A 54,766-nucleotide genomic window follows, 5' to 3' on the forward strand; every position below is an offset into this window, starting at 1 on the left:
CAGCGTTCGTCCTGAGCCAGGATCAAACTCTCCATGAATGTTTTCCCGTAATCGGGATGAACACCACAAGAGCGGAACAGTCGATCGGAATAAGACCGACTGTTCACAGCGTCCTCGCTGTGTCATTGCCTACCACCCCACAAAGGGGCCGGCAGGACTTTCAAAGGAACCTCGCCATCCGAAGATGGACGGGGTATCAACATATCTGGCGTTGACTTTTGGCACGCTGTTGAGTTCTCAAGGAACGGACGCTTCCTTTGTTCCCGTTTCCGGGCCCTCCGGGCGCTTCCCTTCGTTTCCAACCTTACCAGACTCTTTTTCCGTTCCGTTTCCGGTGTGGAATTCGATCCAGTGGCCGTTGGAAGGCCTTTTGCCTTTCGGCGCATTCACTACTTTAGCCGATTCCCTTGGCTACTCATAATCGAGTCACCGAGGCAAGAATTCCGGCATGCCGAAATCGAACCCGTTCTGGGCTGGTTGTCTGTAGTGGGTGGCCGCTTCAGGTTGCTGAACAGCAGGGCCTGTCTCAAGCGGCTCGGGCTACGTTAGGCGTCTCGGGAGGCCGAGTCAAGTTGCCCTGCGGCGCGGCGCGTGTGCCCGGTAGGGGCTCACCGTGGGGTCGCCGTCGATCCAGAAGCGCCACGGGTGGTGGGCTCCGTCGCCGCCGACTCCCGTGCGCGGACCGTTGCGGACCTGGTGAGGGGCGGGCGCAGTGCCGGGGTGCAGGGTCAGGGGTGAGTGGCCGTCGGCGCAGAAGTCCACACCATTGAGGGTGCGGTCGACGTCGAGCGCCGTGGCCAGACGGGCCGGGCCCTTGGCCAGTTCTCTGTCATGACGGGCTGAGATTCGACGTTTGCGGGCGTGCTCCGCGCCTACCAGTACCTCACCGGCTCGCAGCAGGACACCGCCTGCGCGGCCGACCGGGCCGCACACCACGTTCAAGCAGTGCCACATGCCGTAGGTGAAGTAGACGTACGCGTGACCGGGCGGTCCGAACATGACGTCGTTGCGGGCGGTGCGTCCGCGGAAGGCGTGGGAACCGGGGTCGAGCTCCCCCGCGTACGCCTCCACTTCGGTGATGCGCAGTTCGATGGAACCGTCGTCGTGGTGGCGTGCGAGGGTGCAGCCGAGGAGTTCGGGTGCGACCTCCAGTACAGGGCGGTCGAAGAACTCCCGCGACAACGGCGTACGGTCGGGGCTCTCGATCATGGCGTCCGAGGGTACCCGGGGAACCGGCTACGGTCGTGGCGCGTATGTAGGGGTCAGGACCTAGAAGGAGTGGACATGGGCTTCAAGAAGCTGCTCGCGAGCATGGGCGCCGGGGGCGCCTCCGTCGAGACAGTGCTCACCGAGGAGAACGTCGTACCGGGCGGGGTCGTCCAGGGCGAGGTGCGCATCCAGGGCGGTTCGGTGGACCAGCAGATCGAGGGACTGTCCGTCGGACTCCAGGCACGCGTCGAGGTCGAGGGCGGTGACCAGGAGGTCAAGCAGGACATCGAGTTCACCAAGCAGCGTCTCGGCGGTGCCTTCGAGGTGAAGGCCGGCGCGGTGCACGTGGTGCCGTTCGGGCTGGAGATTCCGTGGGAGACGCCGGTGACGAGCGTCGCCGGCCAGCAGCTGCGCGGGATGAACATCGGTGTGACCACGGAGCTGGAGATCGCGCGAGCCGTGGACTCGGGCGATCTGGACCCGATCAATGTGCACCCGCTGCCGGCGCAGCAGGCGATCCTGGACGCGTTCATCCAGCTCGGCTTCCGCTTCAAGAGCGCGGACATGGAGCGCGGGCACATCCGGGGCACGCGTCAGCGGCTGCCGTTCTACCAGGAGATCGAGTTCTTCCCGCCGCAGCAGTACCGCGGGCTGCACCAGGTCGAGCTCACCTTCGTCGCCGACGACCGCGAGATGGACGTCATCCTGGAGATGGACAAGAAGCCCGGCCTGTTCAGCGAGAGCAGTGACTCGTACAAGGCTTTCAAGGTGGGGCACCACGACTTCCAGTCGACCGACTGGAGTGCCTACCTCAACCAGTGGCTCGCCGATGTCGGTGGCCGGCGCAACTGGCTCTAGGGGTGCCGCCGGCCTGATCCGGACGGCCGGCCCTAGGGTCGGACCGGAAGAGCTTCAAACAGGACAGCCGCATCGGAGGTTCAGACGTGACCGAGCTCAAGAGGGCGCCCCTTCCGCACGACTTTCATCCCGAGGTGGCGTCGTTCACGGTGGTGAGCGACGACATCGAGCCGGGGTCGGTGCTGCGGGATGCCCAGGTCCAAGCGGCGGGCAACACCTCGCCGCATCTGCGGTGGGAGGGCTTCCCGGCCGAGACCAAGAGCTTCGCCGTGACGTGTTTCGATCCGGACGCGCCCACGGGCAGTGGTTTCTGGCACTGGGTGGTCTTCGACATTCCGGCTTCGGTCACGGAATTGCCGGCGGGTGCGGGCAGCGGGAAGTTCGAGGGGCTGCCCGACGACGCCGTTCAAGTCCGCAACGACTACGGGTCGCGGGACTTCGGCGGCGCGGCTCCGCCGGCCGGGGAGAACCACCGCTATGTGTTCACCGTGTACGCCGTGGACAGCGAGAAGCTCGGACCGGACGCGGATGTCTCGCCCGCGGTCGTGGGATTCAATCTGCGGTTCCACACGATTGCCCGTGCACAGTTGATCGGTGAGTACCAGGCTCCCGCGGAGCACTGACCGTTCGCTTGTTGTTTGCCCTGCCCTGGTCTTGGAGAGATCAGGGCAGGGCATCTTTTATTGCGTTGTCCATCTCGGCGCGCCCGGCCAGAGTTGATCCAAGCCCAGAGCCCGCCGAACAGGGCCGGGCCGGTGAACGGGAGGTGGGCGGGATGCGGGACACGCTGGTACTGAATGCGAGCTTCGAGCCGCTGTCGACGGTGACACTCAACCGTGCGGTCGTGCTGGTGCTCCAGGACAAGGCCGTCGTCGAGCAGGCCCACCCCGGACTCCGTGTGCGTGCGGCCGCGGTCGATCTGCCCGTGCCCCGGGTGATCAGGCTCTGCAGATACGTACGGGTGCCCTTTCGAAGACAGGCACCGTGGTCGAGACGGGGTGTGCTGATACGGGACCAGCACCGGTGCGCGTACTGCGGGAGGCGGGCGACGACCGTGGACCACGTGGTGCCGAGGTCGCACGGTGGTGCGGACAGCTGGCTCAACACGGTGGCCTCGTGCTCCGAGGACAACCACCGCAAGGCGGACCGTACGCCGGAGCAGGCGGGGATGCCGCTGCTGCACCAGCCGTTCGTACCGTCGCCGGCCGACGCGATGCTGCTGGGCATGAGGGCCGGTGAGCGCGCCGAGCTGCCGCAGTGGCTGGCGGCTCAGCCTGCCGCGTAGCCGGATCGAGAATGTGGGAGCCCGTCCCGGACGACCGGGGCGGGCTCCGGTGTGTCAGCGCAGCACCAGCTGGACGATGGCGGCGCTGCCGACGACGACGATGAGGGCACGGACGGCGGCCGGGGGCAGCCGTCGGCCGATCTTGGCGCCGAGCTGGCCACCGATGGCGGAGCCGACGGCGATCAGCAACACGGCTTGCCAGTCGAAGTGGGCGACGAAGAGGAAGAAGATCGCCGCGACGCTGTTGACGACGGCGGCGAGGATGTTCTTGACGGCGTTGAGGCGCTGGAGGCTGTCGTCGAGCAGCATGCCCATCAGGGACAGGTAGATGATCCCCTGGGCCGCGGTGAAGTAGCCGCCGTAGACGCTGGCGAGCAGCAGTCCGGTGAGCAGGAGCGGGCCGCCGTCGGGGCGGGCGTGGGTGCCGTGGCGGTCGCGGTGGCGCTGGACGGCCTTGGTGATCCAGGGCTGGAGAACGACCAGGACGAGGGCGATCCCCACGAGGACCGGCACGATCGTCTCGAACGCCGTGGACGGCAGCGTCAGCAGGAGTACGGCTCCGCTGACGCCGCCGATCGCGGCCACGACGCTCAGCCGCAGGACGCGTTTGCGCTGGCCGGTCAGTTCGGCGCGGTAGCCGATGGCCCCGCTGACCGAGCCGGGGATCAGGCCGAGGGCGTTGGAGACGGTCGCGGTGACCGGGGGCAGACCGGTGGCGAGGAGCACCGGGAAGGTGATCAGCGTGCCCGAGCCGACGATGGTGTTGATGGTGCCGGCGCCGATGCCCGCGGCGAAGACGGCGAGCATCTCCCAGATGGTCACGCTGTGCCCTTCGCTGATCGGTGCCTGCTGCACCGATCATGCCCGATGTCCTGCCCGTGTCCGAGCGGGGGTGCGTCAGCTCACGGGGGGCTCTTCGCGCCGCTCCTTGCCGGTGTTGAATCCGGGGCCTCCGCCGCTGCCCAGGTTGCCGAACGCTCCGGACAGGCCCTTGAGGGCGTCGCCGATCTCGCTGGGCACGATCCAGAGCTTGTTGGCATCGCCCTCGGCGATCTTCGGCAGCATCTGGAGGTACTGGTAGGAGAGCAGCTTCTGGTCCGGGTCTCCCGCGTGGATGGACTCGAAGACGGTACGGATGGCCTGGGCCTCACCCTCGGCGCGCAGGGCGGCCGCCTTCGCCTCACCCTCGGCGCGCAGGATCGCGGACTGCTTCTCACCCTCGGCCGTGAGGATCTGCGACTGGCGGATACCTTCGGCGGTGAGGATCGCCGCACGCTTGTCACGGTCGGCGCGCATCTGCTTCTCCATCGAGTCCTGGATGGAGGTCGGCGGCTCGATGGCCTTCAGCTCGACGCGGTTGACGCGGATGCCCCACTTGCCGGTGGCCTCGTCGAGGACACCGCGCAGCGCCGCGTTGATCTCCTCGCGGGAGGTCAGGGTCCGCTCCAGGTCCATGCCACCGATGATGTTGCGCAGGGTGGTGACGGTGAGCTGCTCGATGGCCTGGATGTAGCTGGCGACCTCGTAGGTCGCGGCCCGGGCGTCGGTGACCTGGTAGTAGATGACCGTGTCGATGTTGACCACCAGGTTGTCCTGGGTGATCACCGGCTGGGGCGGGAACGGCACGACCTGTTCGCGGAGGTCGATGCGGTTGCGGATGGAGTCGATGAACGGGACGACGATGTTGAGTCCCGCGTTGAGGGTGCGGGTGTAGCGCCCGAAGCGTTCGACGATGGCTGCGCTGGCCTGCGGGATGACCTGGATCGTCTTGATCAGGGCGATGAAGACCAGCACCACCAGAATGATCAGGACGATGATGATCGGTTGCATCGTGTTCCCTGTGCCCTTCGCTGCCGGATGGTGGAGATGATCGAGTTTCCCAGAAGTGGGCCTGGGGTGTTGGGCGTTCGGCTTCGTTCCGTCACATCACGACCGCGGTCGCGCCGTCGATCTCGACGACGTCGACCTGTTGGCCGGCCTCGAAACTCATGTCGGCGTCGAGGGCGCGTGCCGACCAGACCTCGCCGGCGAGCTTGATGCGGCCACCATTGCCGTCAACTCGCTCCAGGACAACCGCCTGACGGCCTTTCAGCGCGTCGACTCCGCTGGCGAACTGGGGGCGTTGAGCCCGGTGCCGGCTCGCGATCGGCCGTACCACCGCGATGAGGGCCACGGACACCACGGCGAACACGAGGACTTGGGCGACCGTGCCGCCGCCGAGTGCCGCGACGACGGCCGCGGCGACCGCTCCGGCGGACAGCATCCCGAACTCGGGCATCGCCGTCAGCACCAGCGGAATGCCCAGTCCGACCGCACCGATCAGCCACCACACCCACGCGTCGATTTCCACATGGTCATGGTAGATCGGCAGGTCGTGCTGGGGACAGGGGGCGAGGCGGGTCGGCGGCGGACAGACAGGCGCCGCCGGGGTGTTGGCGGGCCGCGATGGGGCGTGGGTCACCGGATGGTGCCGCCGGACCCGGGGCCACGGGGATGGTGAGCGTCGGCTGCGCGCCGGAGGCCGCGCCGAACAGAGGCCGGGAGTGCCGTCAGCCCAGCGGGAGGCCCTGGGCCGTCCAGCGTTCGCCGTTGCGCTCGACGAGCAGCGGGAGGCCGAAGCAGAGAGAGAGGTTGCGGGAGGTGAGCTCGGTCTCCATGGGGCCTGCGGCCAGCACCTTGCCCTGACGGATCATCAGGACATGGGTGAAGCCAGGGGCGATCTCCTCGACGTGGTGGGTGACCATGATCATGGAGGGGGCGTACGGGTCGCGGGCGAGACGCCCGAGACGGCGCACCAGGTCCTCGCGCCCGCCGAGGTCGAGTCCCGCGGCGGGCTCGTCCAGGAGCAGCATCTCGGGGTCGGTCATCATCGCGCGGGCGATCATCGTGCGCTTGCGCTCGCCCTCGGAGAGCGTGCCGAACCTGCGGTCGAGGTAGTCGGTCATCCCGAGCCGGTCGAGAAAGGCGCGGGCGCGCTCCTCGTCGACGGCGTCGTAGTTCTCGTGCCAGGTGGCGGTCATGCCGTACGCGGCCGTGAGGACCGTCTGGAGCACGGTCTGCCGCTTGGGCAGCTTCTCGGCCATGGCGATGCCGGCCATGCCGATGCGGGGACGGAGTTCGAAGACGTCCACGCCGCCGAGGCGCTCGTCGAGGATCTTGACCGTGCCGGTGGTCGGGAAGAGGTAGCTGGACGCGATGTTCAGGAGGGTCGTCTTGCCGGCGCCGTTGGGACCGAGGATGACCCAGCGCTCCCCCTCCTTGACCGACCAGGAGACGTCGTCCACCAGAGCGCGTCCGTCGCGGACCACGGATACGTCCACCAGCTCCAGTACATCGCTCATGAGCGCGTTGTCTCCCCATGCAATCGTCTTGAGGCCATAGGAGGCTTTTATGCGCCTGTGGGCACAGCTCCCAGGGAAAACCTACGCCACCGGCCGGGTACCCCCTCCCCCCGGCCCGGTCCCTAGGCTGGGTCCATGCTTTCGGAACCACGCTCAGGACGACTGGCGGCATGGGGAAACGCCCTGTTGGCCGGACTTGTATCACCGGACGACGCGGTTCTCGCGATCGTCGGCGAGGACGCGGTGCACCGCGTGGAGGGGCTTCCGGGCGAGGCGGGACCCGTCGGGCTCACGCTGGCGCTCGGGCGGCTGCGCGGGCTCGGGGTGACCGGCTTCCGGGTCGCGCTGCCCGCGCCGGGGCATCCGCTGGGGCTCAGCGGACCTCCGGCCTTCAACGCGCGAGCGCTCGACGCGGAGGAGGCCGTCGTCGGTTACGGCGCGGCGTACGGGCTCGTGCCGGAGGTGTCCGAGGCGGGGCCGGCCGGCGATGTGCACGTCGAGGTGGTCTGGCGCTGCCTGGAGGTACGGGAGGCGCCGCCTGCGGACGTGCCGTCGCTCGGCGAGGCCGAGCGGGAGCTGGCGGAGGCGCTGCGGGAGGCGACGGAGGTGCTGTCGCGGCTCGACGTGGCGGCGTCCGGGCCGGTGGCCGAGGCGGCGATCGACGCGTACCGGGCCCGGGCGGACCGGGGTGGGGAGACGCTCGCGCCCGGGTATCCGCCGCGGGCGGCACGGGTGTTGGAGCTTGCTCAGCGGATCGCGCTGCTGGTCTCGGTGGCGTACGAGAAGGGGCACGGGGGTGCGGTGAGCGCGTCCGAGATGGCGGCGCGGGGGGAGGCGCTGCGGCCGGTGGAGCGGGTGGCGCGGCGGGCGCAGGTGGCGGCGTACAACGCGTATGTGGAGGAGCGGGAGCGGTAGGGGCCTTTGCCGGGGCGTGTGGCCCGGGCCCCTGGTGTGCGGGGGGCCGTGGGGGTCCTGGTCGGGCGGGTGGTTGCGCGCGGGCCCTTCGCGGGGCGGGTGGTTGCGCGCGGGCCCTTCGCGGGGCGGGTGGTTGCGCCCGGGCCCTTCGCGGGGCGGGTGGTTGCGCCCGGGCCCTTCGCGGGGCGGGTGGTTGCGCCCGGGCCCTTCGCGGGGCTCCGCCCGGACCCCGCGCCTCAAACGCCGGCGAGGCTGAATTCCGGTACCCCAGCAACCCAGCAATAGAGAAGCCGCTTCCTGCGCCGGCGGGCAGCACCCCCCCAGGCCCATCACGGCCCCGCGCCTTAACGCCGGCGAGGCTGATTTCAGTGCCCCCGCAACCCAACGATGAAGGAGCCCCATCATGTGCGGCGGGCAGCACCGCCTCAACGCCGGCGAGGCTGGATATGGCTGCCGCGCCGGTACGCGAATCTCGGCACGGACGGGTGCCGAGACCGCCCATCAGACGCAGCGAGGCTGGACCTGGCTGCGGGCGCGCCCTCGCCGGCGGGCAGCAGGGCCCGCCGGCGACGGCGAAGGGGTGTCAGCCGTTCAGGCCCAGGTTGCCGAAGGCCGGGTTCAGGACGCCGATCACGTTGACGCTGTTGCCGACCGCGTTCACCGGGACGTGGATCGGGGCCTGGATCAGGTTGCCCGAGGCGACGCCCGGGGAGCCCACGGCCTTGCCGTCGGCGTACGCGCCGCCGTCGGACGCCGACGCGGCCCCCGCGCCCGCGGCGACGATGCCACCGGCGACGATGGTCAGGACTGCGGCCTTCTTCAGGTTCATCACTTCGAAAATCCTCCTGGACATTCGCTGCGGCCGGCCGCCGCAGCACGCCATGGAGAACGGCCCAGGGACGATCAGGATGCGCCGTACGGGTGACATACACCCGACAGTATGAATCTCGGACCGGAGCGCGACGATCCGATTAGCTGGTCAGTCCGTGTCGTACGGCCCACAGCGCCGCCTGTGTGCGGTCCGCGAGGTCCAGCTTCATCAGGATGTTCGAGACGTGCGTCTTGACGGTCTTCTCGGACAGGACGAGCGCGCGGGCGATCTCGCGGTTGGACCGGCCGTCCGCGATCAGGCCGAGCACCTCCCGCTCGCGCTCGGTGAGCGAACCGCCGCGGCCCGTGCCGTTGCCCGGCTCGTCCTGGGACAGCAGCGCGCCCGCGACCTCCGGCTGGAGCAGTACATGGCCCGCGTGGACGGAGCGGATGGCGCGCGCGAGGGCCTCCGGGTCGACGTCCTTGTAGACGTAGCCCGAGGCGCCGGCGCGCAGGGCGGGGACCACGGTGCGCTGCTCGGTGAAGCTGGTGACGATCAGCACCCGGGCCGGGTTGGAGAGGTCGCGGAGCTTGCGCAGGGCCTCGATGCCGTCGGTGCCGGGCATCTTCACGTCCATCAGGACGACGTCCGGTTTCAGTTCCTCCGCGCGCGCCACGCCCTCGTCCCCGTCACCCGCCTCACCGACCACCTCGATGTCGTCCTGGACCTCGAGGAAGGTGCGCAACCCGCGGCGGACCACCTGGTGGTCGTCGACCAGCAGCACGCGAATAGTCCTGTCAGCCACCGGGGACCTCCATCTCGATCGTCGTGCCCTTCCCGGGCGCGGACTGCACCGTGAGCTTTCCCCCGACCCCGCCCGCCCTGTCGCGCATCGAGACGAGGCCCAGGTGGCGGCCGGCCCGGCGGACCGTGCGGGGCTCGAAGCCCGTGCCGTTGTCCGTGACGCTGAGGACCGCGCCCTGGCCGCGGCGGGCCAGGACCACGTCGACCCTGTCGCCCCCGGAGTGCCGCAGCGCGTTGTGCAGGGCCTCCTGGGTGACCCGCAGCAGGGCCTCCTCCTGGGCCGCGGGCAGAGCCCGGACCCCGCAGGTGTCGAACGTGACCCGGGCGCTGTGGGCCCGGTCGAGGACCTGTATCTGCGTACGGAGGGTGTTGACGAGCCCGTCCTCGTCCAGCGCCGCCGGGCGCAACTCCACGACGGCCGCGCGCAGTTCGTCCGCGGCCTCGGCGGCCAGCGAGGCGACCTGGTGGAGTTCGCCCTTGGCGCGCGCCGGATCGCGGTCGACCAGGGCGGCGGCGGCCTGGGCCGTGAGCCGCAGGGAGAAGAGCTTCTGGCTCACGGCGTCGTGCAGTTCGTGGGCGAGGCGTGAGCGCTCCTCGGCGATGGTGAGTTCACGGCTTCGTTCGTAGAGCCGGGCGTTGGTCAGGGCGATGGCCGCGTGCTGGGCGAGGATCGCCAGCAGTTCCTCGTCCTCCTCGGTGAATCCGCAGCCGCCCTCGGGCTTCGGGCAGCGCTTGTTGGCGAGGAAGAGCGCGCCGATGGTCTCCTCGCCGTCCTTCACGGGCAGGCCGAGGAAGTCGGACATGTCGGGGTGGGCGGAGGGCCAGCCCTCGAAGCGGGGGTCCTCGCGCACGTCCCCGAGCCGCTCGGTCTTGGCGTCGCGGAGCATGGCGGCGAGGATGCCGTGCTGCCGGGGCAGCGGTCCGATCGCCTTCCACTGTTCGTCACTGACCCCGTCGACCACGAACTGCGCGAAGCCGCCGTGGTCGTCCGGGACGCCCAGTGCCGCGTACTCCGCGTCGAGGAGCTCTCGCGCCGAGGCGACGATCGTCTTCAGCACGTCGCGGACCTCGAGATGCCTGCTCATGGCGAGCAGCGCGGTGCTCACGGCCGCGAGACCGGAGCGTGGTCGGTGGCTCATGAACTCACCGTACCCGCGGGGTGTGACGGTCCGTATCGGCCCGCGGACGCAGTCGCCCGGGTCCGGAGGCCTAGGTCCTCCCCCGCTCGTCCGAGTCCCCTCCCGCGGCAAGTGGCGATGGAGACCTAGGTCGAAGAACCGGGCAGGAAGGGGTCCCGCGCACGAGGTGGCGGGGCAGGTCGCGTTCCTACGGTGAGGGCATCGACGCGGACAAGGGGATGGACGCCATGCCGGTAGCAGTGATCACGGGTGCTTCGAAGGGGCTGGGGCACGCCCTGGCCGCGGCTCTCGCGGAGCGGGGCTGGGACCTCGTGCTGGGGGCGAGGACCGAGGGCGTACTGAGGGAGAGCGCGCGGCGGGTGGCCGCGCACGGGACGCGGGTCGTGGCGGTCGCCGGTGATGTGACCGATCCGGCGCACCGCGGGGAGCTGGTGGCCGCGGCCCGCGGGCTGGGCGGGCTCGATCTGCTGGTGAGCAATGCCAGTGCGCTGGGGGCGGAGCCGCTGGTGCGGCTGGAGGCACTGCCGCTGGAGGGGCTGCGGGCGGCTCTGGAGACCAACGTGGTGGCCGCGATGGGGCTGGTCCAAGAGGCGCTGCCGCTGCTGCGGGTGTCGGACGCGGGGACGGTGATCGCGGTGAGTTCGGACGCGGCGGCCGAGGCGTACGAGACGTGGGGCGGTTACGGAGCGTCGAAGGCCGCGCTGGACCACCTCACGGCGGTGCTCGCGGTCGAGGAGCCGGGGCTGCGGGTGTGGGCGGTGGACCCGGGCGACATGCAGACGGATCTCTACGCGGCGGCGGTGCCGGACGACGACGATCCGCGCCCGGACCCGGCCTCGGTGGTCCCCGGCTTCCTGCGGCTGCTGGACGAGCGTCCGGTCAGCGGCCGGTACGGGGCGCCGGCGCTGCTGGGGTCCGTGTGAGGGGCGGTCGCGGGGCCGCAGAAGGGGAAGGGGTTGTCGTGCTGGACACGCTGCGGGTGCCGGAGGAACTGTCGGCGAGGGTGCCCGCCGAGGTGCGCGGCTCGGGCCGGGACGACGTACGTCTGATGGTCTCGGAGGGGACGCGGGTGACCCATCACGCATTCCGGGATCTGCCCAATCTGCTGCGGGCCGGTGACGTGCTGGTGGTCAACACCTCCGCCACGCTGCCGGCCGCCGTCAACGGCCGTCTCGGTGGCGAAGCGGTCGTCGTCCACTTCTCGACGCGTGGGGACGACGGCCGGTGGGCGGTGGAGCTGCGGGCACCCGACGGCGGGGGCAGCACTCTTCCGCGCGCGGGCGGGCCCGCGGGCGCGCGCGTGAGGCTGCCCGGGGGCGAGCATCTGGTGCTGGAGGAACCGCTGGCTCCCGGGGGCGTGCGGCTGTGGTGGGCGTCGGTGTCCGTGGCCGTGCCGGGGCTGCTGCGCCGCCACGGGCGGCCGATCCGCTACGGGTACACGGCCGGGGACCAGCCGCTGTCCGCGTACCGGACGGTGTTCGCGCTCCCCTCCCCCGACGGCAGCGGCTCGGCGGAGATGCCGAGCGCCGCCCGGCCCTTCACGCCTCGGCTGGTGGCGGAGCTGGTGAGCCGGGGGGTGCAGTTCGCTCCCCTCACCCTGCACACGGGGGTGGCCTCCGTCGAGGCGCACGAGCCGCCGTACCCGGAGCGCTTCGAGGTGCCCGCGGCGACGGCGTGGCTGGTGAACGCGGCACGGGCGGGCGGCGGACGGATCCTCGCGGTCGGCACGACCGCCGTACGGGCGCTGGAGTCGGCGACGGGCCCCGGCGGGGTGGTGCGGGCGGCGTCGGGGTGGACCGATCTGGTGGTCACGCCCGAACGGGGGGTGCGTGTCGTGGACGGGCTGCTGACCGGGCTGCACGAGCCCGAGGCCTCGCATCTGCTGATGCTGGAGGCGATCGCCGGGCGTGCGGCTCTGGGGCGGGCGTACGGGGAGGCGCTCGAACGCCGCTACCTGTGGCACGAGTTCGGCGACATCCATCTTCTTCTACCCGCAGAAAGCACTCACTCTTCGCATTGCTGAAGCAACGGATGGTGAAATGGCTTGCTCTCCCGTGTGAGCCCGCGCATAGGACGCAGATCACTTACGAAGCAGACTAGTGGATACAAAAAGGGCACTTGAGCATGGGATGAATGGGCATACGGGCGATTTGCCCGACCCCTGATCCACTATCGCGGATCGTACGTCACACCTTTGCCAGGGGATTTTGCTGGCGCTAAGAATTGCAGCCGTCGCCCGCCGTTAGAGCGCAGCGCCGCTCCGGCCTGATGCGACTTCCGCTACTCGAAGAGGTACGACGATATGTCCGCGTTCAGCACCCGTATGACCAAGACCCGCAAGGTCTCGATCGCCGGTATCGCCGCCGCCGGTGTCGCAGCTCTGACCCTTTCCCTCGCTCCGGCCGGCGAGAGCGACGCCGCCGTCGCCGTCGCCGAGCCGCAGGCCGCGCAGAGGATCGCCCCGGTGGCGATGACCCTCGACGCGCCGAAGACCCTGTCGCTCAACGCCGCCGACCAGTCGGCTTCCGCGGCCAAGGTGAAGGCCGCGGCCGTCGCCGCGGCGAAGAAGGCGTCCGCCGAGGCCGCCGCCACGAAGAAGGCAGCTGCCGACGCTGCCGCCAAGAAGAAGGCCGCCGCCGAGGCTGCCGCCAAGAAGCGGATGGCCGACCAGGCCGCCAGCCGTGCCGCCGCTCGCAAGCCCGTCTACACGAACAACCTGGACGGCTGGATCCGCGAGTCGCTCGACATCATGAAGAAGCACAAGATCCCGGGCAGCTACCAGGGTCTGCACAAGAACATCATCCGCGAGTCCAGCGGTAACCCGAACGCCATCAACAACTGGGACATCAACGCGATCAACGGCGTCCCCTCGATAGGCCTGCTCCAGGTCATCAAGCCGACCTTCGACGCGTACCACGTCCCCGGCACCAAGCACAGCCAGTACGACCCGGTCGCCAACATCGTCGCCGCGGCCAACTACGCCGCCGACCGCTACGGTTCGATCGACAACGTCAACAGCGCCTACTGAGGCTGACGACCCACACGCCGGAGGGCGGCACCCCATGCGGGGTGCCGCCCTCCGGCGCGTCTCAGGTGCTGCCTACTTGCGCATGACCTCGGGCTCGTGGCGGCGCAGGAAGCGCGCGACGAGGAAGCCGCAGAAGGCTCCGAGGGCGAGCAGGGCGGCCATGTCCATGCCCCAGGCCGCGGCCTCGTGGTCCCACAGCGGGTCGGTGCTGGTCGGGTCGTCCGGGTTCGGGCTGATCTTGTTGAAGTCCAGCGTGGCCCCGGCGGCGGCGACCGCCCACCGCGACGGCATCAGATACGAGAACTCGTTGACGCCGACGGTGCCGTGCAGGATGAACAGACACCCGGTGAAGACGACCTGGATGATCGCGAACATCACCAGCAGCGGCATCGTCTTCTCGGCGGTCTTCACGAGCGCCGAGATGATCAGGCCGAACATCATCGAGGTGAAGCCGAGCGCCATGATCGGCACGGACAGTTCGAGCATCACCGCGCCGCCCATGACCAGACCCTCGGAGGGCAGCTCACGGGTGGAGAAGCCGATCGCGCCGACCAGGGCACCCTGGAGCACTGTGATCATGCCCAGGACGATCACCTTGGACATCAGATACGCGGAGCGCGACAGACCCGTCGCGCGCTCGCGCTCGTAGATCACCCGCTCCTTGATCAGCTCACGGACCGAGTTCGCGGCGCCCGCGAAGCACGCGCCGACCGCGAGGATCAACAGGACCGTGGTCGCCGTGCCGTTCGGGATGATCCGGCCGGTCTGCGCGTTCACGTTCGGCAGCAGACCCTTGTCCGGGTCGATGAGCAGGCTGACCGCGCCGAGCACCGCCGGCAGGATCAGCATGAGCGCCATGAAGCCCTTGTCGGACGCGATCACCGACACATAGCGGCGGACCAGCGTGATCAGCTGGGAGCCCCAGCTCTGCGGCTTCGGCGGCTTGCTCTGCTGCGTCACCAGGTTCACCGGCTGCGCGGCGACGGCGTCGATGTCGGCCGCGTACATCTGGTAGTGCTGCGAGCCGCGCCAGCGGCCCGCCCAGTCGTAGTCGCGGTAGTTCTCGAACGCCGAGAAGACGTCGGCCCACGTGCTGTAGCCGAAGAAGTTGAGCGCTTCCTCCGGCGGACCGAAGTACGCGACGGAGCCGCCCGGAGCCATGACGAGCAGCTTGTCGCACAGCTGGAGCTCGGCCACGGAGTGGGTGACCACGAGGACGGTGCGGCCGTCGTCGGCGAGGCCGCGCAGCAGCTGCATCACATCGCGGTCCATGCCCGGGTCGAGACCGGAGGTCGGCTCGTCCAGGAAGATCAGCGACGGCTTCGTCAACAGCTCCAGAGCGACCGAGACGCGCTTGCGCTGGCCGCCGGAGAGCGAGGTGATCTTCTTGTCCTTGTGGATGTCGAGCTTGAGCTCGCGCAGCACCTCGTCGATACGGGCTTCGCGCTCCGCGTTCGCGGTGTCGCCCGGGAAGCGGAGCTTGGCCGCGTACCTGAGCGCCTTACGGACCGTGAGCTCCTTGTGCAGGATGTCGTCCTGCGGGACCAGGCCGATGCGCTGGCGCAGCTCGGCGAACTGCTTGTAGAGGCTCCGGTTGTCGTAGAGCACATCGCCCTGGTTGGCGGGCCGGTAGCCGGTGAGCGCCTTCAGCAGGGTGGACTTGCCCGAGCCCGAGGGGCCGATGACACCGATGAGCGACTTCTCCGGCACACCGAAGGACACGTCGCGCAGGATCTGCTTGCCGCCGTCGACCGTCACCGTGAGGTGGCGGGCGGAGAAGGAGACCTCGCCGGTGTCGACGAACTCCTCCAGCTGGCCGCCGACGATACGGAACGTCGAGTGGCCGACGCCGACGATGTCGTTCGGGCCGATGAGGGCCGTACCGGACTTGGCGATCGGCTGACCGTTGACGTACGTACCGTTGTGGGATCCGAGGTCACGGATCTCGAAGCGGCCGTCCGGGTGCGAGCTGAACTCGGCGTGGTGGCGCGAGACCTGGAGGTCGGAGACCACCAGTTCGTTCTCCAGCGCACGGCCGATACGCATCACGCGGCCGAGCGAGAGCTGGTGGAACGTGGTCGGGCTGCGGTCCCCGTAGACCGGTGGCGCCCCCGCCGCGCCGCCGGAACCGCCCGGACCGCCCTGGTGCGGAACCTGCGCCTGCTGCGGCTCGGGCCAGTTCTGCTCCGGAGCCTGCTGCCACTGCTGCTGCGGCGGCTGTTGGGCCGGAGCCTGCTGAGCTGCCGCCTGCTGAGGAGCCGCCGCCTGTGCGCTGTAGGCGCCCGCCGCCGCACCGGACAGACTCAGCCGCGGTCCGTCGGTGGCGTTGCCCAGATGCACGGCCGAGCCGGGACCGATCTCCAACTGATGGATCCGCTGGCCCTGTACATACGTGCCGTTGGTGCTGCCGTGATCCTCGATGACCCAACTGCGGCCGCCCCAGCTGATGCTGGCGTGCCGCCACGAGACCCTGGCGTCGTCGATCACCAGATCACCCTGCGGATCACGTCCGAGGGTGTACGACCTGGACGGATCGAGCGTCCAGGTCCTTCCATTCAATTCCAGTACGAGTTCCGGCACTCCATGCCCCACTAGTTGTCCCCCGAGTTCCCCCCGTCAAAGGGAGTCTAGGGATGGCGAACATCGTGGGGAACTATTTCAGGCGCGGTCCCGTATCCGAAAGTCGGGCCTTGTGAAGACCGCGTCCCGGTTGCCCGTTGACGGAGTCGAAACACCCCCGGAGAGTGGTAAGCACCCATCAGTCGGCACGGATCATGCTGGACTGGGGACAACTGGGTCAAACCCAGCAGGGATCGGGGGGTCCGGGATGAGCGCGACCGGCAGCGACGCCAAGGTGCCCTGGGTCGACGTGGCGCTGTCGTCGATCGCCGCGGTGAGCTGGGCCCTGATGGGTATGGCGGGCGCGGCGGCGCTCGGCCTGCATCTGCTGGGCGCCGACGCATCGGCCTCGCCGGGCCCGATGACGGCGGCCGTGGTGGTGCTCGCCGTGAACGGTTCGGTGACGCCGAGCGGTGATGTGTCCGCCTTCGGACTCGACGGCGCGACGGCCGAAACGGCTGTCGACTTCACGCCACTCGGAGTGGGCCTGTACGGTGCGCTGCCCCTTGCGTACGTCTTTCTACGCTCTCTGCGGCGGGCCGGTCCGCACATACCGGGAGGTGAACTCGCCGCTCGCGCGGGCGGTGTGGTCGTCCTGTTCGTCGCGACCGTCGGCGGGCTCGCGTGGGCGGGCCATGACGTCATCACCATCGACGGCGCGGAGCTGGGGCTCAGCGGCGCGATCCCGGGAACGGGTGGGGACGGCGGGATCGAGGCCCCGGGTCTCGGCGACATCGGTGACATCGGGGGGCTGCTGCCGGACCGCATCGGGGACCTGGTCGACGCGGACGCGGCCGTCGGGTTCAGCGTGAACACCGCGGACTCACTGCTCGGGGCGCTGCTGTGGGTGAGCGGCGTGCTGGTCGTCGCGCTGCTCGCCGGCCGGCGCGCGCCGCTGCCGAGGGGTGCGCTGTGGGAGGCGGTACGGCACCACGTCCGTCCCGCGGCCTCGGCGATGGTCGCGGTGATGCTGGTCGCCGTGCTCGCGGGATACGCGGCGGCGGCCTACGCGGCCGTCGGCGACGACCACCCGAGGCGGATCGCGGGTGCGGCGCTGCTCGGGGCGCCCAACGGGGCGTGGCTCGGGGTCCCACTGGGGCTGTTCGTGCCGTGGGACGGCAGGGCCACGGGTGAACTGGCGAGGGTGCTGCCGGACCCGCTGGACGAGTTCCTGCGGATCTCGGCGGCCGAGCCGGCCACCGTAAGCAGGCTGGCCGAACTGGACGGCAGGGTGTGGCTGCTCACGGCGGCGACGGCCGTGATGATGTTGTACGCCGGGGTGTTGGCGGCCTCCCGGACTCCGGTCGACCGCCGGGGAGCGGCGGGTTTCGCGGGCCGGTGCGCGGTGCGGCTGGCTTCGGTGGGCGCCCTGACGTTGCCGCTGCTGGTGTGGCTGACGGACGTGTCCGCCGACGCGTCGCTGTCGGTCCTCGGCTTCGACGCGTTCGGTGCGGGCATCGAGCTGCACGGCCGGGCGGACATGGCGCTGGTGCTGGGTGCGGCGTGGGGAGCCGTGGCGGGCGGGGCGGGGGCGCTGCTGGTGTACGTGACCCGGGGCGGCCCGCGGGACGAGGACGCGTTCCCCGTCGGGGTGAGCGAGCGACCGGGGCCGTACCGGCCGGCATCGCCGCACCGGCCGCCGAACCCCGACACGAACCCCTATCTGCGCCTGCCGCCCGAGGTCCGCGACGCGCCTGCGGAGGGGGGTGCTGCGCAGGACCGGACTGGGCGAGACGGGACTGTGCGGGACCGGACTGTGCGGGACCGGACTGTGCAGGACCGGACTGCGCGGGGCGGGGCGGCGTGGGGCGGGGCGGCGTGGGGCCGGGGGGCGGCTTCGCGGGAGGGCGACGTCCCTTTGCCCGGCCGGGGCACTTCTGTGCAGAGGGATCGCGGGGCTCCTGCGGACCGGGACCGTGGCGGCCCGCCGGAGATCCACGGCGCGCCGACCGTCGCGGGGTCCATGCCTCCCCCGCCGCGCCGCCGGCCCCCGCCCGAGCGGGAGGACGGCCCGCCGCCGCCCGGGCCGCCGAAGTCCGGCAGGTAGCCGGTCACCGGATCGGACGCGTGTCCGCTCCTCGGGACGCGACGTCTCGCGGTCGTCCGGGCCCGATACGGTGGAACCACCATGAGCGCTTCGCAGACTTCCGACGTACCCACCCTTCTCGTCAAGATCTTCGGGAAGGACCGTCCCGGGATCACGGCCGGTCTCTTCGACACCCTCGCCGCCTTCTCCGTCGACGTCGTCGACATTGAGCAGGTCGTCTCCCGTGGCCGCCTCGTGCTGTGCGCGCTGGTGACCGCTCCGACCGCGGGCGGCACCTCGGAGGGCGAGCTGCGGTCCACCGTCCACAGCTGGGCCGATTCGCTGAAACTCCAGGCCGAGATCATCTCGGGCACCGGAGACAACCGGCCGCGCGGCAGCGGCCGTTCCCATGTCACGGTGCTCGGGCACCCCCTGACGGCCGAGTCGACGGCGGCCATAGCGACCAGGATCGCGTCCACCGGCGGAAACATCGACCGTATCTTCCGGCTCGCGAAGTACCCGGTCACCGCCGTGGAGTTCGCCGTCTCCGGTGTGGAGACCGAGGCCCTGCGTACGGTCCTGGCGACGGAGGCCGCGGACATCGGCGTCGACGTCGCGGTGGTGTCGGCGGGTCTGCACCGCCGCGCCCAGCGCCTCGTCGTGATGGATGTCGACTCCACGCTCATCCAGGACGAGGTCATCGAGCTGTTCGCGGCGCACGCGGGCTGCGAGGACAAGGTCACCGAGGTCACGGCCGCGGCGATGCGGGGCGAGCTGGACTTCGAGCAGTCGCTGCACGCGAGGGTGGCGCTGCTGGCCGGGCTCGACGCCTCGGTCGTGGACAAGGTGCGCGCGGAGGTACGGCTGACGCCGGGCGCCCGCACCCTGATCCGTACGCTCAAGCGGCTCGGCTTCCAAGTGGGCGTGGTCTCCGGCGGGTTCACCCAGGTCACGGACGATCTGAAGGAACGCCTGGGGCTGGATTTCGCCTCGGCGAACACGCTGGAGATCGTCGACGGGAAGCTGACCGGCAAGGTGCTCGGCGAGATCGTGGACCGGGCGGGCAAGGCGCGGCTGCTGCGCAGGTTCGCGGCGGAGGCCGGCGTACCGCTGGCGCAGACGGTGGCGATCGGCGACGGTGCCAACGACCTGGACATGCTCAACGCGGCCGGGCTCGGGGTCGCGTTCAACGCCAAGCCGGTGGTCCGCGAGGCCGCCCACACCGCCGTGAACGTGCCGTTCCTGGACACGGTCCTCTATCTGCTGGGGATCACCAGGGAAGAGGTCGAGGCGGCGGACGAGCCGAACGCCGAGCACTGAGCACTGAGCCGCGGGCGTCGACGGCACCTGCTGCGGCGCGGGTGACCGGCCGGAGACGGCCGAGGCCCCGGCACGGGCGTGCCGGGGCCTGTCGTTATCCGCTTCGGTCGTCTCCTGCTCCGGCCGCGGCGGGTCTGCTCCCCCGGGCCGCCGGGAGGGGCCGGGCACGGGAGGGTCGACCGCCCCCGTCCACCGGCCGGGCTCAGCCCACTGCTTGCTTCACCAGCGCGCCGCGATCCGCGCCTCCACGTCCGGTGTGACCTCGGTGAGGGCGAATCCGGCCGCCCACATCGTGCCCTCGTCCAGCTTCCCTTGGTCGCTGAACCCGAGCGTCGCGTAGCGCGCCTTGAACTTCTCCGCGCTCTGGAAGAAGCAGACGATCTTGCCGTCCAGCGCCTAGGCGGGCATGCCGTACCAGAGCTCCGGCGCGAGGTCCGGGACACTGTCGGTGATGACGGCATGGACGCGCTCGGCCATGACCCGGTCCGATTCCTGCATCTCCGCGATCTTCGCGACCACGTCCCGCGCCGCCTCCGCCGCCTTGTCCGCGCGCGAACTGCGGCGGGCCGCCTTCTTCAGCTCCTGGGCGTGATCCTTCATCGCGGCCCCTTCGTCGGCCGAGAATCCCTCGTGCGTTCTGCTGCTGCTTCGAGCCCTCCCCTTGGGTCACCGGCAACACATCACCGAGAAGGCCGGAACGATTCCCGGCGGCCTCGGCACGCCGTGCACAGTTCCTCGGCACCGTGTTCGCGCGGGCAGCCCGAACTACAGCCCCGGCACAGCCCGATGGGCCGCCGGGCCGAGGTCCGGCCTCCGCCGGTACCGGCTGGGCAGCCGGCGGCCCCCGCACGGCTCAGTCGTGCGGCGCCCAGTACTCGAGCAGGGTGCCGACCCCGTGCTCCAGGGATTTCCAGGAGCCGGTGAAGCCGACGACGGCGAACGACGACGTCGGAAAACCGCTCTGCGTCATACGGGCGAGCGCATCCGCCTCCGCCTTGCCGGCGAGGGCGTCCGCGAGCGCGTGCATGCCGGGGTTGTGGCCGATGACGAGCAGGTCGTTGACCGTGTCGTCGGTCTCGTTCAGCAGCGCGAGCAGGTCGCCGAGCGAGGCGTCGTACAGACGCTCCTCGTACACCGTCTTCGGGCGGTGCGGCAGCTCGTGCACCGCCAGCTTCCACGTCTCACGGGTTCTGGCCGCCGTCGAGCACAGAGCCAGGTCGAAGGCGATTCCGGTTTCGCCGAGCCGGCGGCCTGCCACCGGGGCATCCATGCGGCCGCGGTCGGCGAGCGGGCGCTCATGGTCGGCCACTTCAGGCCAGTCGGCCTTCGCATGCCGGAGGAGCACGAGCCTGCGGGATTCGGGGGGTCCGGGGGGTGTGCCACCGGACGACGTGGCGACGCTCATGCACTCCAGCTTCGCATGAAATGCGCCAACGGGCGCAGGGTGTTGACCGGCTGCCCCGCCACGAGTGATTCCGTCAGCGGGCGAGTATGTGCAGGATGTGTTCGAGGATGCGGCCCATCGCGGGGTCGCCGTTCGCGGCCTGTGCCTGCGCGGGATCGGCGATCACCACGAGCAGGACGACGAAGGCGAGCATCGGGAGCGCCACGCCCCACCACGGAAGCCGGATGTCGACGCTGCCCTTGGTCCGGGACGGGGACTGCGTGTGGGCCGGCATGGCCGCCTCCGTGGGGTCTGTGGCTGATGACCTCAAACCTACGGATCATGCGTGCGGCGGCCCATCCGGTGACCCACCCACTTCACCCTGACCCTGGCCCCCTAGGGGATGGTGGTGCCAGCACCACCATCGCCGAGCGGCAGGCCAACGGCCGTGTCAGGGAGAGGCGATGGAGGCGATGATGCCGATCACCACGGTCACGGCGAGCATCGCGCCGAAGACGAGGAGAAGCTTCTTCTGGCCGTTCGGGGGGTTCGGATCGAGCACAGGCATGCGTTCAGTTTCGCACGGCCGCTTCGTCCTCGATCGTCCGGTCCCGGCCGGCCAGCACTCCGACCGCGATCTGCGGCACGAGCAGCCCCGCCATCAGCGCGATCGGCAGCCCCCAGCCGCCGCTGTGCTGGTAGAGCACCCCGACGAGCAGGGGGCCGGGGATCGAGATCAGGTAGCCGGTGGACTGGGCGAAGGCGGAGAGCCGTACGACGCCGGCGCCGGTCCGGGACCGCATGCCGATCATGGTGAGGGCGAGCGGGAAGGCGCAGTTGGATATCCCGAGCAGCAGCGCCCAGACCCAGGAACCGGCGGCCGGGGCGAAGAACAGGCCCGAGTAGCCGGTCAGTCCGCACAGGCCCAGGGCGATCACGATCGGGCCCTGGTTCTTCATACGGGTGGCGAGCCGCGGGATGACGAACGCCAGCGGCACGCCCATCACCATGGTCACGGCGAGCAGCACTCCGGCGGTCGAGGCCGGGACCCCCGCGTCGCGGAAGATCTGCGGCATCCAGCCCATGGTGATGTACGCACCGGTGGCCTGGAGCCCGAAGAAGCAGGCGAGCGCCCAGGCGGTGGGGCTGCGGGTGATCCGCGGAGGGGGGGCCTGCCGGGAGCCGGCCGCGGCATCCGCCCGCTCGCTCTCGGCTGCGGGGCTGCGGTCGCGGATCAGGGCGACCCAGGGCAGTACGGCGAGGACGGCGACCACGGCCCAGACGGCGAGGCCGGTACGCCAACTGCCGCCGAGCGCCTCGGTCATGGGAACGGTCGCGGCCGCCGCCAGGGCGGTGCCCAGCGCCAGGGCCATGGAGTAGAGGCCGGTCATGGAGCCGACACGGTCGGGGAAGTACCGCTTGACGATCACCGGCATCAGGACGTTGCTGACGGCGATGCCCATCAGGGCGAGCGCGCTGGCGGCCAGGAAGCCGGGCGTACCGCCGGCGAACGGGCGGATCAGCAGTCCGGCGGCGATGGCGACCATGCCGGCGCAGACGACGGCGCCGGGTCCGAAACGGCGGGCGAGACGGGGCGCCGCGATCCCGAAGACGGCGAAGCAGAGCGGCGGTACGGAGGTGAGGACGCCGGCGAGGCTGCCGCTCATGTGCAGGCCCTCGCGCGTCTCCTCCAGGAGCGCGCCGAGGCTGGTGATGGCGGGACGGAGGTTGAGAGCCGCGAGGACGATGGCGGCCATGACGAGCCGGGTGATCCAGACGGTGTGGGGCCGGGTTCCGGGGAGAGCGGCGGTACGGTCCGTGGCTGCGTGCCTCGGAGGCCGGCGCCGGGCCTGTGGGTCGCTCGGGGTCTGGGTCCTGGTGTCGTCCGGCATGAGGCCATCATAGAATCATGGGATGATTGGTTGTCCAATCCCGGACAACCGGTTCCGAGCAAGGAGCACGATGTCGCTGACCTCTCCACGGCGCTCAGGACTCACCGACCAGGTAATCGCGCAGCTGCGGAATCAGATCACCTCGGGCGAGTGGCCGGTCGGTTCACGGATTCCCACGGAACCGGCTCTCGTGGAGCAACTGGGCGTCGCCCGCAACACCGTCCGCGAGGCGGTCCGCGCGCTCGCCCACAACGGTCTGCTGGACATCCGGCAGGGCTCGGGCACCTACGTGCTCGCGACGAGCGAACTGGCGGGCGTGATGCACCGGCGCTTCGCCGACGCCAGCCCGCGGCACATCGCGGAAGTGCGCTCGACGCTGGAGTCCTCGGCGGCCCGGATGGCCGCGGAACGCCGTACGGAACGCGATCTGAAGCAGCTGGACGCGCTGCTGGCCCGGCGCGAGGAGGCGTGGGCGACCGGCGACGCGGAGCGGTTCGTCGCGGCCGACACGACGTTTCACCTGGCGGTGGTGGCCGCCTCGCACAACGACGTGCTCAGCGAGCTGTACGCCGACCTCGGCGACCTGCTGAGGGACTGGCTGCGCGACGACGTGGGCGGTGAGCTGCGCCCGGAGAACCACATGGACCACGCCCGCCTGGTCGAGGCGATCCGCGCGGGCGACGGCGACACGGCGGCCGCGGAGGCGGCGGGCTACCCGTTCCTGTGCCTCAGGGGTCGGGCTGCGGCTGGTGGCTGACCCAGGCGGAACGGACTTCCTTCCAGCAGCGGTCGGTGATCTCGACGTAGCCCGCGGGGGCGATGTCGGCGGGAGAACCGTCGACGTCGATGTCCCACCAGCGCTCGCACTCGATGTGCAGCCGGACGCGGTCGACGGCGGGGTAGGGGTTGTGGCAGAAGGCGGTGGCATGCGAGCCCTCGACGACGGTGCGGCAGTCGGCGGCGTAGACGGGCGCGGGAGCGGGTTTGACCGTCGGGCGGTGGGGCTGGGAGAAGGCGTCCGGAGTCACCCACAGGAGGAGTGTCACCGCTGCAAGCACGGGCGCCGAGCGCCAGTTCGTACGCATGAGCAGGACCTCCTCGGCCGTACGGCGGCGCAATCGCCGCGGCTGCACCACAAGGGGGATTGCTTCTCCAGAGTCCCTGCGATGCGCCGAAACCGCGCGTCGTCGGGTCCGAACGGGCGAAACGGACGGGTGACGACGGGTGATGGGGTGCTCTTGACCACGGTCTGTGATCGCGCCGGGGCGCGGCGGTGGGCCGCGGGACCGGCAGGTGACAGCCGGCCTGACGCATGGCCGGGGGCCGGGGCGGCTTCGGCGGGTCGGCGGACCCGGGGCGACAGACGGGCCTGTCACGGGGCCGACGCCGGAACAGGAGGACCTGGACGGCGCAAGCCGGGACCCAATGGGGTCGACCCGGGCGCGGCAGATCGCGGCAGCCCGGCGTGGCATGGCGCATCATCGCGAAGGTGCCCGGGCGGCTCGGCGCCGAGCCGAGACCGAGGACTCGTCGTGGTCGCCCGGTAACGGGGACCGGGGTGTCATCGGCGCCGTGGACAGCCGGTCATGGCCAGCGGGCCCGTGCCCGGAACCGGGTCGGCAGAGGCGCGGGCCGGTATCCGGGTAGAAGCAGCAGGGCCCCGGCGAGGCCCACCCGGAACCGCTGTCAGCGGCCGCCGAAGGCAACCGGGGACGGGGACAGCCGCCCCCGGACATCCCCGGCCGGCGCTCGCCGCCGCCGACGCACGACGAACGCCGGGCAACCCGCACCCGCGGCCTGCCCGGCGTTTCACAGCGCCCGGCCCGCGGGACCGGCCCGCACGCCCGACGCCATAGGCGTCCTACGCGCCCATCATGTGGACGCCGCCGTCCACATGCACCACCTCGCCCGTCGTCCGCGGGAAGAAGTCCGACAGCAGGCCCACCACACCGCGGCCCGCCGGGTCCGGGTCCGAGAGGTCCCAGCCGATCGGGGCGCGGTGGTTCCAGACGTCCGCGAGCTCCTCGAAGCCCGGGATCGACTTCGCCGCCATCGACTTGATGGGACCCGCCGAGACCAGGTTGCAGCGGATGTTCCGCGCGCCGAGGTCACGGGCCAGGTAGCGGTTCGTGGACTCCAGCGCCGCCTTCGCCACGCCCATCCAGTCGTACTTCGGCCAGGCGATCGTCGCGTCGAAGGTGAGGCCGACGATCGAGCCGCCGCGCTGCATCAGCGGCAGGCAGGCCGTGGCCAGGGACTTGTACGAGTACGCCGAGACCTGGACGGCGGTCGAGACGTCGTCCCAGCTCGCCTCGAGGAAGTTGAACGCGCCCTGCGGGCCGAAGGCGATCGAGTGCACGATGCCGTCGAGGCCCGACTCGTCGCTGGAGTGCTCACGGATCTTGTCGGCGAGACCGTCCAGGTGCTCCTGGTTGGTGACGTCCAGCTCGATGACCGGGGCGGGCTTGGGCAGCCGCTTCGCGATGCGCTCGACGAGGGTCAGGCGGCCGAATCCGGTGAGGATGACCTCCGCGCCCTCCTCCTGGGCCACCTTGGCCGCGTGGAAGGCGATGGAACCGTCCGTGAGGACGCCCGTGACGAGAATGCGCTTGCCGGCGAGGATTCCACTCATGTGATCAGTGACCCATGCCCAATCCGCCGTCAACGGGGATGACGGCTCCAGTGATGTACGAGGCGTCGTCGGAGGCGAGGAAGCGCACCGTGGCGGCGACCTCTTCCGGCTTCGCGTAACGGCCGAGTGGCACCTGCGAGACGATGCCGGCGCGCTGGTCGTCCGTGAGCGCCTGCGTCATGTCGGTGTCGACGAAGCCGGGCGCGACGACGTTGAACGTGATGTTGCGCGAGCCGAGCTCGCGGGCCAGGGACCGGGCGAAGCCGACCAGGCCGGCCTTGGAGGCGGCGTAGTTGGCCTGTCCCGCGGAGCCGAGCAGGCCGACCACCGACGAGATCAGGACGACGCGGCCCTTCCGGGCGCGCAGCATGGCCCGGTTGGCGCGCTTGACGACGCGGAAGGTGCCGGTGAGGTTGGTGTCGAGGACGGCGGTGAAGTCGTCCTCGGACATGCGCATCAGCAACTGGTCCCTGGTGACACCGGCGTTGGCCACCAGCACCTCCACCGGACCGTGCTTCTCCTCGATCTCCTTGTAGGCCTGATCCACCTGCTCGGTGTCGGTGATGTCGCACTTGACGGCCAGGAAGCCGTCCTTCTCCAGGGCGGCGGGATCGCCGGAGCGGTACGTGATCGCGACCTTGTCGCCGGCATCGGCGAACGCGCGGGCGATGGCGAGGCCGATGCCCCGGTTTCCTCCGGTGACGAGAACCGAGCGGCTCAACGGATCACCCTTTCGATAGCGGTCTGGTACTGCGAAAACCTATCGGTCCCACCCCCTGCGCGGAGAATCGGGCCCTGACAGCGCCTCGTTCGAGTCACTGTCGGGTCCCTACAGAAAGGCGCTGGGCAACGGCCACCCCGGCGCGACATGATCGGGGCGACCCGTCTCGACGACAGGAGACATTTCGTGCCTCATACCATCGACGAAGCCTTCACGGCACTGCCGCTGAGGGCGCTCGCCGACGCGGCGCTCGCCAGGGCGCGGGCGCTCGGCGCCGACCACGCCGACTTCCGCTTCGAGCGCGTACGCAGCGCGGCGTGGCGGCTGCGCGACGCCAAGCCGGCCGGCTCATCGGACACCACGGACCTCGGGTACGCGGTGCGGGTGGTGCACGGCGGTGCCTGGGGCTTCGCCTCGGGCGTCGACATGACCATGGACGGGGCCGCCCGGGTCGCGGGCCAGGCGGTCGCGATGGCGAAGCTGTCGGCGCGGGTGATCGCGGCGGCCGGCTCCGACGAGCGTGTGGAGCTGGCGGACGAGCCGGTGCACGCGGAGAAGACGTGGATCTCGGCGTACGAGATCAACCCCTTCGAGGTCCCGGACGAGGAGAAGACGGCGCTGCTCGCCGAGTGGAGCGGGCGCCTCCTGCGGGCGGACGGCGTGGCGCATGTGGACGCGTCGCTGCTGACCGTGCACGAGAACAAGTTCTACGCCGACACCGCGGGGACGGTCACCACGCAGCAGCGGGTGCGGCTGCATCCGCAGCTCACCGCGGTCGCCGTGGACGAGACGACCGGTGAGTTCGACTCGATGCGGACCATCGCGCCGCCGGTGGGGCGCGGCTGGGAGTATCTGACCGGCACGGGCTGGGACTGGGACTCCGAGCTGGAGCAGATCCCGGAACTGCTCGCGGAGAAGATGCGCGCGCCCAGCGTGCAGGGCGGCCGCTACGACCTCGTGGTGGACCCGTCCAACCTCTGGCTCACCATCCACGAGTCGATCGGCCACGCCACCGAGCTGGACCGGGCGCTCGGCTACGAGGCGGCGTACGCGGGGACCTCGTTCGCCACCTTCGACAAGCTGGGCAAGCTGGCGTACGGCTCCTCGGTGATGAACGTGACCGGCGACCGCACCGCCGAGCACGGACTCGCCACGATCGGGTACGACGACGAGGGTGTGCAGGCGCAGTCGTGGGACCTGGTCAAGGACGGCACCCTGGTGGGCTACCAACTGGACCGCCGGATCGCGAAGTTGACGGACCTCGGCCGCTCCAACGGCTGTGCCTACGCGGACTCCCCCGCGCATGTGCCGGTCCAGCGGATGGCGAACGTCTCGCTCCAGCCGGCGGCGGGCGGGCTGTCGACGGAGGATCTGATCGGCGGGGTGGAGCGCGGGATCTATGTCGTGGGCGACCGCTCGTGGTCCATCGACATGCAGCGCTACAACTTCCAGTTCACGGGTCAGCGCTTCTTCCGCATCGAGAACGGCCGGCTGGCCGGTCAGCTGCGCGATGTCGCCTACCAGGCGACGACGACGGAGTTCTGGGGCTCGATGGAGCAGGTCGGCGGCCCGCAGACGTATGTGCTGGGCGGCGCCTTCAACTGCGGCAAGGCCCAGCCGGGCCAGGTCGCCGCGGTCTCCCACGGCTGCCCCTCCGCCCTGTTCCGCGGCGTGAACATCCTCAACACCACGCAGGAGGCGGGGCGATGAACGGGCGCGGCACGACCCGCCGGGGGCCCGGGGATCGTCCCCCGGGCAGGCACAGTCTCAACACCACGCAGGAGGCCGGACGCTGATGTCGACGAATCGCCACACCAAGCCCCACGAGATCGTCGAGCGCGCTCTCGAGCTGTCCACCGCCGACGGCTGCGTCGTCATCGCCGACGAGCAGTCCTCCGCCAATCTGCGGTGGGCGGGCAACGCCCTGACCACCAACGGCGTCACCCGCGGCCGCACCCTCACGGTGATCGCCACCGTCGACGGCAAGGAAGGCACCGCCTCCGGTGTCGTCTCCCGCTCCGCCGTCACCGCCGGGGATCTGGAACCCCTCGTCCGCGCCGCCGAGGAGGCCGCCCGAACGTCCGGTCCGGCCGAGGACGCCCAGCCGCTGGTCTCCGGGGTCGAGGCGTCCCCCGACTTCACCGATGCCCCGGTGGAGACCTCGTCGGCCGTCTTCGGGGACTTCGCGCCCGCGCTCGGCGAGGCGTTCGCCCGCGCCCGGGCCGGCGGGCGGGAGCTGTACGGCTTCGCGAACCACGAGCTGACCAGCACCTATCTCGGCACCTCCAGCGGTCTGCGGCTGCGGCACGACCAGCCGAACGGCACGCTGGAGGTCAACGCCAAGTCGCCGGACCGCTCGCGCTCCGCATGGGCCGGCCGTTCCACGCGCGACTTCAAGGACGTGGACCCGGCGGCCATGGACGAGGAGCTGGCACAGCGCCTCGTCTGGGCCGAGCGCCGGATCGAGCTGCCCGCGGGACGGTACGAGACCCTGTTGCCGCCCACCGCGGTGGCCGACCTGCTGATCTACCAGCTGTGGTCGTCGACGGCCCGGGACGCGGCCGAGGGCCGTACGGTCTTCTCCAAGCCCGGCGGCGGTACCCGCGTCGGCGAGACGCTCTCCCCCCTGCCGCTGACACTGCGCAGCGACCCGAACGCGGCGGGCCTGGAGTCGGCGCCGTTCGTGATCGCGCACGCCTCGGGCGACGATGCCTCGGTCTTCGACAACGGACTGCCGCTGCCGGCGACGGAGTGGGTGCGGGAGGGCAAGCTGGAGCATCTGGTGACCACGCGGCACAGTGCCGCCCTGACGGGTCTGCCGGTGGCGCCCGGCGCCGGGAACCTGATCCTGGACGGCGGCGGCGAGCGGTCGCTGGACGAGATGGTCGCGGCGACCGCCCGCGGGCTGCTGCTGACGTGTCTGTGGTACATCCGGGAGGTCGACCCGGCGACGCTGCTGCTCACCGGGCTGACCAGGGACGGCGTCTATCTCGTCGAGAACGGCGAGGTGGTCGGCGAGGTGAACAACTTCCGTTTCAACGAGTCGCCGGTCGATCTGCTCTCGCGGACGACGGAGGCGGGCCGCACGGAGAAGACGCTGCCCCGCGAGTGGGGCGACTGGTTCACCCGGGCTGCGATGCCCGCGCTCCGGGTCCCGGATTTCAATATGAGTTCGGTCAGCCAGGGCGTATAACCTCGGAGGCGTCTGTAGGGACAGACGCACTCACCGAAGGAGACGCGAGAGAAGTGACGGACATCGTCGACGAGCTGCAGTGGCGCGGGCTGATCGCCCTCTCCACTGACGAGGACGCATTGCGCAAGGCGTTCGCGGACGGTCCCGTCACGTTCTATTGCGGCTTCGACCCGACCGCGCCCAGTCTGCATCTGGGCAATCTGGTCCAGATCCTCACGATGCGCCGGATCCAGCTGGCGGGGAACCGCCCGCTGGGCCTGGTCGGCGGGGCGACGGGCCTGATCGGTGACCCCAAGCCGAACTCGGAGCGCACGCTGAACTCGCCGGAGGTCGTCGCGGGCTGGGTGGACCGGCTGCGGGCGCAGATCGAGCGCTTCCTCGACTTCGACGGTCCGTACGCCGCGACCATGGTCAACAACCTGGACTGGACGTCGGGTCTGTCGGCGATCGACTTCCTGCGGGACGTCGGCAAGTACTTCCGGGTCAACAAGATGATCGCGAAGGAGGCGGTCGCCCGGCGGCTGAACTCGGACGCGGGCATCAGCTACACCGAGTTCAGCTACCAGATCCTCCAGGGCATGGACTTCCTGGAGCTGAACCGGCGGTACGGCTGCACGCTGCAGACCGGCGGCAGCGACCAGTGGGGCAACCTCACCGCGGGCACGGATCTGATCCACCGGGTGGAGCCGGACGCGGTGGTGCACGCGCTGGCCACTCCGCTGATCACCAAGGCGGACGGCACGAAGTTCGGCAAGACGGAGTCCGGCACGGTCTGGCTGGACTCGGAGCGGACCACGCCGTACGCCTTCTACCAGTTCTGGCTGAACGCGGACGACCGCGATGTCTCGAAGTTCCTGCGGATCTTCAGCTTCCGGTCCCGGGCGGAGATCGAGGAGCTGGAGAAGCTGACGGAGGAGCGTCCGCAGGCGCGCGCGGCGCAGCGCGCGCTGGCGGAGGAGCTGACCACGCTGGTGCACGGAGCCGACGAGTGCGCCGCCGTCGTCAACGCCTCCAAGGCGCTGTTCGGTCAGGGCGAGCTGTCCGAGCTCGACGAGGCGACGCTGCGTGCCGCTCTCTCGGAGCTGCCGCAGGCCCGGGTCGCCGAGCTGGCGCCGGTCGTCGATCTGTTCGCCGAGGTCGGTCTCGTAGCCAGCAAGTCGGCCGCCCGCCGCACCGTGAAGGAGGGCGGGGCCTACGTGAACAACGTCAAGGTCACGGCCGAGGACGCGGTCCCCGGCCAGGAGGACCTGCTGCACGGCCGCTGGCTCGTCCTGCGCCGCGGCAAGAAGAACCTCGCCGCCGTCGAGGTGGCCACGGCCTGACACGGCCGTCGGCCGGGCTGTCCGTCAGCCCGGCCGGCGACCGTGGTGCCGAGGGACCCGTTTCCGGGTCAGGCGCGTTCCCTCCTGCGGCCGCGTACCGAGGTGTACGCCATGTCACCGAGGAAGACGATCACGATCGCCGCTCCCAGCTGGAGCGCGTGCCGGCCCCAGTCGATGCCGGGCGTCGCCGCGATACCGAAGGCACGCGCCAGGGCGTTGCCGATCAGGGCGCCGATGATGCCGAAAATGGTGGTCAGCCAGAGCGGGCTGTGCTGCTTCCCCGGGATGATCGCCTTCGCGATCAGGCCCAGCACGAATCCGACGATAATGGCCCACAACCAGCCCATGACTGCCTCCTTGTCAGGCTCTGCGAGCAGGTACGCCGTCAGTCTCGGCCCGGTGGGCACACCGCGCATGTCGGACGCCGCCATCCGTGCCACGGGCCCCGTCACGGCCCGCGGGCGCGCACCCGACCCCCTCTCGTAGCCGGCGGAACGGCGGCGTACCGTGGACCTGGTCAGGACCAGGGAGCGTCCGGCAGGGAAATCGGGTGGTGATCGCAATGCGGAAGCAGACGAATCCAGAGGTCTTCCGGATCACCGGGGCCCGGCAGAGTCTCGCCGACGATGTGCGCGGACGGCAGCGGCGATATGTGATCTCGATGTCGGTACGGACCATTTCCGTGATTCTCGCCGCCACCTTGTGGAATGTGGAACGTCATGTCGCGATCGTGGCCCTCGTACTCGGCGCCGTCCTGCCCTATGTGGCCGTCGTGATCGCCAACGCGGGCCGGGAGAACGCCCCTTCGATGCCGTCGACGTACGTTCCCACGCCGTCGCGGCCGACGCTCCCGCCTCCCGGGACGACTTCCTCGGCGAGCACATCGGGGGAATCCGAGGCCGACGCGGGGCCGTTCGGGAAAGAGGCTCCGGAGCGCGAACGCAGCTGAATTCCCAAGGCTTGCCAAGCTCAGGAAAAGCTCAGATCAATCATGAAGTTCCGGTGCCTCGCACCCCGTTACCCGTGACATACTTCGTACGCGCTCCGCATCCCCCGTCGGAGCGACGGACCGACGCCGGGCAGCTCCCCCCGTGGCTGCTCGGCGTCGCCTTTGTTGCGGGCACGGTGGGGGACAATGATCCGGTGAGTGATGAGACCCCGATCTGTTCCGCCAAGGGCTGCCGTACGGCGGCGGTGTGGGTGCTGGCGTGGAACAACCCGAAGCTGCACACACCGGAGCGCCGCAAGACCTGGCTCGCGTGCGACGAACACCGTGAGCATCTGTCCCACTTCCTCGACCTGCGCGGCTTCCTCAAGGACGTCGTGACGCTCGAGGAGTGGGAGAGGAACGCCGGAGCGGACGGCGAGCGCTGAGGCTCAGCCGCCGATCGCCGACATGGGGCGGTCGGGCTGGAGGAACGAGGGGTCGTCGAGACCCGAGCCGGCCTTCTTGCCCCACATGGCCAGCCGCCACAGCCGGGCGACCTCCTCGTCGGGCGCGTCCGAGCGCAGCGCGGCGCGCAGGTCCGTCTCCTCGCGGGCGAACAGACAGGTGCGGACCTGGCCGTCGGCGGTGAGCCGGGTGCGGTCGCAGGCGCGGCAGAACGGGCGGGTGACGGAGGCGATGACGCCGACGCGATGCGGTCCGCCGTCCACCAGCCAGCGCTCCGCCGGCGCCGAGCCGCGCTCGCCGTCGTCCTCGGCGGTGAGCGTGAAGCGGGTGCGCAGGGACTCCAGGATGTCGCCGGCGGTGATCATGCCGTCGCGCTTCCAGCCGTGCTGGGCGTCCAGCGGCATCTGCTCGATGAAGCGCAGTTCGTAGTCGTGCTCCACGGCCCAGGCGAGGAGGTCGGGTGCCTCGTCGTCGTTGAGGCCGGGCATGAGCACCGTGTTCACCTTGACCGGGGTCAGGCCCGCGTCCCGGGCGGCCTCCAGGCCGTCGAGGACGTCGCGGTGCCGGTCGCGGCGGGTCAGTGTCTTGAAGACGTCGGGGCGCAGGGTGTCCAGCGAGACGTTGACGCGGTCCAGGCCCGCGGCCTTGAGCGCGGCCGCCGTGCGCTTGAGTCCGATCCCGTTGGTGGTCAGCGACATCCGGGGGCGCGGCTCCAGGGCCGCGCAGCGCTCCACGATCCCCACCAGGCCGGGCCGCAGCAACGGCTCACCGCCGGTGAACCGGACCTCGGTGACACCGAGGGTGGTCACGGCGATACGGATGAGGCGGACGATCTCGTCGTCGCTGAGCAGATCGGGCTTGGCCAACCACTGCAGTCCCTCTTCGGGCATGCAGTAGGTGCATCGCAGATTGCACCTGTCGGTCAGGGAAACGCGCAGGTCCGTAGCCACACGGTCAAAGATGTCGATGAGCACTGTGGGCCCCCTCCCCGGAACGGAACGGATCTGTCTGGACTGCTGTGCGGGTCTGTTGTGCGGATCTCTCTGTGGTCGAGCCTACGTCAGGGCTGTGACATCGGTACCGGCCCGATTGTGACGAGGTACGACGCGGCCGCGTCGTAGGACTCTACGACGCGGCCGCGCTGGGGACCCGTACAACCGTCCACAGAAGAACCGGATCAGTGGGCTCCGGTGCCGGTGAGGGACTTGACCTCCAGCTCCGCGTACTTGCCCTTGTCGGGCTCCTCCTTGGAGAGCAGCGAGCCGACCCAGCCGAGCAGGAAGCCCAGCGGGATGGACACGAGGCCGGGGTTCTCCAGCGGGAACCAGTAGAAGTCGAGGTTCTTGAACATCGACGTGGGCTTTCCGGACACGACCGGCGAGAAGAGCACCAGGACCACGGAGGCGGTCAGACCGCCGTAGATGGACCACAGGGCGCCCTGGGTGGTGAACCTCTTCCAGAACAGGCTGTAGAGGATCGTGGGCAGGTTCGCCGACGCGGCGACCGCGAAGGCGAGGGCGACGAGTCCGGCGACGTTGAGGTCGCGGGCCAGCGCGCCGAGGCCGATGGAGACGACGCCGATGGCGACCGTCGCCCAGCGGGCCGCGCGGACCTCCTCCTTCTCGGTGGCCTGCCCCTTGCGGATGACGTTGGCGTAGATGTCGTGCGCGAAGGACGACGAGGACGCGAGGGTCAGTCCCGCGACCACGGCGAGGATGGTGGCGAAGGCGACCGCGGAGATCACCGCGAGCAGGATGGCGCCGCCGGCGGCGTCGACACCGCCGATGTGCAGGGCGAGCAGTGGCGCCGCCGTGTTGCCCGCCTTGTTGGACGCGGTGATCTCTTCCGGCCCGACGAGTGCCGCCGCTCCGAAGCCGAGCGCGATCGTCATCAGGTAGAAGCCGCCGATGATGCCGATGGCCCAGATGACCGACTTACGGGCGGCCTGGGCCGTCGGGACGGTGTAGAAGCGGATGAGGATGTGCGGCAGTCCGGCGGTGCCGAGGACGAGCGCGATGCCGAGCGAGATGAAGTCCAGCTTCGAGGTCTCGGTCACGCCGTACTTGAGGCCGGGCTCCAGGAACGCCGCGCCCTTGCCGCTCTTCTCGGCCGCGGTGCCGAGCAGGTCGGAGATGTTGAAGTTGAACTTCAGCAGGACCAGGAAGGTGATGAGCAGGGTGCCCGCGATGAGCAGGACGGCCTTGACCATCTGCACCCAGGTGGTGCCCTTCATACCGCCGATGGTGACGTACACGATCATCAGCAGACCGACGAGGGCGACGATCGCGACCTTGCCGGCGTCGCTGGTGATGCCGAGCAGCAGGGAGACGAGCACACCGGCGCCGGCCATCTGCGCGAGCAGATAGAAGATCGAGACGACGATGGTGGAGGTGCCCGCCGCGGTACGGACCGGGCGCTGGCGCATCCGGTAGGCGAGGACGTCACCCATGGTGTAGCGGCCGGAGTTGCGCAGCGGCTCGGCGACCAGCAGCAGCGCGACCAGCCAGGCCACCAGGAAGCCGATGGAGTACAGGAAGCCGTCGTAGCCGAAGAGGGCGATGGCACCGGCGATGCCGAGGAACGAGGCCGCCGACATGTAGTCGCCGGAAATGGCCAGACCGTTCTGGAATCCGGTGAACTGGCGCCCGCCCGCGTAGAAGTCGGAGGCGCTCTTGGTCTGCCGGCCGGCCCAGACGGTGATGAACAGGGTCGCCACCACGAACAGGGCGAAGAGCGTGATGATCAGCGGCCGGTGCTCGGTGGTCGCGTTGTCCGCCGCCAGCTGGAGGGTGTTGCTCACAGGTCTGCCTCCATACGGGACTTGATCGCCTCACCCTTCGGGTCGAGCTTCGCCGCGGCGAAACGCGAGTAGAGCCAGGCGATGAGGAACGTCGTGGCGAACTGGGCGAGGCCGAAGACGAAGGCCACGTTGATGTTGCCGAAGAGCTTGGTGCCCATGAGGCCGCCCGCGTAGTTCGAGAGCAGCACGTACAGCAGGTACCAGCAGATGAAGGCGATGGTCAGGGGGAAGGCGAAGGAGCGGTAGGTGCGGCGCAGTTCGCCGAATTCCGGACTCTCCTGCACCTCGACGAACTGCTCTGTCGTGGGCTGGGCGGGACTGCTGTCCGAACCGCCCTTCGGCGGCGGTGCATCGGATGCCACGGAATCTCCTCGCGACGCGGGTGCGGTGGGGATGGACAAGAAGGAACGTGCTGTCAGGGAACGGTTTGATGTTGCTCCACTCCCTGACAACGGCACGGAGAGCACGCCGGGCCGGTTCAACATCAGCCATTTTCTTCTTGGTTTTCTTCTCGAACACATTGATGAGGGTCAAGATCGGCGATAGCTTCGCTGGTCATGTACCCGCCCATGCGCACCGGGTGTCTGGGCGGTTGTCACGGATGATGTGGAGAACCCATGGCTCATCTGGGATCCAGACGGCGGCGCGCCATTGCCCTGCCCGCAGGTCTGGCGCTCACGGCCTCGCTCGGCTTCCTTCCCGCGGGAGCCGCCTCGGCAGCCCCGGCGGACGAGACGCCCGCGGTGGTGGCGACCGACGGTCCGAAGCTGTCGTACGTGGTGAACGTCAAGAGCGGTCACAGCACCGCCAAGTCGGTGAAGAAGGCCATAGCCAAGGCCGGCGGCTCGGTGGTGATCGCCTACGACCAGATAGGCGTCATCGTCGTCCACTCGCAGAACCCGGACTTCGCCAAGACGATTCGCAAGGTCAGGGGTGTCGACTCGGCCGGCGCCACGCGTACCGCGCCACTCGCCGCCGCGACCGACACGGCCATCGAGTCGGAGCGTCCGCTCACCGCCGCCGAGGCCGAGGCCGCCGCCACGAAGGCCGGCGCGGACCAGGACCCGCTCGAGCCGCTCCAGTGGGACCTGGCCGCCATCAAGGCGGACCAGGCCCACAAGAAGTCGCTCGGCAGCAAGAAGGTCACGGTCGCGGTCATCGACACGGGTGTGGACGACACCCACCCCGACCTCGCGCCCAACTTCGACACACGTGCCTCGGCGAACTGTGTCACCGGCAAGCCCGACACCACTCCCGGTTCGTGGCGGCCGGCCGCGAACGAGAGCGACCACGGCACGCACGTCGCGGGCACGATAGCCGCGGCCAAGAACGGCGTCGGCGTCACCGGTGTCGCGCCGGGCGTCAAGGTCTCCGGCATCAAGGTGTCGACCACCGAGGGCTTCTTCTACACGGAGGCCGTCGTCTGCGGCTTCGTGTGGGCGGCCGAGCACGGCGTCGACGTGACCAACAACAGCTACTACACGGACCCGTGGCTGTTCAACTGCAAGAACGACGCCGACCAGAAGGCGCTGATCGACGCCCACGCCCGCGCCATCAAGTACGCGGAGCGCAAGGGCGCGGTGAACGTCGCCGCGGCGGGCAACTCGCGGATGGACCTGGCGGCGGACGAGCTCACGGACACCACGAGCCCGAACGACACCACCCCGGGCACGCGCGTCATCGACCCGAGTGAGTGCCTGGACATTCCCACGCAGATCCCGGGTGTGGTCACGGTCTCCGCGCTCGGTGCGAAGAACCTGAAGTCCTCGTACTCCAACTACGGCAAGGGCGTGATCGACATCTCCGCCCCCGGCGGCGACTCGACGATCTACCAGAAGCCCGAGGCTCCGGCCGTCGACGGCCGCATCCTGTCGACGCTGCCGAACGGCGGTTTCGGCTACAAGGCCGGTACGTCGATGGCCTCGCCGCATGTCGCGGGCGTCGTCGCGCTCATCAAGTCGAAGCACCTGAACGCCTCGGCGGCCGCCGTGAAGGCGATGCTGTACGCGCAGGCGGACGACACGGCCTGCACCAACCCGTACGACATCGACGGCAACGGCACCGTCGACGCGGTCTGCGTCGGCGGCAAGCAGGACAACGGCTTCTACGGAACGGGCGTCGCCGACGCCCTGGACGCGGTTCGCCGGTAATCGCATGGCAGGAGGGGCCGGACGCGATCACCGCGTCCGGCCCCTCCGTGCGCCTGGGTGCGTCCGCGTGCCCGGGCGTGCCACTCCGTGTGTCAGGGCTTGACGAGGACCTTCAGCGCCGTGCGCTCGTCCATCGCCCGGTAGCCGGCCGGAACACCATCGAGCCCGACCGACAGGTCGAACACCGGCGACGGGTCGAGGGAGCCGTCCAGAACGTCCGGCAGCAGCTCGGGGATGTAGGCGCGCACGGGCGCGACCCCGCCGCGCAGCGAGATGTTGCGGTCGAACATCACGCTCAGGTCCAGGCCGGTACCGCTGCCGTGCGGCACGCCGACATAACCGATCGCGCCGCCGTCGCGGGTGACGCCGACCGCCGTGCGCATCGACTGCTCGGTGCCGACGGCCTCGATCACGGCGTGGGCGCCGCCGCCGCCGGTCAGCTCGCGGACGGCCTCGACGGCCGCCTCACCGCGCTCGGCGACGACATCGGTGGCGCCGAAGGTACGGGCGATGTCGGTGCGGGTTTCGTGACGGCCCAGCGCGATGATCCGCTCGGCGCCGAGCCGCTTGGCGGCCAGCACGCCGCAGAGCCCGACAGCGCCGTCACCGACGACGGCGACCGTGGTGCCCCGGGTCACGCCCGCGCCGACAGCGGCGTGGTGGCCGGTGCCGAGCACGTCGGAGAGCGCGAGCAGCGCCGTCAGCAGCCGGTCGTCGGACGCGGCGTCGGCGGGAAGCTTCACGAGGGTGCCGTCGGCGAACGGTACCCGGACCGCCTCGCCCTGGCCGCCGTCGGAGCCGACGGAGCCCCAGAAGCCCCCGCGGGGGCAGGAGGTCTGGAGACCGGCGGAGCAGTACTCGCAGGTGCCGTCGGACCAGACGAAGGGCGCGACGACCAGATCGCCCGGCGTGAAACCGGAGACCTCGGCGCCCGCTTCCTCGACGACGCCGAGGAACTCGTGCCCGATGCGCTGCCCCGGCTGCCGGGCGGTCTCGCCGCGGTAGGCCCACAGGTCGCTGCCGCAGATACAGGCCCGCAGCACCCGCAGGACTACGTCGGTGGGCTGCTGGACCGCTGCGTCGGGCACCTCCTCCACCCGGATGTCGTGCGGGGCGTGGATGACGGTGGCGCGCATGCCGCGGGTCCTTGCTGATCAGTCGGATGGGACGGTCGTCCGACGTCACGGTACGCCCGCGGGTGAAGCCCGGCGACGCCGGCCGGGGTGCGCGCGTCAGGCGACCTTCTCCGGTGCCGGTGCCTCCACCGTCACCCCGGCGCCGGCCGGCTGCCAGCCGGGGCCGCGGAACACCCGCCCGGCCCGTTCCCGCCAGGTGGCCGCCGCCCGTACGTCGCGGGCGATGGCCGCGTACTCATGGGTGGCCACCCGCAGTGGGTTGTAGGTCTCGATGTTCTTGGTGAGCCCGAAGACGGGCCGTTCGGTCTCCGCCGCGAAGGAGCCGAAGAGCCGGTCCCACACGATGAGGATGCCGCCGAAGTTGCGGTCCAGGTAGCCGCCCTGGGAGGCGTGGTGCACGCGGTGGTGCGAGGGCGTGTTCAGGATGTACTCGAAGGGCCGCGGCAGCTTGTCGATGCGCTCCGTGTGAATCCAGAACTGGTAGACGAGGCTGGCGGACGAGCAGAAGGCGAGCGCGGCCGGGTGCACTCCGCAGGCGACGAGCGGGAGATAGAACGGCCAGACGGTCAGGCTCGTCCAGGGCTGGCGCAGCGCCGTGGTGAGGTTGAACTTCCGGCTGGAGTGGTGGACCACGTGGCAGGCCCACAGGATGCGGACCACGTGGTGCCCGCGATGGTTGAAGTAGTAGAAGAAGTCCTGGGCGAGCAGCATCAGCGGCACGGTCCACCACAGGACGGGCACGCGGGCCGGGGTGAGTTCGTACACCACCATGTAGATCGCCAGGATCGGGATCTTCCAGAAGAAGTCGAAGGCGAGGCTGCCGAGCCCCATCCCCAGACTGGTGGCGGCGTCCTTGGACTCGTATCCGGCGGCATCGTCGTCGGGGTGGAGGCGGTAACTGACCATCTCCAGGACGGTGAGCAGCACGAAGGCGGGTATCGACCACAGCACGACATCGGGCAGGTGCGGCATGCGTGCACGGTAGAGGCACGGTGCGGGGCGCGGCTAGATGGTGTTACCGACAAGTATGAGAGACGGGATGTCAACAAGCTGTGGTGGGTCCCGACATACGGCCCGTCGGCGGAACGCCCCTCAGACCCCCACCGCGCCCAGCAGCGATCCCACCGCGTACGTCACGGCCATCGCCACCGCTCCCCCGCCGACGTTCCGCAGCACCGCCCGGCCGGCGGGCGCCTCTCCCAGCCGGGCGCTCCACCAGCCGGTGAAGGTGAGGGCCACCAGGACCGAGACGACGGTCACCGGCAGCCGGAGCCGATCCGGCGGCAGCACGATCGCCAGCAGCGGCAGCAGCGCGCCGGTCGTGAAGGCGAGCAGGCTCGCGAGGGCCGCGCGCCAGGGGTCGGCCAGGTCGTCCGGATCGATGCCGAGTTCCACGCTCGCGTGGGCGCGCAGCGCGTCGCGCTCGGTGAGCTGGAGGGCCGCCTCGCGGGCCACCTCCCGTGACAGGCCCCGGCCCGTCAACAGGCCGGTCAGTTCGTCGAGTTCGGCGTCCGGTTGCTCACGCAGCTCACGCTTCTCCAGAGTCAGTGCCGCCTTCTCCGAGTCCCGCTGGGTGGACACGGAGACGTACTCGCCGGCGGCCATGGACATCGAACCGGCGAGCAATCCGGCGAGGCCCGCGGTCAGCAGGGCGTCGCGGTCGGAGGTGGCACCGGCGACGCCCACCACGAGACCGGCGGTGGAGACGATGCCGTCGTTGGCGCCGAGCACCGCGGCCCGCAGCCAGTTCAGCCGCGTGCCGAGTGCTCGGCCGTGGGGCTCGTCATGCGGCGTCGGGGGAGGCGCTCCACTCATGCGGCGAGGTTCCCACCGCGGGTGTCACCACACGCGCACCGACCCGCCCCGGGCGAACGCGGGACTGGCCGCGCCCTGCGGTACGTCGTCCAGCGGCCGGGCGATCTCCTCCACCGTCGGACCGACGCTCGCCGCGATCGGGTCGAGAAGGCCGAGGTCGAAGCCGTAGACCCGGGCGGCGTTGCCCCCGGCCATCACCGCGATCTCGTGGGGCGGCAGACCCGCGTAGGCGATGCGGAGGCCTTCGCGGGAGTAGGGGGTGGTGCCTTCGTCGTGCGGGTAGTCGCAGCCCCACATGATCTTGTCGAGGCCGATCCGGTCGCGCAGCGGCACCTCGTGGGGCCGCATGAAGCTGGCCCCGACGAAGCAGTTGTCCCGCCAGACCTCGCTCGGCCCCCGGCCCATCGCGCCGGCGAGCCCGGCGCCGAACCTGGACTCGGCCGTCGCCGTGCGCGCCGCCGCCGCGACCAGCCTCCCGTGGTAGTAGTCGAGCATGTCGAGCACGCCCGGGATCCAGCCGGAGCCCTGCTCGGTCAGCACCAGGGTGAGGCCCGGGTGGCGGCGGAAGGCACCGCTGAAGATCAGATGCCACAGCGCCCGGTGCGAGAACCACGTCGTCTCCACCATGAAGACCGCCCGGGCCGCCGGTTCCTCGCCCAGCGGCGGGGACGCCGACCCGCCGTGATGGTTGACGGGTACGCCGAGTTCGTCGCAGACCGCCCAGATCGGGTCGTACGTCCGGGAGTACAGCTCCGGCAGTCCGGAGCCCGGCGGTGTGCCGGGCAGCAGAATCCCGCCCGTGAGACCGGCCTGTTTGGTGCGACGGATCTCCCGCACCGCCTCGTCGGGGTCGTTCAACAGGATCTGCGCGACCCCGGCCCGGCGTCCGGGGGCCTCGGCGCAGAAGTCGGCGAGCCAGCGGTTGTGCGCGCGCAGTCCGGCCCAGCGCCGTTCGTACTCCGCTCGGGTGGGCGTCGGGGCCATCAGCGAGGCGCTGGGGAAGAACGGCGGGATGGTGTTCGGGTAGACGACCTCGGCGACGATGCCGTCCGCCTCCAGTTCCGCGAGCCGGCGCGCCGAGTTCCAGTTGCGGTCGGCCGTGTCGGCGAGCAGGTCCTCGTACGGATTGACGTAGCCGGCGGCCCAGGCGTCGAAGTCGTCGTGGTGGCGTTTTTCCAAGTACGGCCGGTAGTCCAGCAGATCGGCGCCCGCGTGGCAGTCGGCGGAGATGACGGTGTAGCGGTCGGCGCTCATCCGCGCACCCCCAGGACGGGGAAGTCCTGGCCGGTCAGCCAGTGCCGGCCGGCCTCGCGCGACGCGGCCCAGGAGTCCTCCACGGCCTGCTGGTCGGCCGACTGGCCGAGCTCTGCCGGGGTGGGGCCGATGCGCCGGGCGAGGGGCTCCAGTTTCGCGGTGTCGAAGCCGAAGACCTCGGCGGCGGCCAGTCCGAGCATCCGGCGGGTCTCCGCGACGGGGATGTCGTGGAAGGTGTTCCTCAGCCACTCGCGCGTCTTCGGCCAGGTGCCCTCGGGGTGCGGGAAGTCGCTGCCCCACAGGATGTTGTCGACGCCGATCTCGTACCGCTGGGCGAGTTCGCGGCGCTTGGTGTTGGTGGCGCAGACGAAGACCTGCCGGTCGAGGTACTCGCTGGGCGGGCGCCGCAGTTCGGCGAACGGGGAGAGCTTCTTGCCGCCGTGCGCCCCGAGGTAGAGCCGGTCCATGAACCAGAGCAGGTTCGGCAGCCACCAGCAGCCGGACTCGGCGACGCCGAACCGCAGCCCCGGGTGGCGTTCGAAGACTCCGGACCAGAGCAGGAACCACAGCGGGCGGGCCGGCCACCAGGTGACCTCGGAGACGTAGATGCCCAGATGTTCGCCGTACTCGTGGCGCGGTGCCGCGCCCGAGTGGGTGACCAGCGGCATGCCCGTCTCCTCGGCGGCCGCCCAGACCGGGTCGTACCGCCGGTCGTGGTACGGGGCCTTGTCCATCCACATCGAGGGGATCATCAGCGCGCCGAGGCCGGACTCCCTGGCGCGGTGGATCTCGGCGACGACGCCCCCGACGTCGCCCGTGACGGGCAGCAGGGCCACCCCGCAGTGCCGTTCGGGATGTTCGCCGACGAACTCGGCGAGCCACCGGTTGTGGGCCCGGGCCCCGGCCATCCCGAGGTCGGGGTCCTGGTCGCCGCGGAGACCGAGCCCCACACCGAAGGGTGCGGCCGTGCCGCTGTCGACGGCGTCCGCGTCGGGGAAGACCACTTCGGCGGCGATCCCGTCGCCGTCGAGTTCCTTGATGCGCCGCTCCGGCTCCCAACCTCCCTTCAGGCCCTCCTCGTTGTCACTGAACCACCGGGTGGCGAAGTCCTCGTTGCGCACGCCGAGGCGGGTCATCTCCTCGCGCCGGGCGTCCCGGCCCGCGAGGAACTCGTCGAACGCGCGGTGGAACCGGGCGTCCAGATAGGGCCGGTACCGTTCCGTCGGCAGTCCGGCGTGGCAGTCGGAGGAGATGATCAGGTACGGGTCGTTCCGGTCCGTCATGACACGTCCTCAATCCAGGATGAAGCGCTCGAGGTAGGAGGGGTCGGTCCGGTCGAGCATCGACGCGGACCGGGCGCGGATCTGCCGGTCGCTGTGCTCGCCCGGCGGCAGCATCCAGAAACGGCCGGCGCGGATGCCCTCGACGACGAACGCGGCGACGTCCTCGACCGGGGTGAAGGCCACGTCCTGCCCCGCCTCCTTCATCGCCGCCTCCCACTGGCCGAGGGTGCGGTACGGGGTTCTGCGGGGCCGTTCCTTCGCATAGCGCGCGGGCCTGTTGCGGTGCGACTCCCACAGTCCGGTACGGAGCATGTGGGGGCCGGGGAAGAGCACGGAGGCGCCGACGCGGGCGTTCTCCGCCTTCAGATGGGCGTAGAGCGACTCGGTCATGGTGACGACGGCCGCCTTGGTGACGGCGTAGACGGACGCGGTCGGCAGCGGGGCGATGCCTCCGTCGCCGGAGGAGGTGTTGACGACATGGCCGGGCTCGCCGCTCGCGATCATCCGCGGCACGAAGGCCTGGATACCGTGGAAGACACCCCAGACGTTGACGGCGAAGGCCCACTTCCAGTCGTTGGGCTCGTGCTCCCACATCCGCCCCTCGGCGCCCGATCCGACGCCCGCGTTGTTGCAGAGCACATGCACGGCGCCGAAGGCCTCGTAGGCGGCGTCGGCCAGCGCGAACACCGCGTCGCGGTCGGCGACGTCGACGACCCGGGCGAGCACCTTCGCGCCGTCGCCGGTCAGTTCGTCGGCGGCCTCGCGCAGCGCGCTCTCCTCGACGTCGGCGAGGACCACCGCGAGGCCCTCGGCGGCGAACCGCCGCGCCATCGCGCGTCCGATGCCACCGGCGGCCCCGGTGACCACGGCCACCTGTCCCTCGGTGAGCTTCATCGGACGCTCCCGGCGGGCGGGCCGTCCAGGATCTGCTGCGGGTCGTCGTAGCGCTGGTGAAGGTAGGGCAGGAACTCCCGCGCGCTCACCCGACCGGCGACCCTGCCCTTCTGGTCGCTGGTCTTCTCGCCGATGGTCAGCTCGACGACGCGGCGTACGGGGAGGTCGGCGACGGGGTCGTACATGGACTCGCGGAGCACCACGTCGCCGGTGAGCCGCTCCAGTCTGCGGACCTTCTCGCGGCGGACGCAGTGGACGAGGACGGGATCGGCGTCGAATCCCGAACCGTCCACGGCGGGCAGGAACTTGACGTAGAAGTCGAGCTTCTCGGCCGGCTCCGGCAGCGGGAGCGGTCCGGCGACGGCGCCGCGGACCTCCACGAAGGCGATGCCGTGCCGGGCGAGCGCGGCCCGGACGACGAGTCCGTCCCGTTCCAGGGTGACGTCACCCAGTTTCTTCGGCTCCCCGAACACCTCGCGTCCGCCGATCAGCGCGCGTTCGTGGGTCATCGGCATGACCAGCGGGTACCAGCCCTCGCGCCCGTCGTGCAGGGCCGAGACCGCGACCGAGCCGGCGCCGAGCGGATAGCCGGGCAGTTGCACGCGGCTGACGGCGGCCCGTACGAGCGGCCGTTCGGCGGGCACCAGCGGTGGCGGCAGTACGGCGGCCACCGCGTCCGGGTCGCTCTCCCACACCGCGACGACACCCGTCGACCAGATGTCGGGGAGCTTGGTTCCTGCCGCGCGGGCGGCGGAGATCTCCGCCGCCGAGCGCGCGCCGTACCGTACGCGTGTCATGTCGTACCGCCCTTCCTGGGAGTGCCTTTCCGGGGGTCCGCCGCACAGCGGCTGTAACACAGTTACACCGGAGCCGATGAAGGGTAAAGAGCCGTGCAGGCACGAGAATCGAGGGCACCATGACCCGTACCGCCCTGACCCGTGACGACGTTCTCGACGCGGCCGCCGCCCTCGTCCGGCAGCTCGGCCCGCAGGCCCTCACGATGCGCAAGCTCGCCGCCGAGCTCGGCACGGCCGTCACCTCGATCTACTGGCACGTGGGCAACCGCGAGTCCCTGCTGGACGCGCTGGTCGAGCGGACGGTGCACGAGATGGGAGCGATCCGGCCCGCCGGCCGCACCCCCGCGCAGCGCATCGTCTCCGTCGCCCGCCGTCTCCATCGCGAGCTGCGCGAGCGACCCCACCTAATCGCGATGGTGCACGAACGCGGCCTCACGGACCGGATGTTCCTGCCCGCGCAGCAGGCTCTCGTCCACGAGGTGCACGCGGCCGGGCTGCGCGGGGCCCGGGCCGCGGAGGTGGTGCGCTCCGTGCAGTACCAGGTCGTCGGCTTCGTTCTCGTCGAGCGCAACCGCGACCGCTCTCCCCTCCAGTCCCCCGCCCGCGGGGAGCTGTGGGACACCCGGACCGCGGAACACGACCCGGCGCTGGCGAGGGCGCTCTCGCGTCCGGCGGACCCGGAGAAGCTGTTCGAGACGTCGGTACGGGCGTTGGTGAGCGCGCTGCTCGAACCGCCGGGGCGGTCCGGTGAGACGGATTCGCACGGAGCCGCCCGCGCGGACCGGTGAGACGGACGGACCCGAACCGGGCCGCCGGCACCGGCCGGTGACGGACCCGAACAGGGCCGCCGACACCGGCCGGTGCCGTCCGTTCTGGTACACGGTCAGGTGACGCCCGGACAGGTGTTGTCAGTCCCGGCCCGTATTCTCTGTGACCATGCTCGACGACATCTCGACAGCGGCACCGTGGCCGGCCGCGTATCCCCGGGGATACGCGGTCGTCGACGTGGAGACCACCGGACTCGCCCGCGACGACCGGATAATCTCCGCTGCCGTGTACCGCCTCGACGCCCGGGGCGAGGTCGAGGACCACTGGTACACCCTGGTCAATCCCGAGCGTGACCCGGGGCCGGTGTGGATCCACGGGCTGACGAGCGATGTGCTCGAAGGGGCCCCGCTGTTCGGGGAGATCGCCGCCGACTTCTCCGAACGGCTCGACGGCCGCGTGCTCGTCGCGCACAACGCCATCTTCGACTGGTCGATGATCGCGCGGGAGTACGCCCGTGCGCGGGAGACGGCGCCCACCCGCCAGCGGCTGTGCACCATCGCCCTGGCCAAGGAGCTCCGCCTGCCGCTGCCCAACCACAAGCTGGCGTCGCTCGCCGCGCACTTCGGGGTCGTCCAGCAGCGCGCGCACCACGCGCTCGACGACGCGCGGGTGCTGGCCGAGGCGTTCCGGCCGAGCCTGCACACGGCGGCCCGGGACGGCGTGCGGCTGCCGCTGCTCGAATGCCGTCCGCTGACCGAGTGGTCGGACTCCCCCGTCACCCCGCGCGTCGGCCATCAGCCGTCGTACGGACAATCGCCCTACGGTCGGGGCACCTGGCGTCCCGCCCGCCGCCGCCCGGCCTGCCCCTACCCCAACCCCGGACGGTACGAAGCGGACAAGCCACTCAAGCAGGGCATGCGGGTGGCGTTCTCCGGCGACACCTCCGTGGAGCGCGAACTGCTGGAGGACCGGGCGATCGAGGCGGGACTCCATGTCGCCACCAGCGTCTCCCGGCTCACCAGTCTGCTGGTGAGCAACGACCCCGACTCGGCCACCTCCAAGACCGTCAAGGCGAAGGCGTACGGCACCCCGGTGATCGACGAGGCGGCGTTCACCCAGTTGCTGCGGGATGTGGACCCGGCAGACGAGTGATGACCGGGCGTGCCGCCCACGCTTCGGCGACCCTGCCCCGCACCCTGTGGCGCATGGCACGTTGCGAGGTTTGCGGAAACGACTACGGCATGTCCTTCGAGGTGCACGCGCAGGGCGCGGTGCACGTCTTCGACTGCTTCTCCTGCGCCATTCACCGCATGGCGCCCATCTGTGAGCACTGCCGGGTCCAGATCATCGGCCAGGGCGTCGAGGTCGAGGGTCACTGGTACTGCGGCGGGCACTGCGCCCGGGCGGAGGGTCAGGTGGGCATCGTCGACAAGGTGTGAGGTCCGGCGGAGCCGGCCCGGACGGGGACCCACCGTCCGGGCGCCGCGCCGCAGCGGGTACGGTCGAAGCCGTGTACCGCTTCCTGTTGTCCCGGCAGTGGGTGATCCTCACCCTCATCGGCCTCGTTCTCCTCCCCACGATGGTCGAGCTGGGTTTCTGGCAGTTTCACCGCCATGAACGGCGGGTCGAGCAGAACGCGCTGATCGCCCGGAACCTGGCGGCGAAGCCGGTCCCGGTGACCGAGCTCACCTCCCCCGGGCAAACGGTTCCGCGCGCGGACTACTGGCGCCGCGTCACCGCCACCGGCACGTACGACACCGCACACGAGGTCGTCGTCCGCCGCCGCACCAATGCCGACGAGCGGGTCGGCTTCCACGTCCTCACCCCTCTGGTGCTCGCCGACGGCCGGGCCGTCCTCGTCAACCGCGGCTGGATCCCCACCGCGGCCGACCAGCGGGCCTTCCCGACCGTCCCGCCCTCCGCCCGCGGCACGGTGACGATCACCGGCCGGCTCAAGGCGGACGAGACGACGAAGGGCAGCGGGATCAAGGACCTCGCCGGTCTGCCACCGCGCCAGGTCATGCTGATCAACAGCGCGCAGCAGGCGAAGGCGCTGGGCCGTCCGGTGCTCGGCGGCTATCTGGAGCAGTCCGCGCCCGAGCAGGCCGGAAGCAGCCCCGAACAGATCGCCGAACCCGACCACGAGTCGATCGGCTCGCACATGGCGTACGCCGTCCAGTGGTGGCTGTTCGCCGCCGGGGTACCCGTCGGCTGGGTGATTCTCGTCCGCAGGGAAAGGCGGGACCGGCAGACCGCGGCGGCACAGAGCACCCCGGAGCCGGCGCCCGCGAACGTCTGACGGCCCCTCGGGGCAGGCCGTATCCCCTGCTTAACGGCCCCGCGCGAAGGGAACACGCCACTGCGTGACCCTACGCATCGAGGACTACGCGCTCATCGGCGATCTGCAGACCGCGGCCCTGGTCGGCACGGACGGATCCATCGACTGGCTCTGTCTGCCCCGCTTCGACTCCGCGGCATGCTTCGCCGCCATCCTCGGCGACAAGGACAACGGCCACTGGCGGATGGCGCCCGAGGGCGCGGGCACCTGCACCCGGCGCGGCTACGTCGGGGACTCGCTCGTTCTGGAGTCGGTGTGGGAGACGCGCACCGGCACGGTGAAGATCATCGATTTCATGCCCCAGCGGGACGCCACCCCCGATGTGATGCGCATCGTGGAGTGCGTCAGCGGCCAGGTCGAGGTGACCTCGACACTGCGGCTGCGCTTCGACTACGGCTCGATCGTGCCGTGGATGCGCCGGGACGACGGCCACCGGGTCGCGATCGCGGGGCCGGACTCGGTGTGGCTGCGGAGCGAGCCCGAGGTCAAGACATGGGGTCAGCAGTACAGCACGGTCTCCTCCTTCACCGTCCGCGAGGGCGAGAAGGTGGCGTTCGTGCTCACCTGGCATCCCTCGCACCAGCCGCGGCCCGACCTCGTCGACCCGTACGAGGCGCTGGAGTCCTGCCTGTCGGACTGGGAGGAGTGGGCCCACCGGTGCGACATGAAGGGGCCGTACCGCGAGGCCGTGATCCGCTCCATCATCACCCTGAAGGCGCTGACGTACGCGCCGACCGGCGGGATCGCCGCCGCCCCGACCACCTCGCTGCCGGAGGAGATCGGCGGCGTACGCAACTGGGACTACCGCTACTGCTGGCTGCGTGACTCCACCCTGACCCTGGGCGCGATGATCGCGGCCGGCTACCAGGACGAGGCGGAAGCCTGGCGGAACTGGCTGCTGCGGGCGGTCGCGGGCGACCCGGCCGACCTGCAGATCATGTACGGCCTGTCCGGGGAGCGGCGGCTGCCCGAGACGGAGCTTCCGTGGCTCGCCGGGTACGCGGGCTCCCGTCCGGTGCGCATCGGCAACGCCGCCGTGGACCAGCTCCAGCTCGATGTCTACGGCGAGGTCATCGACTCCCTGTACCTGGCGCGGGAGGCGGGCCTCGCGCCGGAGAATCACGCGTGGTACCTCCAGCTGAGCCTGCTCGGTTTCCTGGAGTCGAAGTGGCGTGAGCCGGACGAGGGGCTGTGGGAAGTGCGGGGTCCGCGCCGTCACTTCGTGCACTCCAAGGTGATGGCGTGGGTGGCGGCGGACCGTGCGGTGCGGACGCTGGAGAAGGACCCGGCGTTGCGCGGTGACGTGTCGCGCTGGCGTGCCATGCGGGACGAGGTGCACCGGGAGGTGTGCGAGAAGGGGTACGACCCGAAGCGGAACACCTTCACGCAGTACTACGGCTCCAAGGACCTCGACGCGGCGACGCTCCTCATCCCCCAGGTGGGATTCCTGCCGCCCCATGACCCCCGGGTGATCGGGACGGTGGACGCGGTCCGCGCCGAACTCGGCACGCGGGGCGGGCTGGTCCGGCGCTACAGCACGGAGGGCCGCACCGTCGACGGGCTGCCGGGCGACGAGGGGGCGTTCCTGGCGTGCTCGTTCTGGCTGGCGAACGCGCTGCGGATGACGGGCCGGGACAAGGAGGCGCGGGAGCTGTTCGAGCGGCTCCTCTCACTGCGCAACGACGTGGGGCTGCTGGCCGAGGAGTACGAACCGGTCTCGGGTCGGCAGCTGGGGAACTTCCCGCAGGCGTTCAGCCATATCGCTCTGGTGCACACGGCTCTCGCGCTGAGCGCGGACGAGGATGCAGGATAGGCCCATGGATCTTGGACTGAAGGACCGCGTCTACATCGTCACGGGTGCCTCGCGAGGGCTGGGGAACGCGTCCGCGCGTGCGCTGGTCGCCGACGGGGCGAAGGTCGTCATCACCGGGCGCGACGAGAAGACGGTCGCGGACGCCGCGGCCGAACTCGGTGCGAACGCCGTCGGGGTCGCGGTGGACAACGCCGACCCGTCGGGAGCGGAGCGACTGATCGCCGCCGCGCGGGCGCACTTCGGGCGTTTCGACGGGGTGCTGATCAGCGTGGGCGGGCCGCCGCCCGGGTTCGCCGCGGACAACTCCGACGAGCAGTGGCAGTCGGCGTTCGAGTCGGTGTTCCTCGGAGCGGTGCGGATGGCGCGCACCGCCGCGGCGGCGCTCGGCGAGGGCGGCGTCATCGGCTTCGTGCTGTCCGGCTCGGTCCACGAGCCGATCCCCGGCCTGACCATCTCGAACGGGCTGCGCCCGGGGCTCGCGGGCTTCGCGAAGTCCCTCGCCGACGAGCTCGGCCCGCAGGGCATCCGTGTGGTGGGCCTGCTCCCGGCGCGTATCGACACGGATCGGGTGCGGGAGCTGGACGCGCTCTCGGGGGACGCGGACGCGGCCCGCGCGTCGAACGAGTCCCGTATTCCGCTGCGGCGCTACGGCGCCCCGGAGGAATTCGGCCGCACGGCGGCGTTCCTGCTCTCCCCCGCCGCGTCGTATCTCACGGGCGTCATGCTCCCGGTGGACGGCGGCGCGCGCCACGGCTTCTGACCGCCCGGCGGACCGATCCGCCGTCAGGACACTCTGCGCGGGCGGTGCTTGGCCGCGCGCAGGTGGGCCTCCGTCGGCAGCGACTCCAGTCCCGCCGACTCGCGTGCGTGGGTGATCGCCTCGTCCGTGAGGCGCGCCAGCGTCTCGCGGGGGGAGACGTGAGGTTCCAGCAGGAGGCCCACCCGCGTCGCCGGTGCCGTACGGCTGCCGGTGAGCACGATGTGGGCGCGGGCCACCCCGTCCAGTGACTCCGACTCGCGCTCCAGGACGCCCTCCAGCGCCCGGCCTCGCAGCAGCGCGCCCTCGCCGTCGCCGCTCTCGACCAGGACCTCCGCCAGGCGCTTGCGGCGCAGTTGGGCGGTGAGGTGCCACAGCGCCAGGAGCACGAGCAGCGCGAGGAGCGCGATGACCACCGGCCACCACCAGCCCTCGCCCCGCCACCGCTCCCGGTCCGCGTCGCTGAGCAGCACGTCGTGCGGTCCGTCCCACGGCCACCAGGACGGCACCGCGAGACCAGCCGCGGCCGCGAGCATCCCTCCGCCCAGGCACACGAGCACCAGCCCGGCGAGGCCGATCAGGACCCGGTTGACGATCCGGAGCATGGGGCCTCACCCCTTCTTCGCGGGCGGCCGGCCGACGTGCACGGCCAGGGACGGCGGCTTGGCGAGCCCGAGTTCGGTGATGCCGAAGCCCACTGCGGCGTCCAGGTCCCGGCGTACGTCGTCGAGTTCGCGGAAGTGGGAGCGGGCCCGCACGGACACCTTGCCGCGCCGCATCCGCACCCGGACGGACTGCACCCCGGACACCTCCATCGCCCGGTCGCGGAGCATCAGGGCGGCCGCCTCCCGGTCGAGGCCCGCACGGACGGAGGGGACGTCCCGCCGCATCGGCAGCAGCCACCGCAGGCCGGGGCTGAGGGCGAGGACGAGAAGAACGAGGCCGAGGAGCACCGCGACGGACGCGGCCACCATCACCCAGGTGTTGTCGACCTGCCAGGAGGCGAGGCGTTCCGCCATGACGCGGCGCCACCGCATGCCGGGCCGGCCCGCACGGACGGCGGCGACGTCGTAGAGCAGGACACCCGCTCCGCCGAGCACGACGATCGCCAGCAGGGCCGCCGGCACCCTGCGCACCGACCAGAAGCGCCCCGCCCTGCCGCCGTCGCCTTCCTCCGGCGCCCCGGACCGGTCGTAGGCCGCGGCCGAGGCGGACTGGTCGAGGTCGAGCACGGGTGCCGCGGGCGGTACCGGCTCACTCATCTGATCCTCCCCTGCCCGGCCGAGCGCGAGTGCACCGAGTGCAGCCGTTCGACGAGCACGGCGACCTCGGGTACGTCCATCCCCGCCAACGCCTTTACCCGCTCAGCGACCCGGCGACGCACGGCGCCGCACTGTGCTCCGATATCGGACGGGTAGTGGAGCTCCAGGGTCACCCGCACGCGGGCGATGTCATGGTGCACCGTGACGGAGGCATGTGGCGGACTGCCGTCTTCCGGAACGGCGTGGAGCGCCTCACGTGCCGCACGCGCGGCGATCTTCGCCACGACCCGGTCGGCGATGACGGTCGCCCCGCGCTCGCCGGCTGCGACGCTTCCCCCGCCTCCGGGGGCGGGACCGGCGGCCACGGCGGTCACCGGGGCCGGTCGCCGCGCTCGCGACTGCGGAAGAACTCTCCGGGTTCGAGGTCACCCTCGAGGAACCGGCCCACCACAAAGCCGACCGCCCCCAAGGCAGCGACCAGCAGGAACGCGCCGAAACCGCCGAAGTATCCGGCGAAGGCGAGTGCCATACCGGCGATCAGGCCGACCACAGCCATGCTCATCGTGAGCTCCTCTACTGGATCCGCGGTTCGGGCTCGTCGTCCTCTTCATCGGGCAGCTTCACGTCGCCGACCGCGATGTTGACCTCGACGACCTCAAGACCTGTCATGCGCTCGACGGCGCCGACCACGTTCTCGCGGACGGCGCGGGCCACGTCGGCGATGGAGACGCCGTAGTCCACGACGATGTCCAGGTCGAGCGCGGTCTGCACCTCGCCGACCTCGGCCTTGACGCCGCGGCTTGCGCTGGCGCGGCTGCTGCCCGGTACGCGGTCGCGGACGGCGCCGAAGGTACGCGCCGCCCCGGTGCCCATCGCGTGCACGCCGATGACGTCACGGGCCGCGAGTCCGGCGATCTTCTCGACGACTCCGTCCGCGATGGTGGTGCGTCCGCGGGTCGCGGGGTCCCCGGAACCACGCTTGGTCGTCGACGGCTTCCTCGGCTCTTCGCCCGAGCCGGACAGGTCCCTGCCGGGGTTGTCGGGCCGGTTCCTCGGCGCGGTTTCAGTCATCGCCGTGTGTCCTTTCCGGGCTATTACGGGCATTGATGTCCACATTAGGACGGGTTGCCCGCTTTCGCGCCGAAGATGCGCCAGGTCACGACACTGGCCCGCCGACACGTCACGGCTGAGGCGCGGCCGTACGGGCCGGGATTGACGGGCCGGACCCAGGAGGAGGCGAGGCCGGCGCTGTACGGGAAACGCACGGCGGCCGACTCGCCCAACCGGGGAACGGCCGGCCGCCCGGGTGTCAGTCCCCGATACCCGCGAGATCCCGCAGCCGGCGCGCCTGCGCCGCGCGCTCGGCGGTGCGCTGCTCCTCGAAGGAGCGGCCGTGGACCCCCTGGAGCAGCGCCTTCGTCTCGATCACGGCATCGCGCGGGGCGGCGAGCAACGCGGCGGCCAGATCGCGTACGGCGCCGTCGAGTTCGTCGCCCGGCACCACGAGGTTGGCCAGCCCTGTGCGCTCGGCCTCCTCGGCATGCACGAAGCGGCCCGTCGCGCAGATCTCCAGCGCGCGGGCGTAGCCGACGAGCGACACCAGGGGGTGCGTGCCGGTGAGGTCGGGGACGAGTCCGAGGCTTGTCTCGCGCATGGCGAACTGCACGTCCTGCGCCACGACCCGCAGATCGCAGGCGAGAGCGAGCTGGAAGCCCGCTCCGATCGCATGGCCCTGAACGGCCGCGATCGTGATGACATCACTGCGACGCCACCAAGTGAACGCCTCCTGGTACTCGGCGATGACAGCGTCGAGTTCCGTGTCGGAGCCCCGTGCCAGATCGAGGAAGGACGGCTCACCCTCGAAGCCCTCGGGCGTGAACGCCTGCCGGTCGAGTCCGGCGGAGAAGGACTTGCCCTCACCGCGCAGCACCACGATCCGTGCAGTGCCCGGCAGTGACCGACCCGCCTGCGCCAACGCCCGCCACAGAGCGGGAGATTGGGCGTTGCGCTTGTCCGGGTTGGTCAGGGTCACCGTGGCAACAGCGTCCTCGACGGTGAGCCGTACGCCATCCTTGTCGAGCACAGAGTCGAGCGAAGTCATGGGGGCGCCTCCGGATCAGGTGCAGTCAGGTGCAGATTAGCTAAGCGACTGCACAGTAACCACCCGGTCGGACAACCGACCGACCGGGTGGCCACCGTCTGGAACCGGTGGACCGAAGGAGCCAGGTCGTCAGGCCGAAGCCTTCTTGCCTCGTGTTGCTCCGCCACGTCCCCGCAGCGTGACTCCGGACTCGCTGAGCATCCGGTGAACGAACCCATAGGAACGGCCGGTCTCTTCGGCCAGCGCCCGGATGCTCGCACCGGAGTCGTACTTCTTCTTCAGGTCTGCCGCGAGCTTGTCGCGCGCGGCGCCGGTAACCCGGCTGCCCTTCTTCAGAGTCTCGGCCACCCGTGCCTCCTCATGGGAAGTGCGCTCTGGACTTCTCATGATCACCCCTTGCGGGCTTCCTGGCCACCCATTCGGCAAGGTCCGTACGACGAGCTTTGCCGTGCGCGGGGCGGTCGCCACGACCGGAGTCCTTGATTCCGAGTGCCCGTAGTCGCACGTCAGACCGATCTTTCCGAAGAACGGCCAGGTCAGGCCGGGTGGGCGGGAGCCCGCGCCGACAGGGACACGGACGACGGCAATCCGCTCGGCGCCACGCCGTAGTACGAGACGCACTCACACAGATGATGGATCACGTGTCGGCCGAATGATCCATACGGAGTGGATCAGTGCACCACAGGCCCGGAGACCGGGGGCCGCACGGCCCCCGGCGGCGGTCAGGCGAGGGCGACCAGGTCCGCGTAGTCCTTGCCCCACAGGTCCTCGACGCCGTCCGGCAGCAGGATGATCCGCTCCGGCTCCAGCGCCTCGACCGCTCCCTCGTCGTGCGTGACGAGGATGACCGCGCCCTTGTAGGTGCGCAGCGCGCCGAGGATCTCCTCGCGGCTGGCCGGGTCGAGGTTGTTGGTGGGCTCGTCGAGGAGCAGGACGTTGGCCGACGAGACGACGAGGGTGGCCAGCGCGAGACGGGTCTTCTCACCGCCGGACAGGACCCCGGCGGGCTTGTCCACGTCGTCCCCGGAGAACAGGAAGGATCCGAGCGTCTTGCGCACCTGGACCAGATCGAGGTCGGGCGCGGAGGAGCGCATGTTCTCCAGGACCGTGCGGTCCGGGTCGAGCGTCTCGTGCTCCTGGGCGTAGTAGCCGAGCTTGAGGCCGTGGCCAGGGGTGACCTCGCCCGTGTCGGGCTTCTCCACACCGGCCAGCAGTCGCAGCAGGGTCGTCTTGCCCGCACCGTTCAGACCGAGGATGACGACCCGGGAACCCTTGTCGATCGCCAGATCGACATCGGTGAAGATCTCCAGCGATCCGTACGACTTCGACAGGCCCTCGGCGGTGAGCGGCGTCCTGCCGCAGGGGGCCGGGTCGGGGAAGCGCAGCTTGGCGACCTTGTCGGCCATCCGTACGTCTTCCAGCCCCGAGAGCAGACGCTCGGCGCGCCGGGCCATGTTCTGCGCGGCGACGGTCTTGGTGGCCTTGGCGCGCATCTTGTCGGCCTGGGAGTTGAGCGCGGCGGCCTTCTTCTCGGCGTTCTGGCGCTCGCGCTTGCGGCGCTTCTCGTCCGCCTCGCGCTGCTGCTGGTACAGCTTCCAGCCCATGTTGTAGACGTCGATGTTCGAGCGGTTGGCGTCCAGGTAGAAGACCTTGTTCACGACCGTCTCGACCAGGTCGACATCGTGGGAGATGACGATGAAGCCACC

58 protein-coding genes and 1 pseudogene (1 of these 59 cut by a window edge) are annotated in these 54,766 nt (G+C 70.6%); 23 read left to right on the forward strand and 36 right to left on the reverse strand.

Features of this window, described 5'->3' with window-relative positions; genetic code table 11:
- Positions 1–567: 567 nt before the first annotated feature.
- Positions 568–1,209, reverse strand: coding sequence for a DNA-3-methyladenine glycosylase (locus ABTX78_RS22550; RefSeq protein ID WP_352208585.1), 642 nt, complete (start codon positions 1,207–1,209; stop codon positions 568–570).
- Positions 1,210–1,284: 75 nt separating this feature from the next.
- On the opposite strand from ABTX78_RS22550, the gene ABTX78_RS22555 reads away from it, so the two are divergent.
- The 3 genes from ABTX78_RS22555 to ABTX78_RS22565 all read left to right on the forward strand — a co-directional run bounded on the left by ABTX78_RS22555 (position 1,285) and on the right by ABTX78_RS22565 (position 3,352).
- A complete protein-coding gene (locus tag ABTX78_RS22555) occupies positions 1,285–2,067 on the forward strand; it encodes a sporulation protein (RefSeq protein WP_352208586.1) in 783 nt (260 codons plus the stop codon).
- A gap of 86 nt (positions 2,068–2,153) precedes the next feature.
- Positions 2,154–2,690 carry a YbhB/YbcL family Raf kinase inhibitor-like protein gene (locus ABTX78_RS22560; protein ID WP_352208587.1) on the forward strand — a complete coding sequence of 179 codons (537 nt, stop codon included), beginning with the start codon at positions 2,154–2,156 and terminating at the stop codon, positions 2,688–2,690.
- Between the two features lie 152 nt (positions 2,691–2,842).
- The gene (locus tag ABTX78_RS22565; protein ID WP_313947162.1) at positions 2,843–3,352 is read left to right on the forward strand and encodes an HNH endonuclease; all 510 of its coding nucleotides are present in this window, start codon (positions 2,843–2,845) and stop codon (positions 3,350–3,352) included.
- Between the two features lie 54 nt (positions 3,353–3,406).
- On the opposite strand, the gene ABTX78_RS22570 is transcribed toward ABTX78_RS22565, so the two are convergent.
- From ABTX78_RS22570 to ABTX78_RS22585, 4 genes are all read right to left on the reverse strand, one after another.
- Positions 3,407–4,174 (reverse strand): sulfite exporter TauE/SafE family protein, encoded by a 768-nt coding sequence (locus ABTX78_RS22570; protein WP_352208588.1) that lies wholly within the window; start codon positions 4,172–4,174, stop codon positions 3,407–3,409.
- Positions 4,175–4,249: 75 nt separating this feature from the next.
- A complete protein-coding gene (locus ABTX78_RS22575; protein ID WP_352208589.1) occupies positions 4,250–5,182 on the reverse strand; it encodes an SPFH domain-containing protein in 933 nt (310 codons plus the stop codon).
- Between the two features lie 91 nt (positions 5,183–5,273).
- On the reverse strand, positions 5,274–5,702 hold the full coding sequence (locus ABTX78_RS22580; protein WP_327684969.1) for an NfeD family protein: 429 nt from the start codon (positions 5,700–5,702) through the stop codon (positions 5,274–5,276).
- 199 nt (positions 5,703–5,901) lie between these two features.
- The gene (locus tag ABTX78_RS22585; protein WP_352208590.1) at positions 5,902–6,693 is read right to left on the reverse strand and encodes an ABC transporter ATP-binding protein; all 792 of its coding nucleotides are present in this window, start codon (positions 6,691–6,693) and stop codon (positions 5,902–5,904) included.
- A gap of 135 nt (positions 6,694–6,828) precedes the next feature.
- On the opposite strand from ABTX78_RS22585, the gene ABTX78_RS22590 reads away from it, so the two are divergent.
- Positions 6,829–7,608, forward strand: a complete 780-nt coding sequence (locus tag ABTX78_RS22590; protein ID WP_352208591.1) for an Rv1486c family protein — start codon at positions 6,829–6,831, stop codon at positions 7,606–7,608.
- Positions 7,609–8,191: 583 nt separating this feature from the next.
- Here ABTX78_RS22590 and ABTX78_RS22595 read toward each other — a convergent pair.
- From ABTX78_RS22595 to ABTX78_RS22605, 3 genes are all read right to left on the reverse strand, one after another.
- Positions 8,192–8,440 (reverse strand): chaplin, encoded by a 249-nt coding sequence (locus tag ABTX78_RS22595; RefSeq protein ID WP_352208592.1) that lies wholly within the window; start codon positions 8,438–8,440, stop codon positions 8,192–8,194.
- Between the two features lie 139 nt (positions 8,441–8,579).
- Positions 8,580–9,224 carry a response regulator gene (locus ABTX78_RS22600; protein WP_352208593.1) on the reverse strand — a complete coding sequence of 215 codons (645 nt, stop codon included), beginning with the start codon at positions 9,222–9,224 and terminating at the stop codon, positions 8,580–8,582.
- Positions 9,217–10,362 carry a GAF domain-containing sensor histidine kinase gene (locus ABTX78_RS22605; protein ID WP_352208594.1) on the reverse strand — a complete coding sequence of 382 codons (1,146 nt, stop codon included), beginning with the start codon at positions 10,360–10,362 and terminating at the stop codon, positions 9,217–9,219. The genes ABTX78_RS22600 and ABTX78_RS22605 overlap by 8 nt, the downstream gene beginning before the upstream one ends.
- Positions 10,363–10,589: 227 nt before the next feature.
- Between ABTX78_RS22605 and ABTX78_RS22610 the strand changes: the two genes are divergently transcribed.
- From ABTX78_RS22610 to ABTX78_RS22620, 3 genes are all read left to right on the forward strand, one after another.
- The gene (locus tag ABTX78_RS22610) at positions 10,590–11,285 is read left to right on the forward strand and encodes an SDR family NAD(P)-dependent oxidoreductase (protein ID WP_352208595.1); all 696 of its coding nucleotides are present in this window, start codon (positions 10,590–10,592) and stop codon (positions 11,283–11,285) included.
- Positions 11,282–12,385, forward strand: coding sequence for an S-adenosylmethionine:tRNA ribosyltransferase-isomerase (locus ABTX78_RS22615; protein WP_502993932.1), 1,104 nt, complete (start codon positions 11,282–11,284; stop codon positions 12,383–12,385). The genes ABTX78_RS22610 and ABTX78_RS22615 overlap by 4 nt, the downstream gene beginning before the upstream one ends.
- Positions 12,386–12,664: 279 nt before the next feature.
- Complete coding sequence (locus tag ABTX78_RS22620) at positions 12,665–13,390, forward strand: transglycosylase SLT domain-containing protein (protein ID WP_352208597.1); 726 nt, start codon at positions 12,665–12,667, stop codon at positions 13,388–13,390.
- Positions 13,391–13,462: 72 nt separating this feature from the next.
- On the opposite strand, the gene ABTX78_RS22625 is transcribed toward ABTX78_RS22620, so the two are convergent.
- Complete coding sequence (locus ABTX78_RS22625) at positions 13,463–15,970, reverse strand: ABC transporter ATP-binding protein/permease (protein ID WP_352208598.1); 2,508 nt, start codon at positions 15,968–15,970, stop codon at positions 13,463–13,465.
- Between the two features lie 247 nt (positions 15,971–16,217).
- On the opposite strand from ABTX78_RS22625, the gene ABTX78_RS22630 reads away from it, so the two are divergent.
- Both ABTX78_RS22630 and serB read left to right on the forward strand, forming a co-directional pair.
- Positions 16,218–18,056, forward strand: a complete 1,839-nt coding sequence (locus ABTX78_RS22630) for a streptophobe family protein (protein ID WP_352208599.1) — start codon at positions 16,218–16,220, stop codon at positions 18,054–18,056.
- A gap of 81 nt (positions 18,057–18,137) precedes the next feature.
- A complete protein-coding gene (gene serB / locus ABTX78_RS22635) occupies positions 18,138–19,355 on the forward strand; it encodes a phosphoserine phosphatase SerB (protein WP_352208600.1) in 1,218 nt (405 codons plus the stop codon).
- Between the two features lie 202 nt (positions 19,356–19,557).
- On the opposite strand, the pseudogene ABTX78_RS22640 reads toward serB, so the two are convergent.
- The 5 genes and pseudogenes from ABTX78_RS22640 to ABTX78_RS22660 form a co-directional block, all read right to left on the reverse strand.
- A pseudogene (locus tag ABTX78_RS22640) lies at positions 19,558–19,955 on the reverse strand (iron chaperone).
- Between the two features lie 253 nt (positions 19,956–20,208).
- Positions 20,209–20,760 carry a SixA phosphatase family protein gene (locus tag ABTX78_RS22645; RefSeq protein ID WP_352208601.1) on the reverse strand — a complete coding sequence of 184 codons (552 nt, stop codon included), beginning with the start codon at positions 20,758–20,760 and terminating at the stop codon, positions 20,209–20,211.
- 73 nt (positions 20,761–20,833) lie between these two features.
- On the reverse strand, positions 20,834–21,034 hold the full coding sequence (locus ABTX78_RS22650) for a hypothetical protein (RefSeq protein ID WP_352208602.1): 201 nt from the start codon (positions 21,032–21,034) through the stop codon (positions 20,834–20,836).
- Between the two features lie 156 nt (positions 21,035–21,190).
- Positions 21,191–21,307 (reverse strand): SGM_5486 family transporter-associated protein, encoded by a 117-nt coding sequence (locus ABTX78_RS22655; protein ID WP_327684957.1) that lies wholly within the window; start codon positions 21,305–21,307, stop codon positions 21,191–21,193.
- Between the two features lie 4 nt (positions 21,308–21,311).
- The gene (locus ABTX78_RS22660) at positions 21,312–22,631 is read right to left on the reverse strand and encodes a CynX/NimT family MFS transporter (RefSeq protein ID WP_352208603.1); all 1,320 of its coding nucleotides are present in this window, start codon (positions 22,629–22,631) and stop codon (positions 21,312–21,314) included.
- A gap of 70 nt (positions 22,632–22,701) precedes the next feature.
- Between ABTX78_RS22660 and ABTX78_RS22665 the strand changes: the two genes are divergently transcribed.
- Positions 22,702–23,388 carry a FadR/GntR family transcriptional regulator gene (locus tag ABTX78_RS22665; RefSeq protein ID WP_352208604.1) on the forward strand — a complete coding sequence of 229 codons (687 nt, stop codon included), beginning with the start codon at positions 22,702–22,704 and terminating at the stop codon, positions 23,386–23,388.
- Here the strand turns inward: ABTX78_RS22665 and ABTX78_RS22670 are convergent.
- From ABTX78_RS22670 to fabG, 3 genes are all read right to left on the reverse strand, one after another.
- On the reverse strand, positions 23,360–23,716 hold the full coding sequence (locus tag ABTX78_RS22670) for a hypothetical protein (RefSeq protein WP_352208605.1): 357 nt from the start codon (positions 23,714–23,716) through the stop codon (positions 23,360–23,362). The two genes, ABTX78_RS22665 and ABTX78_RS22670, sit on opposite strands and share 29 nt — an antisense overlap.
- Before the next feature lie 776 nt (positions 23,717–24,492).
- Positions 24,493–25,263, reverse strand: coding sequence for an enoyl-ACP reductase FabI (fabI, locus tag ABTX78_RS22675; RefSeq protein ID WP_352208606.1), 771 nt, complete (start codon positions 25,261–25,263; stop codon positions 24,493–24,495).
- A 4-nt stretch (positions 25,264–25,267) separates the two neighbouring features.
- Positions 25,268–25,984: a 3-oxoacyl-[acyl-carrier-protein] reductase gene (gene fabG, locus ABTX78_RS22680; protein WP_352208607.1), complete on the reverse strand. Its 717-nt coding sequence runs from the start codon at positions 25,982–25,984 to the stop codon at positions 25,268–25,270.
- Positions 25,985–26,131: 147 nt separating this feature from the next.
- On the opposite strand from fabG, the gene ABTX78_RS22685 reads away from it, so the two are divergent.
- The 3 genes from ABTX78_RS22685 to tyrS all read left to right on the forward strand — a co-directional run bounded on the left by ABTX78_RS22685 (position 26,132) and on the right by tyrS (position 30,499).
- On the forward strand, positions 26,132–27,694 hold the full coding sequence (locus tag ABTX78_RS22685) for a TldD/PmbA family protein (protein WP_502993933.1): 1,563 nt from the start codon (positions 26,132–26,134) through the stop codon (positions 27,692–27,694).
- 85 nt (positions 27,695–27,779) lie between these two features.
- Positions 27,780–29,177, forward strand: coding sequence for a metallopeptidase TldD-related protein (locus tag ABTX78_RS22690; protein WP_352208609.1), 1,398 nt, complete (start codon positions 27,780–27,782; stop codon positions 29,175–29,177).
- Positions 29,178–29,230: 53 nt separating this feature from the next.
- Positions 29,231–30,499, forward strand: a complete 1,269-nt coding sequence (gene tyrS / locus ABTX78_RS22695) for a tyrosine--tRNA ligase (RefSeq protein WP_352208610.1) — start codon at positions 29,231–29,233, stop codon at positions 30,497–30,499.
- Positions 30,500–30,567: 68 nt separating this feature from the next.
- On the opposite strand, the gene ABTX78_RS22700 is transcribed toward tyrS, so the two are convergent.
- Entirely contained in the window at positions 30,568–30,846 is a 279-nt protein-coding gene (locus ABTX78_RS22700; RefSeq protein WP_352208611.1) for a GlsB/YeaQ/YmgE family stress response membrane protein, read from the reverse strand.
- Between the two features lie 215 nt (positions 30,847–31,061).
- Here ABTX78_RS22700 and ABTX78_RS22705 point away from each other — a divergent pair, with 215 nt between their 5' ends.
- Together ABTX78_RS22705 and ABTX78_RS22710 are read left to right on the forward strand one after the other, a co-directional pair.
- Complete coding sequence (locus tag ABTX78_RS22705; protein WP_352208612.1) at positions 31,062–31,448, forward strand: DUF3099 domain-containing protein; 387 nt, start codon at positions 31,062–31,064, stop codon at positions 31,446–31,448.
- 194 nt (positions 31,449–31,642) lie between these two features.
- Positions 31,643–31,873 (forward strand): hypothetical protein, encoded by a 231-nt coding sequence (locus ABTX78_RS22710; protein WP_352208613.1) that lies wholly within the window; start codon positions 31,643–31,645, stop codon positions 31,871–31,873.
- Between the two features lie 3 nt (positions 31,874–31,876).
- Here ABTX78_RS22710 and moaA read toward each other — a convergent pair whose 3' ends face one another.
- The 3 genes from moaA to ABTX78_RS22725 form a co-directional block, all read right to left on the reverse strand.
- Complete coding sequence (gene moaA, locus ABTX78_RS22715; RefSeq protein WP_352208614.1) at positions 31,877–32,866, reverse strand: GTP 3',8-cyclase MoaA; 990 nt, start codon at positions 32,864–32,866, stop codon at positions 31,877–31,879.
- A 203-nt stretch (positions 32,867–33,069) separates the two neighbouring features.
- Entirely contained in the window at positions 33,070–34,692 is a 1,623-nt protein-coding gene (locus tag ABTX78_RS22720) for a monocarboxylic acid transporter (RefSeq protein ID WP_352208615.1), read from the reverse strand.
- The gene (locus tag ABTX78_RS22725; RefSeq protein WP_352208616.1) at positions 34,689–35,054 is read right to left on the reverse strand and encodes a DUF485 domain-containing protein; all 366 of its coding nucleotides are present in this window, start codon (positions 35,052–35,054) and stop codon (positions 34,689–34,691) included. Before ABTX78_RS22725 ends, ABTX78_RS22720 begins: the two co-directional genes overlap by 4 nt.
- Before the next feature lie 31 nt (positions 35,055–35,085).
- On the opposite strand from ABTX78_RS22725, the gene ABTX78_RS22730 reads away from it, so the two are divergent.
- Complete coding sequence (locus ABTX78_RS22730) at positions 35,086–35,238, forward strand: hypothetical protein (RefSeq protein ID WP_352208617.1); 153 nt, start codon at positions 35,086–35,088, stop codon at positions 35,236–35,238.
- 71 nt (positions 35,239–35,309) lie between these two features.
- A complete protein-coding gene (locus ABTX78_RS22735) occupies positions 35,310–36,842 on the forward strand; it encodes a S8 family peptidase (RefSeq protein WP_352208618.1) in 1,533 nt (510 codons plus the stop codon).
- A gap of 92 nt (positions 36,843–36,934) precedes the next feature.
- Here ABTX78_RS22735 and ABTX78_RS22740 read toward each other — a convergent pair whose 3' ends face one another.
- From ABTX78_RS22740 to ABTX78_RS22770, 7 genes are all read right to left on the reverse strand, one after another.
- Positions 36,935–37,978, reverse strand: a complete 1,044-nt coding sequence (locus ABTX78_RS22740) for a zinc-dependent alcohol dehydrogenase family protein (protein ID WP_352208619.1) — start codon at positions 37,976–37,978, stop codon at positions 36,935–36,937.
- Between the two features lie 96 nt (positions 37,979–38,074).
- Positions 38,075–38,950 (reverse strand): sterol desaturase family protein, encoded by an 876-nt coding sequence (locus tag ABTX78_RS22745; protein ID WP_352208620.1) that lies wholly within the window; start codon positions 38,948–38,950, stop codon positions 38,075–38,077.
- Positions 38,951–39,070: 120 nt separating this feature from the next.
- Positions 39,071–39,793 (reverse strand): VIT1/CCC1 transporter family protein, encoded by a 723-nt coding sequence (locus ABTX78_RS22750; protein ID WP_352208621.1) that lies wholly within the window; start codon positions 39,791–39,793, stop codon positions 39,071–39,073.
- Positions 39,794–39,817: 24 nt separating this feature from the next.
- A complete protein-coding gene (locus tag ABTX78_RS22755; protein WP_352208622.1) occupies positions 39,818–41,047 on the reverse strand; it encodes an amidohydrolase family protein in 1,230 nt (409 codons plus the stop codon).
- Positions 41,044–42,330 carry an amidohydrolase family protein gene (locus ABTX78_RS22760; protein WP_352208623.1) on the reverse strand — a complete coding sequence of 429 codons (1,287 nt, stop codon included), beginning with the start codon at positions 42,328–42,330 and terminating at the stop codon, positions 41,044–41,046. The genes ABTX78_RS22755 and ABTX78_RS22760 overlap by 4 nt, the downstream gene beginning before the upstream one ends.
- Before the next feature lie 9 nt (positions 42,331–42,339).
- Positions 42,340–43,224, reverse strand: a complete 885-nt coding sequence (locus ABTX78_RS22765; RefSeq protein ID WP_352208624.1) for an SDR family NAD(P)-dependent oxidoreductase — start codon at positions 43,222–43,224, stop codon at positions 42,340–42,342.
- Positions 43,221–44,021 (reverse strand): acetoacetate decarboxylase family protein, encoded by an 801-nt coding sequence (locus ABTX78_RS22770; RefSeq protein ID WP_352208625.1) that lies wholly within the window; start codon positions 44,019–44,021, stop codon positions 43,221–43,223. Before ABTX78_RS22770 ends, ABTX78_RS22765 begins: the two co-directional genes overlap by 4 nt.
- Before the next feature lie 119 nt (positions 44,022–44,140).
- Here ABTX78_RS22770 and ABTX78_RS22775 point away from each other — a divergent pair, with 119 nt between their 5' ends.
- From ABTX78_RS22775 to ABTX78_RS22800, 6 genes are all read left to right on the forward strand, one after another.
- Positions 44,141–44,809, forward strand: a complete 669-nt coding sequence (locus tag ABTX78_RS22775; protein ID WP_352208626.1) for a TetR/AcrR family transcriptional regulator — start codon at positions 44,141–44,143, stop codon at positions 44,807–44,809.
- A 148-nt stretch (positions 44,810–44,957) separates the two neighbouring features.
- The gene (locus ABTX78_RS22780; RefSeq protein WP_352208627.1) at positions 44,958–45,941 is read left to right on the forward strand and encodes a DEDDh family exonuclease; all 984 of its coding nucleotides are present in this window, start codon (positions 44,958–44,960) and stop codon (positions 45,939–45,941) included.
- A 53-nt stretch (positions 45,942–45,994) separates the two neighbouring features.
- Positions 45,995–46,228 carry a metallothionein gene (locus ABTX78_RS22785; protein ID WP_266991763.1) on the forward strand — a complete coding sequence of 78 codons (234 nt, stop codon included), beginning with the start codon at positions 45,995–45,997 and terminating at the stop codon, positions 46,226–46,228.
- 71 nt (positions 46,229–46,299) lie between these two features.
- Positions 46,300–47,088: an SURF1 family cytochrome oxidase biogenesis protein gene (locus tag ABTX78_RS22790; RefSeq protein WP_352208628.1), complete on the forward strand. Its 789-nt coding sequence runs from the start codon at positions 46,300–46,302 to the stop codon at positions 47,086–47,088.
- Positions 47,089–47,152: 64 nt separating this feature from the next.
- Positions 47,153–48,940 (forward strand): glycoside hydrolase family 15 protein, encoded by a 1,788-nt coding sequence (locus ABTX78_RS22795; protein WP_352208629.1) that lies wholly within the window; start codon positions 47,153–47,155, stop codon positions 48,938–48,940.
- Positions 48,941–48,944: 4 nt separating this feature from the next.
- On the forward strand, positions 48,945–49,700 hold the full coding sequence (locus ABTX78_RS22800) for an SDR family oxidoreductase (RefSeq protein WP_352208630.1): 756 nt from the start codon (positions 48,945–48,947) through the stop codon (positions 49,698–49,700).
- A gap of 23 nt (positions 49,701–49,723) precedes the next feature.
- Here the strand turns inward: ABTX78_RS22800 and amaP are convergent, their stop codons facing one another.
- From amaP to ABTX78_RS22840, 8 genes are all read right to left on the reverse strand, one after another.
- Positions 49,724–50,302, reverse strand: coding sequence for an alkaline shock response membrane anchor protein AmaP (gene amaP, locus ABTX78_RS22805; protein ID WP_352208631.1), 579 nt, complete (start codon positions 50,300–50,302; stop codon positions 49,724–49,726).
- 6 nt (positions 50,303–50,308) lie between these two features.
- The gene (locus tag ABTX78_RS22810; RefSeq protein WP_352208632.1) at positions 50,309–50,959 is read right to left on the reverse strand and encodes a DUF6286 domain-containing protein; all 651 of its coding nucleotides are present in this window, start codon (positions 50,957–50,959) and stop codon (positions 50,309–50,311) included.
- Positions 50,956–51,333, reverse strand: coding sequence for an Asp23/Gls24 family envelope stress response protein (locus tag ABTX78_RS22815; protein ID WP_502993934.1), 378 nt, complete (start codon positions 51,331–51,333; stop codon positions 50,956–50,958). The genes ABTX78_RS22810 and ABTX78_RS22815 overlap by 4 nt, the downstream gene beginning before the upstream one ends.
- Complete coding sequence (locus ABTX78_RS22820; RefSeq protein WP_313947111.1) at positions 51,330–51,521, reverse strand: hypothetical protein; 192 nt, start codon at positions 51,519–51,521, stop codon at positions 51,330–51,332. Before ABTX78_RS22820 ends, ABTX78_RS22815 begins: the two co-directional genes overlap by 4 nt.
- A gap of 11 nt (positions 51,522–51,532) precedes the next feature.
- The gene (locus tag ABTX78_RS22825) at positions 51,533–52,030 is read right to left on the reverse strand and encodes an Asp23/Gls24 family envelope stress response protein (RefSeq protein WP_352208634.1); all 498 of its coding nucleotides are present in this window, start codon (positions 52,028–52,030) and stop codon (positions 51,533–51,535) included.
- A 238-nt stretch (positions 52,031–52,268) separates the two neighbouring features.
- Positions 52,269–53,060 carry an enoyl-CoA hydratase/isomerase family protein gene (locus ABTX78_RS22830; protein WP_352208635.1) on the reverse strand — a complete coding sequence of 264 codons (792 nt, stop codon included), beginning with the start codon at positions 53,058–53,060 and terminating at the stop codon, positions 52,269–52,271.
- Between the two features lie 129 nt (positions 53,061–53,189).
- Positions 53,190–53,408 (reverse strand): helix-turn-helix domain-containing protein, encoded by a 219-nt coding sequence (locus tag ABTX78_RS22835; RefSeq protein WP_019060653.1) that lies wholly within the window; start codon positions 53,406–53,408, stop codon positions 53,190–53,192.
- Between the two features lie 374 nt (positions 53,409–53,782).
- On the reverse strand, positions 53,783–54,766 hold the 3' portion of the coding sequence (locus tag ABTX78_RS22840; RefSeq protein ID WP_352208636.1) for an ABC-F family ATP-binding cassette domain-containing protein. Its footprint extends 615 nt past the window's final position; the window shows 984 of its 1,599 coding nt (coding positions 616–1,599); its start codon lies beyond the right edge, outside the window; its stop codon occupies positions 53,783–53,785.

Origin of the sequence: Streptomyces sp. NPDC096193 (assembly GCF_040302905.1) — a bacterium.
Classification (GTDB): Bacteria; Actinomycetota; Actinomycetes; order Streptomycetales; family Streptomycetaceae; genus Streptomyces.

Excerpts from the sequence above, each read along its gene's own strand:
- ABTX78_RS22705 (WP_352208612.1), top strand. The coding sequence starts at position 31,062 with ATGCGGAAGCAGACGAATCCAGAGGTCTTCCGGATCACCGGGGCCCGG.
- ABTX78_RS22760 (WP_352208623.1), bottom strand. The coding sequence starts at position 42,330 with ATGACGGACCGGAACGACCCGTACCTGATCATCTCCTCCGACTGCCAC.
- ABTX78_RS22690 (WP_352208609.1), top strand. The coding sequence starts at position 27,780 with ATGTCGACGAATCGCCACACCAAGCCCCACGAGATCGTCGAGCGCGCT.
- ABTX78_RS22700 (WP_352208611.1), bottom strand. The coding sequence starts at position 30,846 with ATGGGCTGGTTGTGGGCCATTATCGTCGGATTCGTGCTGGGCCTGATC.
- ABTX78_RS22670 (WP_352208605.1), bottom strand. The coding sequence starts at position 23,716 with ATGCGTACGAACTGGCGCTCGGCGCCCGTGCTTGCAGCGGTGACACTC.
- ABTX78_RS22645 (WP_352208601.1), bottom strand. The coding sequence starts at position 20,760 with ATGAGCGTCGCCACGTCGTCCGGTGGCACACCCCCCGGACCCCCCGAA.
- ABTX78_RS22820 (WP_313947111.1), bottom strand. The coding sequence starts at position 51,521 with ATGAGCATGGCTGTGGTCGGCCTGATCGCCGGTATGGCACTCGCCTTC.
- ABTX78_RS22780 (WP_352208627.1), top strand. The coding sequence starts at position 44,958 with ATGCTCGACGACATCTCGACAGCGGCACCGTGGCCGGCCGCGTATCCC.
- ABTX78_RS22775 (WP_352208626.1), top strand. The coding sequence starts at position 44,141 with ATGACCCGTACCGCCCTGACCCGTGACGACGTTCTCGACGCGGCCGCC.
- ABTX78_RS22800 (WP_352208630.1), top strand. The coding sequence starts at position 48,945 with ATGGATCTTGGACTGAAGGACCGCGTCTACATCGTCACGGGTGCCTCG.
- ABTX78_RS22735 (WP_352208618.1), top strand. The coding sequence starts at position 35,310 with ATGGCTCATCTGGGATCCAGACGGCGGCGCGCCATTGCCCTGCCCGCA.
- ABTX78_RS22810 (WP_352208632.1), bottom strand. The coding sequence starts at position 50,959 with ATGAGTGAGCCGGTACCGCCCGCGGCACCCGTGCTCGACCTCGACCAG.
- ABTX78_RS22825 (WP_352208634.1), bottom strand. The coding sequence starts at position 52,030 with ATGACTGAAACCGCGCCGAGGAACCGGCCCGACAACCCCGGCAGGGAC.
- ABTX78_RS22630 (WP_352208599.1), top strand. The coding sequence starts at position 16,218 with ATGAGCGCGACCGGCAGCGACGCCAAGGTGCCCTGGGTCGACGTGGCG.
- ABTX78_RS22755 (WP_352208622.1), bottom strand. The coding sequence starts at position 41,047 with ATGAGCGCCGACCGCTACACCGTCATCTCCGCCGACTGCCACGCGGGC.
- ABTX78_RS22730 (WP_352208617.1), top strand. The coding sequence starts at position 35,086 with ATGGACAAGAAGGAACGTGCTGTCAGGGAACGGTTTGATGTTGCTCCA.
- ABTX78_RS22605 (WP_352208594.1), bottom strand. The coding sequence starts at position 10,362 with ATGAGCCACCGACCACGCTCCGGTCTCGCGGCCGTGAGCACCGCGCTG.
- ABTX78_RS22770 (WP_352208625.1), bottom strand. The coding sequence starts at position 44,021 with ATGACACGCGTACGGTACGGCGCGCGCTCGGCGGCGGAGATCTCCGCC.
- ABTX78_RS22830 (WP_352208635.1), bottom strand. The coding sequence starts at position 53,060 with ATGACTTCGCTCGACTCTGTGCTCGACAAGGATGGCGTACGGCTCACC.
- ABTX78_RS22555 (WP_352208586.1), top strand. The coding sequence starts at position 1,285 with ATGGGCTTCAAGAAGCTGCTCGCGAGCATGGGCGCCGGGGGCGCCTCC.
- ABTX78_RS22575 (WP_352208589.1), bottom strand. The coding sequence starts at position 5,182 with ATGCAACCGATCATCATCGTCCTGATCATTCTGGTGGTGCTGGTCTTC.
- ABTX78_RS22740 (WP_352208619.1), bottom strand. The coding sequence starts at position 37,978 with ATGCGCGCCACCGTCATCCACGCCCCGCACGACATCCGGGTGGAGGAG.
- ABTX78_RS22655 (WP_327684957.1), bottom strand. The coding sequence starts at position 21,307 with ATGCCTGTGCTCGATCCGAACCCCCCGAACGGCCAGAAGAAGCTTCTC.
- ABTX78_RS22590 (WP_352208591.1), top strand. The coding sequence starts at position 6,829 with ATGCTTTCGGAACCACGCTCAGGACGACTGGCGGCATGGGGAAACGCC.
- serB (WP_352208600.1), top strand. The coding sequence starts at position 18,138 with ATGAGCGCTTCGCAGACTTCCGACGTACCCACCCTTCTCGTCAAGATC.
- ABTX78_RS22660 (WP_352208603.1), bottom strand. The coding sequence starts at position 22,631 with ATGCCGGACGACACCAGGACCCAGACCCCGAGCGACCCACAGGCCCGG.
- ABTX78_RS22610 (WP_352208595.1), top strand. The coding sequence starts at position 10,590 with ATGCCGGTAGCAGTGATCACGGGTGCTTCGAAGGGGCTGGGGCACGCC.
- ABTX78_RS22665 (WP_352208604.1), top strand. The coding sequence starts at position 22,702 with ATGTCGCTGACCTCTCCACGGCGCTCAGGACTCACCGACCAGGTAATC.
- ABTX78_RS22620 (WP_352208597.1), top strand. The coding sequence starts at position 12,665 with ATGTCCGCGTTCAGCACCCGTATGACCAAGACCCGCAAGGTCTCGATC.
- ABTX78_RS22785 (WP_266991763.1), top strand. The coding sequence starts at position 45,995 with ATGGCACGTTGCGAGGTTTGCGGAAACGACTACGGCATGTCCTTCGAG.
- ABTX78_RS22745 (WP_352208620.1), bottom strand. The coding sequence starts at position 38,950 with ATGCCGCACCTGCCCGATGTCGTGCTGTGGTCGATACCCGCCTTCGTG.
- ABTX78_RS22550 (WP_352208585.1), bottom strand. The coding sequence starts at position 1,209 with ATGATCGAGAGCCCCGACCGTACGCCGTTGTCGCGGGAGTTCTTCGAC.
- ABTX78_RS22750 (WP_352208621.1), bottom strand. The coding sequence starts at position 39,793 with ATGAGTGGAGCGCCTCCCCCGACGCCGCATGACGAGCCCCACGGCCGA.
- ABTX78_RS22565 (WP_313947162.1), top strand. The coding sequence starts at position 2,843 with ATGCGGGACACGCTGGTACTGAATGCGAGCTTCGAGCCGCTGTCGACG.
- ABTX78_RS22650 (WP_352208602.1), bottom strand. The coding sequence starts at position 21,034 with ATGCCGGCCCACACGCAGTCCCCGTCCCGGACCAAGGGCAGCGTCGAC.
- fabI (WP_352208606.1), bottom strand. The coding sequence starts at position 25,263 with ATGAGTGGAATCCTCGCCGGCAAGCGCATTCTCGTCACGGGCGTCCTC.
- amaP (WP_352208631.1), bottom strand. The coding sequence starts at position 50,302 with ATGCTCCGGATCGTCAACCGGGTCCTGATCGGCCTCGCCGGGCTGGTG.
- ABTX78_RS22765 (WP_352208624.1), bottom strand. The coding sequence starts at position 43,224 with ATGAAGCTCACCGAGGGACAGGTGGCCGTGGTCACCGGGGCCGCCGGT.
- ABTX78_RS22585 (WP_352208590.1), bottom strand. The coding sequence starts at position 6,693 with ATGAGCGATGTACTGGAGCTGGTGGACGTATCCGTGGTCCGCGACGGA.
- ABTX78_RS22685 (WP_502993933.1), top strand. The coding sequence starts at position 26,132 with ATGATCGGGGCGACCCGTCTCGACGACAGGAGACATTTCGTGCCTCAT.